This is a genomic window from Reichenbachiella versicolor (genome assembly GCF_003171675.1).
GTDB classification, from domain to species: Bacteria; Bacteroidota; Bacteroidia; order Cytophagales; family Cyclobacteriaceae; genus Reichenbachiella; species Reichenbachiella versicolor.
Genome location: NZ_QFZQ01000003.1, coordinates 57672 through 115342, shown reverse-complemented (window position 1 = coordinate 115342; position 57671 = coordinate 57672). Strand labels below are relative to the sequence as shown.

Genomic DNA, 57671 nt, shown 5'->3' with positions numbered 1-57671 from the left:
TCCAGCTTCAGCGATGACTGTCTCTTGTGGATCAAGTTCTATCGATACCACCTGCATATCATTACCTTGAATTTTATAATCAATCTCGTGTGATCTCATTTTAGTATATTTTTTTAAAGTTTGTGAATTAGTGAATTTCGCTCAAAAAATATTACATGTAATTAGTTGAATATACTACAAAAAATATCCTACCTCGATTTTCATACTCATCGCCTTAGACATCAAGGTGAACCCGATACACTGGAAGTGGTCTCATTACATTTAGGTCAAAACAAACCTTTTGAATATTTCACTATCGGCATACACCCGTGGTGGGCTACTCCAAAGATCTCAATAGAAGAAGTTTCATTACTTAAACAAAACCTCAATAATTCTAAATGCCTTGGAATGGGGGAAATAGGACTAGATAAACTCAAAGGCTTAGATATTGCAAGCCAGACCTTAGCTCTTAAGGCTCAACTCAACATTGCATCTGAGCTTGGCAAATCGGTTATTATTCACTGTGTAAGAGCATCTGACCAAATAATTAAAATCAAGAAAGAATATCCTAACATTGAAAAATGGTGTATACACGGTTATAATAGACATCCTACACTAGCCAAACAGTTAATTGGGCAAGGCTTTTACTTATCTCTAATGCCAGAAATGCCAGATTCCAAACTTAGTAGCCTGTTAAAAACTATACCCTTGGATCGACTGTTTTTAGAAACAGATAGCATGGCTAATGCTAACATCAAGGATGTATATATTCGCGCTGCGAAAATGCTGAATACTGATCTATTTAGCCTTAGCAAACAAATCAACAAAAACGCAAAGCAATTCTTTAAGCTATGAGTCACTGGTTAGAACGTACTGAACTATTAATCGGAACTGAAGCTCTTGATAAACTCAAAAACTCAAATCTATTAGTTGTAGGACTTGGCGGAGTAGGTAGCTATGCCGCAGAAACATTAGTTAGAGCTGGAGTAGGCAAGATTACGATCATTGATGGAGACGAAGTAGACCCTACTAATAAAAATCGTCAACTCCCAGCCTTGGATTCTACCGTTGGTCAACTTAAGGCTCATGTACTAAAGGAGCGATTTATTGATATTAATCCAAAACTTAATATTACGGTCATCGACCAATTCATGGAACCCGATTCTATGCATAGCTTCTTATTAGAAAACCGCTTTGACTTTGCACTTGATTGCATAGATAGCTTTGTTCCAAAAATATCCTTCTTACTAACCCTTCGTAGGATGAAAGCTAAATTCATCTCTTCTATGGGAGCTGGTGGAAAACTCGATCCATCCAAAATAAAAATTCGAGACCTGAGCAAAACGAAAGAATGTAAGTTCGCCCAGCAACTTAAGGCAACTTTGAGAGGAAAAGGCGTAACAAGAGGGATTTTATGTGTGTTTTCAGAAGAAATTCAATCAAAACGCTCTCTAAAACTAACTGACGGATCTCATTATAAAAAATCTTTCTATGGCACTATTTCCTATATGCCAGCTATGTTTGGAATGACAATGGCTGCAGAGGTAATCAAAAGATTAACCACACCATGAGCAGTGTAAAAAATGGCTTTTCGCAGTTTTGGTTTGATTTAAACACCTTTTTGAAAAATTTCATAATCAATACATTAGATTGATAAGGGCAATCAAGAATTTCACAAAAGGGCAGTGAGACGTAATAATAAAATTATCAGTCGTCTTCCCTCTAATTTTAGACTTCTAACAAATGAGATTATTCGTTCTTCTGACATCTATCACTTTCCTTTCCATATGTTTAACTTCATGCTCAAAATCAAAAAAATCATCTGAATCAACTTCTTCAACAAAGGAAATACCTGCAGGATTATTTGAATACCCGGAAAACGTATTGGCTATCGTGGACAATAAATGCATGAGCTGCCATAATCCTGATTCCAAAAACGATAAAGCTAAGGATGAGCTTATTTGGCAAGATTTACCTACTATGAAAAAGCCTTTTCTTGCGAAGAAACTATACGGTGTACAAGAAGTATTAGAAGATGGTGAAATGCCTCCAGAAAAGTTTCTATCTAAATATCCAGACAAAGAATTGACTAAAGAAGAATCTGAGATTCTTTACAAATGGACTGAAGAGTTATTAGCTCAAGTCAATTAAAAAAACGTTATACTACTTTTTTCAAGCCTTCAAGATCATTGAGTTTTTCAATTCAATCCTGAAGGCTTTGTTTTTGTTTACAGTTAATAACTTAACTTCTGGATCACTTCTTATTTCTCATAGCCATAACCAACCTACCAAGCTCCTCAATCAAGAACCTTGGCTCTTATGTAAAAACACGACAATTCCTTTCAGAGAAAAAGAAAAGTAACTGCTAGACAAAACCAAACTTCACCTTCATCGTTCATAAACTTATTGTTATGTAATACATTATTTACATTTATTTATGTTAATTATAAATAATTCGTCTTTATTAGTAACTGCCTGCTTACTGTCAGCATTAATATCTGCTCCCATAGTGGTAGAAAAAGAGGTCTATGAAACTAATGAAAAAGAATTAATTATATCGAGACATGTAGTAAAGGTTACCAAATCTCATAAAGTAAAAAACGAGGAGTACCTCCTTCTCTTTCAATATACAACGGAGGATCGACCAAGGATCTCACTCTTACCACAACAAACCAATCTATTTCTCTTGTATTGCTGTCTCAAGATCTTTTATTGATTAAGCCAAAGTTTGTTAATCAAACATCCATCTGACCTTTAAATCAATTAAAAATTAAAATAGTAGAAAGATGATAAATGCAGTTAAATTGATAAAAGATAAGCAGTACAATTCAGTTGTAGAAAAAGTAACTGTAGTCAACCAGCAAATGATCTCTGACCTCAAACGAGCGGCAAGAATAAGCTCATTATATAATGAGAGTTTTGAATTACATTATATCAATGAAGAAGGTAGTTTAATAAGAAAAGATGCTAAGATTTTAGCAGTGACTGAAAAGTTTCTAACCCTTCATGGAGGATTATCAATTCCTCTCAATAAGATTAGACGTGTGGTCATTTAAATTGATTAAATTAAAAAAAGGCTGTCGAATTTAAGACAGCCTTTTTTTAACATTTTTTATTACAAAATGACTTGCCAATAACCTACGTCAAGCCACTTTCCAAACTTGAACCCAACTTCTGAAAAATGTGCGACCTTTTTCATACCAAAACTTTCATGTAATGCTACACTGCCTTCATTCGGTAGAGTAATACCACCTATTACAGTGTGAATATTTTTCTCTTTCAATTTTTTAAATAACGCCTCATAAAGCTTGTTCCCTAACCCTTTTCCAGTAAAATTTAAATCCAAATAAACCGCAACTGCAGCTGAAAAACGATAAGATACCCTTTCTTTCCAAAGACTAGAATAAGAATAACCTATCAGGTTACCATTATATTCTACAACAAACCAAAAGTGACCCGATTCCAAAATATTAGATATTCTTTTTTGAATCTCCTTAGGATCTATCAACTCTTCCTCAAATGTTGCAACACTATTAAGAATATAATAATTATATATTTCAGCAATCTGTTCTGCATCTTTTGCTGTTACCTCTCTAATTATATAATTCATACTAAAATCAACAATAGGTAAATAAATTACAATCTAAGTATTCCTAACCTTTATATACTTTTGCGGTCATTTTAATTGGAAAAAGAATAACTGCGAGAGCAATGTCTATATCAACGAAGTACAACCCAGCTGAGGTAGAAAGCAAAAGATATCAAGAATGGCTTGATAAGGGATTTTTCAAATCAACTCCTAATCCAGATAAGGAGCCTTATACGATCATCATTCCTCCTCCAAACGTCACAGGTGTACTTCACATGGGGCATATGCTCAACAACACCATTCAAGATGTATTGATTCGTAAAGCCAGAATGGAAGGCAAAGAAGCTTGCTGGGTACCAGGAACAGATCATGCATCTATTGCCACTGAAGCCAAAGTGGTAGGAATGCTCAGAGAGAAGGGGATAAAAAAATCTGACTTGACGAGAGAAGAATTCTTAAAATATGCATTTGAATGGAAAGATAAATACGGAGGAATCATACTGAATCAGCTTCAGAGACTCGGTGCATCATGTGACTGGGATCGAACATTCTTCACTATGGATGAAAAAAACTCTGCAGCAGTAAGAGATGTATTCATCAGTTATTTCAAGAAAGGATATGTGTATCGTGACTACAAAATGGTCAATTGGGATCCTACTGCTCAAACAACCATTTCCAATGAAGAGGTAATTTACAAAGACGTAGACGCAGCTCTATACTATGTAGAATACGAAATAGAAGGGAGTGATAAGAAAGTAACTATTGCTACTACTCGTCCTGAAACGATCTTAGGAGATACGGCAATCTGTATCAACCCAAATGACGAACGATATACTCACCTAAAAGGGAAAAAAGCTATTGTTCCGATGGTAAATAGAGTCATTCCTATTATTGAAGACGAATATGTTGACCTAGAATTTGGTACGGGTTGTTTGAAAGTGACACCAGCTCACGACACCAATGACTACGATTTAGGTCAAAAGCATAACTTAGAAACTATTGATATTCTAAATGACGATGCGACACTAAATGAAGATGCTCAGTTCTATGTTGGCATGACCAGAGAGGAAGCTAGAAAGCAAATCTCAATCGACTTGAAAGAGTCTGGACATATGGTAAAAGTGGAGAGCATGAGGCACAAAGTTGGGTTTTCAGAACGTAATCCCGACACAGTGATTGAGCCAAAGCTTTCATTGCAATGGTTCGTAGACATGCAGAAGATTGTTGGACCTGCTTTGGAAAATGTAATGAATGATAACATTCAGTTTTTCCCAGACAAGTTCAAAAACACCTACAAACACTGGTTAGAAAACATTAAAGACTGGCCTATCTCTCGTCAACTATGGTGGGGGCAGCAAATTCCTGCTTACTACTATGGTGATGACGGTGTAGCTGTTGGCAAAACCAAGGAAGAAGCTCTTGAAATGGCTATCAAGGACACAGGCAATTCAAGCTTGACATTGGACGACTTGAAGCAAGATGAAGATGTAGTAGACACCTGGTTTAGTAGCGCATTAGTACCTATCTCATGTTTTGATGGTTTTGCAAACCCTGATAACGAAGAATATAAATACTATTACCCTACTCAAACTCTAGTAACTGGCTGGGACATTATCTTCTTTTGGGTAGCTAGAATGATCATTTCTGGATACGAATTTGCTAATGAAAAGCCGTTCGAACAAGTGTACTTTACAGGTATGGTTCGAGATCTTCAACGACGTAAGATGTCTAAATCCTTAGGCAACTCCCCTGACGCATTAGGCTTGATAGACCAATATGGTGCAGACGGAGTCCGAGTAGGAATGCTATTGAGCTCCGCTGCTGGTAACGACCTTCTATTTGATGAAAAACTTTGCGAGCAAGGTTCCAAGTTTGCTAATAAAATATGGAATTCTTTTAGGTTCATTAAGACTCAAGAAGTACAAGACATTCCTCAAGATCCTGCGGCTAAGATTGCAGGAGAGTGGTTTATGAATAGAATTAACGAAGTAGTTGTTGAGCTTGATGATTTATTCTCTAAGTTCAGACTATCTGAAGCCCTAATGAGTACTTATAAGCTTGTTTGGGACGACTTCTGTTCTTGGTATCTTGAGATGATCAAGCCAAAATATGGAGAACCTATCGACCAAAAGACTTATGATCAAGCTATTGGTTTCATAGAGCAAGTAATGAAGATAATTCATCCATTCATGCCGTTTATCTCCGAAGAAATTTGGCACAACCTACAGGACAGAGGGGACAAAGATTATGTAATGATCGCTGAATGGCCTACACATGCTGGATTCGATGCAGACCAAGTAAAGAAGACAAGTGATGTATTCGAAGCTATAACAGGTATCAGAAACGTAAGAAGTAGCAAAGGTATGTCTCCGAAAGAAGCTCTTGAATTAAAAATAAAGGCTACTGATTTTGTTTCTTACGAAGCTTATATTCCTGTAATTCAGAAACTGGCAAATGTTAGTTCTGTGGAAGGGACCGATAGTAAAATAGAGAACGCAGCAACTTTCATAATCGAAAAGGATGAATTCTACGTCCCACTTGGTGAATATGCTGACACAGCTGAAGACAAAGAAGAAGCTCAGAAGGAAATCTCTCGTCTAGAAGGTTTCATCAAGGGTATAGACAAGAAGCTCAGCAATGAAAAATTCGTCAATAATGCTCCTGAAAAAGTAGTAGCAATGGAGAAAAAGAAAAAGGCCGATGCTGAAGCGAAAATAGCTTTACTCAATCAGAAACTATAAACGAAATACTGTTCGGAAAACAATCAATATAATTTACCCTTCTTTGTACTGAGGTAAAACAGCAGTCTGTAGGTGATTCTATCGAAACCCTCTACAGACTGCTATAATATTCCTTACAGGAGGACATTCATTTAAGTTGTCCCACCTTGTTTTACACTACTTCCGTTTTACACTCCTCGGAATTTTGAAATATAATCCTGAACTTTATTAAAGTCTATTAAATAAAGTTCTCACCCATGCCTCAAGATTTATACTTCTATCCTATTACTGAAGATGATATTGATTCCATACTAGTACTTATTTCTGAACTCAATCCCTCAATTCCAAAAGACACTCTAGAAGCCAGAAACAAAGAGATGTTTGAGTTTGATAACTATGTCTGTTTTGGATGTTTCATCAATGAAAAACTAGTTGGGGTAACTAGTGGATGGCTTACGGTGAGATTATACTCAGGGAAACAACTTGAAGTAGACAATGTAATTATTACATCAAAATATCAATCTCAGGGTATTGGTGAAGCATTATTCAACTATTTGGAAGAATGGGCTCTAGAACATGATTGCAACTCGATTGAACTAAACACCTTCTCCACCAACTCTCGTTCTCATAAGTTCTACTTCAATCAAGGATATGAAATACTAGCATATCATTTTTGCAAGAAATTAAGATAACGTCCAAAAACAAAAAAGCCTCAAGGTCAAAGACCCCAAGGCTTACTCAACTTAAAGTTGATGTTTCTTACTTACCTCCTTTAGCCTTAGCGTCACTATTGGCTGTATGACTTGTCTTTTGAGTTCCTTTAAATCTTCTGATATATTGCCAGTTGTAGTTTTTGTATTGGTGAGTTAATCCCCAATCAAAAATAGCAAATGGCTCAGATGTATCTAGTGTTCTGTTCAGTCCAATTGCGTGAGGAGCTCCAGGTATAACGGACTTGATTTCAAAGTTAACACCATCTGGAGACCACTGAATAGTATTCTTCTCTGGTCCATCCGTGGTGATCAAAGACATAATTCCTCCATCCTGAGGCCATACACAGATTTCGTGACCACTGTTAGAAATAGGATTGTACTTGGATTTCACATACGGTCCTTTTGGATTATCAGCAATGGCTACACCATGTCTGATTTGACGTCCACCGAAAGTAAACCCTTCCCCCATCTGTTCGCCTTTATAGTACAAGTAGAATTTACCTTTGAAAGGAATGATACATGGGTCGTGAACTTTGTGACTATCAAAATCACCCTTTTTCTTCACACTGAATCTATCATTAGGATCATCGTTACCCCATTCGCCATTATCAGCAGGGCTTAAAATAGGTTCTTCACTCTTAGTCCAAGGTCCGTTCGGAGAATCCGACCAAGCTAGACCTACTTGATTTTTTACTCTCTTGATATAAGGTGATTTGACAGTTTGATAGCACAAGTAGTAAGTCCCTTCGTGAACCATGATCTCCGTTGTAAAAACAGATCTATCATCGTAGGCTCCTTTTTCTCCTCTAGCTACTGCCACTCCTTCTTCTTTCCAAGTCCAACCGTCTTCTGAAGTAGCATACCAGATATCACATCTATCCCATGGGAAAACCTTTTCGTTCTCTATATCCCCTTCGAAACCCTGAGTTTTACCTGTGCTTTTAGTGTACCATACATAATACAAACCATCTACCTTAATAACGGCACTAGGATCTCGTCTTACTACCCCTTCTTCATAAGCAAGATCTCCTTTGAGATCGTAAACTTGGAAAGTTCCAAACCACTCATTAGTCAAATCATCAGGCCAAGCCAAAGCTCTTTTAGATGCCGCACTTAGATAGTCTTTATTGGTAATTCCTAAATAATCTAATTTTTCTGGGGAGAGATCAAGCTCTTTATCACAATCGCTTGTTTGTTGTTGTTGAGGCTGACAGCATACCATTGCTAACGAAGCAAGTAGTATAGCTACCGAAAATCTTAATCTTATCACGATAATTAATGTTTAGTTTATAGATTTTATCTCTAAAATCGTTCATCACAAAGAAGGCACTTTAATTAATAGGATAGAATAGAATCATCTAAACGATAACTAAACAAAAACTAGATCCCCCCTAAACAATCTATAATAAGTCAACTAACTTATTTTGCTTTAAAGCTTTAAAATAAAGATTTTTGACCTCCCAACCCTTAACCTTTCACAAATTGTAACTGAATATGACAAGACTTTTACTAGTGATCGGATTGTTCAGCTGTTTATCAGCTAGTGCTCAAAAATCAAATTGGAAAAACACACCAAAGAACTACCTAAATCGAGCTCTTAAGCTTCGTTTCTCTGAGCCAGAAATGGCTTACTTACTATTTGAGCAGAACTATGACCTAATGATGCAAAAAGGGGACACAGTGAATGCTATTAATACGCTAGTCGAATGGTCAAAACTCCATGCTCACCATGCTAATTTCAGTTCATCATATGACAAATACTGGGAAGCACTAAAGCTTGCCGATCAAGCCAATCTCGAATTATCAAAAGCAACTGTCTATAGTGGATTAGGTTGGCTGTACAGTTTATTCTACAGATACGACGATGCAAAATTGTATTTCAATAAGTCAATTTCCATTTATAAAAAATCTAAGGATCCAGAAATAGCTTCCAAAAGAAGTACAGAATATTGGGCTCTAGCTATTCTTTATAGAAAGCTAAACATTACAGATACAGCTCGAATCTTTTTAGATAGTTGTGTTAGTATCAAGGGAGAGAAAAGTACTAATAAATCTTTTTATCAGACCGAGCGAGCCTATTGTGATTTTATAGACGGAGATGTTGACAAAGCCCTCGAGACTCTTTTACCATTAGAAAAGCGCTACTTAAAACACAATCCGTCATACATGGTCTATTTTCACTATTTCCTTGGGCAAATTTATGAAGCCAAGGGACAACTGACACTAGCCAATGACCGCTACAATCGAGCACTAAAAAGAGGAGAAATACATCTTAGTCATCAAGACATTATCCCAGACATCCTGATCGCTAAAGCTAATCTCAATAAGAAAATGGGACATCTAGCTATTGCGTTAGAAGCAATGACTCAGGCTAAAATCATGAGCGATTCTCTTTTTAGCAGTAGAAGTAGTCTAAATCAGGCACTGCTAGAAATCAAAGACGAATTTCGTCAACAGAAAGAAGAGCAAATCAAAGTCATACAAGCCCAGAAAATTGAACAACTAGAGCAAGAAGAAAGAGTATGGCGACTAAGAACTACCCTTACTTATATGGGAGTATTGATGGTAGCAATTACAGGCTTATTTTTCTATAGACATATCAGAAATAGGCATAAAGCTGAAAAGAAGATAATGAAAGAACGTCAGCAGCTTGAACTTGAGAAGACGAATGAAATTTTAGACCTTAAAAACAGAGAACTAACGGCGTCGGCACTGCAAATACTCAAGCGAGATGAGACTATCAAACAAATCAAACAACAGATTAAAGAACAAAAAAACAGCCCTGATCAAAAGTCTCTTAATTCCATTGTCAATACTATTAATTTAAGTCAAGCTGATGACTGGCAAGAGTTCGAGTCAAGATTCGTTTCTATTAACCAGAGTTTTTATGACACTCTAAAAAAAAGATACACAAACCTAACTCCAAGTGACTTGAAACTATGTGCCTTAATTAAGCTAGGTTTCAATAGTAAAGAACTCGCAGGACTACTCGGGCTATCCATCGAAAGCACACATACAACCAGATATCGATTACGTAAAAAGCTTGGCCTAACTCGACAGGATAACTTAGAAAAGTTCATTTCGGATTTGACTTAATACCTAGATCGATATTCCTTAGGTGTCATATCCATGTACTTTTTAAACTGACGATGAAAAAAAGACATGTTATCATAACCACAAGACATCGCTATTTCTATTAGCTTATGATCTGATTCACGGAGAAGCTGACACACTTTACGAATACGAAATTCATTTAAGTAATTGGTAAAAGACTTATTGAATCGACGTTTGAAGAACTTACAGAATGACACCTCTGTCATGAAGGTCAAATCCGACACCTCTCCTAGCGTAATCTTATGATTATAATTATCATCGATATGTCTCAAAACCCTATGCACACGCTGATCAGTAGCTTCATCTAGCACAAAATCGCCAATAGCAGATATTGTTATATGTTCCAATTGAGTCAACTTCCATAATAAATTCAAAAAAGTCAACAGTCTTGGAGCTGGTTCTAAATCCAATAGCGACAGCAACGTAGATTCAACATCACAACTTGTTAAATTAAATCTCAGCCCCAGTTTTGCTTTCTGTAGCATTTGATGAATAGCATGAAACTCTATACTATTCGATAAGAATTGATTTAGCACTTCTTGTTTCCACTGAACACATATTGACTCTGCCCCATCGGTATATCCACCATTATTCTTCCAAGAATGTGGAACAGATGGCCCCAGTAACACTAAATCCCCAACATAGAAGTCATCAATGCTATTTCCGACATATCTAATTCCACTACTTTTTATTACAAAAGTCAATTCAAACTCTTCATGATAATGCCAAGGTGATTCGAAATTCTTATTGACATACTTGAACACATGAATCGAACTATCTATTTCATAATTAATATGCTCATGCTGCGGCTTCAATAGGCTTTATTTTTTCCTGATATAAATCATACGACTAATAAATATGGAAATATAGTACACTTTTTAAACAAAATAGGATTTACATCTCCATGAAACCACCCTCTACTTTTGAAATAACAAAAGGAAAGAAACATGGAAGTAATTTGTAGTGGACTCAATGTGGTAGACCTCCTTATATCAGTACCCGCTCAAGTACCTAGAGGTGAAAAAACGGCTTGTGACCAAATCATAATTCAAGGAGGAGCTCCAGCTGGAAATGCTGCATGTGCATTAGCTAAACTAGGACATGAAACGGGGTTCTTAGGGTACTTTGGCGACAATACACTTAGTCATATTGCTCAAACAGAATTGACCAAGCACGGTGTCAAAACTGATTTTTTTATTAACAAAAGCGCAGCCACTCCTGCTATTGCAGTAGTGGAGGTGGATGATGAAGGAGAGCGAACAGTCATGTATTCAATCAAAAACTACAGACAAGTATCTCCAGAAGATATTGACATAACCAAAATTAAAAAAGCTAAACTACTGCTAGTTGATGGGTATGATATTGATACCAACACACATCTACTGAAGATAGCTAAGAGACATGGCATTAAGTCCATTCTTGATCTCGAGACCAGTGATCGAAAAGCTATGATTGAGATGATCCAACTGGCTACTAACCCTATTCTCCCTCTAGAAGCAGCTCAAAACCTCACCAACAAAGATACCGCAGAAGATTGCCTCCACGAGTTAATCAAAATGACTGATGGACAGGTCATCATCACCGATGGAGCGAACGGCTCTTATACTTTGAATAATGGCATACTGATTCATCAAGAAGCTTTTAAAACCAAAGTCGTAGACACTACAGGATGTGGAGATTCCTTTCATGCTGCCTATGCATCAGCATTACTCCAAGGCAAAGGATTGGAAGATCGATTAGTATATGCCAGCTTCTACGCCTCTCAAGTCGCTCAGCATTTTGGCGGTCGCACCTTTTTACCCGATCGTGATTTTATGGACGAACACTGTCCTGTTTTAAACAAAATTTAATGTAACGCAAATGGAATCATTACAAGAAATATCAGTAACCAATGGCATCGTAAGCCACTTATTCGAAAAAGTAATCATGCCCCCCAAACCCGCCTACACGGCTAAAATTGCCTTAGTAGGAATAGGACTAGAAGAGCACTTCGATTGGCAATCAATAATCAAGAGCTACGATATCGCAAAGAAAAAGCTAGAGGCCGTACTCCCTCAGGATAGATTCAAACTCCTCACATCCCAAAAACCTCTACAGACCAAAGAAGAAATCCATAAGTGGCTACAAAGCATGCATGCTGAAGGCATTGACGGGATTATTATCTATCAAGCCTCATTCATAGCAGGGGATTTAGCAGCCACTTTGGCTAGATGGCTTAACCAAAACAAAATACCTGTATTGAGCTGGTCTCATGATGAACCTACAGGTGGTAGATTAGTAAATAACCGTCTATGCGGACAAAACTTCCTACTCAATATCTTCAACTCTTGTGGAGTAAAATACTCATGGATATTTGAGTCTCCAGAGGACATCGAGTTTGAGAGCAACATCATGATGTTCGCTAAATCAGTCTATGCCATAGCGTCTATCAACCAGCGCTCCATAGGTATGATAGGAGGATTCAGAGTTCCAGGGTTCTACGACTGTGAACTAAACGAACTAGCTCTACTGAATCGATTCGGCATCAAAGTAGATAGAATAGACTTCGATACAATCTGGCAACATGGAGAACGGTTCACAGATAATACGATCAAGGAAATTCAGGACACATTATTGAACCATCCACTCTGTAAGTTCAACAACGTGACTGATGAACAAATGCAAAAGTCCATTCGACTATCACTAGCCATGGCAGATTATGCTCGAGAAAATGATTATCTGGGAATTGGACTAAAAAACTGGCCTGAGCTATTCGACCACTTCGGTATAGCAGGTGATGGAGCTGGAGCCTTGGTACAAGACTTAGGTATACCTGTAGCAGACGAATCTGATATGGGAGCACTATTGACCATGATCATCATGAATCAGATCAGCTTTGGAAAATCGATTCCTACACTTGTTGATTTGTCATTGGTCAACGACAAACAAAACAGAATTGGATTTTGGCACTGTGGCGGAGCACCTACCAAGCTCATCAATGAAGCGACAGGATTCGAAATACGAAATCATAGTATCCTTGAAAACTTCAGCGAAGAATCTAGCATGGGAATGCTGCTTGAGTTTCTTCAAAAACATGGCCCCATTACAGTAGCAAAATACCAATACCCAGACGCCTCAAAAGTATTGACATGGGAAGGTGAAATCCACGAATCTAAAATGGCTTTCAGAGGCAGTTATGCCGAAGTTTTCCCAGAGAAAAATGACTCCGGAGACATTCTTAGTACCGTCCTCAGCAACGGACTCGACCACCACTGGATCATAGGAAGAGGTCATCTTCAAAAAGAACTCAACGAACTCAACCACTGGCTGGGCATCAAAGAAATTGAAATCGAAAAAAGAAAACATCACCTATATGGACACTCTAATAGATAACCCTACACAGGTAGCGTACAACAAAAAGTACGATACGTTAAATGATCTCTTCAAAGACTACAGAGCTAGTCACAAATGCCTACCTTCTTTCAATGTTAACGACAACTACGACCTAAAGGCTGTAGTAGAATCAGCAGAAGAAATGGAGACCAACGTCATGGTCATGACTTACCCACCAGTCGCCTATTTGAATAGCCCTGAAGTATTCAGATCATTGGTAGATGGATTCAAAAAAGTATCCAGTAATCCAATCTACTTGCACCTAGACCATAGTACATCCGTTGACCTGTGTAAGCAGGCTATAGATGCAGGCTATGACTCAGTCATGATTGACGGTTCTCAATCTAGCCTTCAGGAAAACATCGAAATGACTAAACAAGTAGTAGAATACGCTTCATCAGCAGGAGTAGTAGTAGAGGCTGAAATCGGCAAGATCATGGGGCGAGGTGTAGAAGTCAAGTGTGATGACGATTTTCTAGCTAGTGTAGCCAATGTCAGAGCACTATACGAATCTACCGGAGTAGATATTGTAGCTGTAGGAATCGGAACAGCCCATGGATTCACGCCTACTGAGCCAAAAATTCACTTCGATAGATTACAAGAGATCGCTGAAGCTATACCTGCACCGCTAGTACTACATGGTGGCACAGGTATCCCTGATGCAGATATCCAAAAGTCCATCAAGATGGGAATGAGTAAAATCAACATAGGCACCATAGTACATTCAACATATATGAAGTATGCCAAAACAGAAATCGACAAAGCTGGCGATACTGCATATCCTCCATTCATCATGGAAAAGGTACTACCAGAAATCAAAGCCGTCGTGAAAGACAGACTAGCAGCAGTGAACTTTCACTAAAATTTCTACTAACCAGATTACTTGAAGTAGTCTGGTTAGTTCTAGCTTTGCTTCTAACATTAAGCATAAGCTAATTCCTATGAAATTATTGCTATTACTACAACTATCCTTAAGTCTCTTTTTCCCTTCAAACCTCGTCAAAACTGAAGTAGCAGAGAAAATATTCATGTCACTTCCTAATGGCTTTCGCCCAATGACCGATGACGAAATTGCCTCAAAATACTTTACGATGCAGCGCCCAATGGCCATGTATACCGATCAAAGTTTGATCGTAGATATTGGCGTCAACAAAGCCACCTCTCGATGGAGCGAAAAGGACATGGATATCATGAAAAGCTTCCAAAAATCAAACATCTACAACCTATATGACAAAGTGGATATGATCTCCGAAGGCATCAAAGAAGTCAATGGTAAGCAATATGTCTATTTTGAATTCATCTCCACAGTAAAAGGAGATCCCAATTCATTCAAAGACAACAAGTCTATAAGAAAATACACCTATATCCAATACGCCATATTTGGTACTACATCTCTTATATTCAACCTCACATGTCCTGCTACCATGAAAGATAGGTGGCAAAATCAAGCTTCCGACATCATGAATAGTATCATTGTAAAAGCTAAATTCAAATGATAGAAGGCCTCCACTCTGATGAAGCCTTCATGCGCGAGGCTATCAAACAAGCACAGTACGGATTTGAAGAAGGAGAAATCCCAGTAGGAGCTGTAGTGGTTTGTGAAAATAGAATTATCGCTAGAGCCTACAATCAAGTCGAAAAACTACAGGATGTCACCGCCCATGCCGAAATACTAGCTATTACCTCTGCTGAAAACTACTTAGGCACGAAGTACCTTGCTAATTGCCGACTATTCGTCACACTCGAGCCTTGCACTATGTGTATTGGAGCTACCTATTGGTCTCAATTAGATGAAATAGTATATGGTGCTGCTGATGAAAAAAGAGGTTTTACAACAATGGCACCCAATGCACCGCACCCCAAAGTCAAAATCAAAAGCGGAGTAATGGCAGATGAATGCGGAAAGCTGATGACAGATTTCTTCAAAAAAATTAGATAAACATACCACACCAATACATAGTACCTAAGCTCTAAAAGTCTTGAATTACAGAAGCTATGGGGCTCCTAATAAACTCTTTCAATCTATCGATAAAATAGAATGATGAAACGGACATCATTATTGTCTCATAACATCTATTTTTACACCAAAACAATTTTCACCAAAACATATAATAATCATGGCTTTTGAATTACCTGATTTACCATATGCTCACGATGCACTTGAGCCACATGTAGACAAGCAAACAATGGAAATCCACCATGGCAAACACCATGCTGCTTATGTTGCTAAGTTGAACGGAGCTATCGAAGGCACTGATCTAGAAGGTAAATCTCTAGAGGAATTGATGACTGCTGGTTTCGAAAACGGCGCTGTAAGAAACAACGGTGGCGGACATTTCAACCACACTTTATTCTGGACTATCATGAGTCCTAGCGGTGGAGGAGAGCCTACAGGTGCTGTAGCTGACGCTATCACTGCTGCTTTCGGATCATTCGAAGCTTTCAAAACTGAGTTTGCTAACGCTGCAGCTACAAGATTTGGATCTGGATGGGCATGGTTATGCGCTAAAGATGGTAAAGTTGAAGTTTGCTCTACAGCTAACCAAGACAATCCATTGATGCCAGGTATCGGATGTGGAGGTACTCCTATCTTAGGATTGGACGTATGGGAGCACGCATACTACCTTAACTACCAAAACAGAAGACCTGACTACATCGAAGCTTTCTTCAATGTAATCAACTGGGAAGAAGTAAATAAGAGATTTGAAGCAGCTAAGTAATTAGCATCCTTATCTATCACAAAGCCTCTGCAGACCAATGTTTGCAGAGGCTTTTTTATAGAGCTTCTCTGATAATTGATTTTAGTTCTAAAAGAGAAATCAAAGCCTAAATTCAAAGCAAACTTTGTTTATTCGGGGTTTTCTTCGGCCTTAAATCAAAAGCATTAAACATTTCAGGAAGTGGAAGAGTAAAAAAAAGCCCTCACTAAGACAGTGAAGGCTCCTATATCATATTAAGACCTAGTTCTTACTTGATCTTTTTCACCTCAGGCATTATCTCCCTGTTGTATTTCCAAAATTCATTTGACTTCGCACCAGTCAACTCAATTAGTTTATCAAAGTAAGGACCAGTCGCCTTTTGCTGAGCTTTCTTATATTCCTCATCAGAAGCAAACTCTCCGTTCTTCTTTTTCATCCAAAACTCAGCGCTAGTCTTAGACAATTCAACTCTAGCCTCGTAAAACTTCTTTTGATCCTTCTTAGAGATATCAAATTTCTCAGCCATTTTCTCAGTATAGAACTTAGCTTGGTTTTCTATCTTAGATTGAGCACTTGCTACATTCAGTACAAGCACCATTACTAGTGCTGTTAATATTACTCTTGTCATCTTGTTTTTTTGTTAATGTTTAAACTTAGAACTACTAATTATTGGATTTTTTTCACCTCAGGCATTAGCTCCTTATTGAATCTCCAATAAGCTCTTGAATCTCCTCCACATAGCTCAATAAGCTTGTCTTGGTATGGCTTAGTAGCAGCTCCACGTGCTTTATCGTATTCCTCTTTAGATGCGAACTCTCCATTTTTGTTCTTCACCCAATACTCAGAACCCGTTTTAGCCAATGCTAATCTAGCCTCATAAAACTCTTTTTGTTTTTTCTTAGAAAGACCGAATTTCTCTGCCATCTTTTCTGTGACGAATTTTGATTGGTTCTCAAATTTTGTTTGAGCACTCGCCACATTCATTGAAAGCACTATTACCGCTAGTGCCATTATTAATCGTACCATCTGCATTATAATTTTTGTGTTTCTGCATGCTAATTAAACGCAAGCCCCTACATATGTCCAAGTTAGAAACTGACAAAAACTAGACTAAACCTTTAACACCTCTAATACCTGAGAATATAGCCCTCTTTCAAATAGCTATTTTTAAGCCGTCAGGATTGACCAATTCAAAATCTCTAACCGATCCAGATCCATGAAATATGATAGAAGTACCCACTATATCACCTATGGACTTTTGATATGACTGCTTGAGTACACGGCTTCCACCCAGCCAAACCTCTACATTCTTTTCTTGATTGATGATTTCTACATCCAACCAATCACTCAAGTCTGTAGCCATTACCGTAGACTCTTTAGTACCAAAGTATCTTACATCTCCCAGTACAATATCACTATATCCACTACATCCATCTTGGACCAATTTGATAAACACTTTGCCTTGAGTACCTTGAACCAATAAGATGACCGAGTAGCACCGCACTCCTGCCCAAAAAGTAGAATTCCTCACAGTAGCTTTTAAGTGAAAACTATCTCCAGAATACTCCGTTCTCTCATAGTTATCCACTCTGACTACTACCACCTTACTAGTATCCAATCCTACGGCAGAAATATCTCTTTTAGTAGCATGAAAAATACTGTCACTATAGCTTTTCTCAAATGGCATCGGGTGATACCTAGCCTGAACCTGCTTTCCAAAATAATGAGAGATGGCCTGCCAACCGTCAGTCTCTACCAGTACTACCTGACTACTATCTACAAGTATTCCATTGGATTTCATCTGAGGACGAAATACACCTGGATATGGGTAAAAATGAGAAATGTGTTTTTGACCATTCACGACCTTGGAAGGACTATTATCATCAAAGTGAACCCTGACTACCTTATCTGTTTCCTCCATTTCAACATCAAAAAAAGCAGTAGCAGGGCACTTCCCCTCCACTTTCGTCAATGTCAGACTTCCTTCTACTAAGTTTTCTTCCTTCTCAAAAACGGGTTCTGGATTCAGTATGATAAGGTAAAAGATGCAAAAAACGACCGCACCGATGACCGACCACATGAGAAGTTTAGCACGTCTGTATTTCTTTTCTTGACTTTCAGCATACAGTTTATCAAAATCAGAATACTGCTTGAGTGCATCCAAGGTCGAAGGCTGAGGAGAATAGTTCTGACCTGTTTTGACCTTACCAAAAAGACGCTTGAGAGTAGCTACGCTAATTAAAATTTTAGTCTGGCGATGAATGGTAAAACTCAACTGCTCAAAATCCTTGTTCTTCCAAGTCTTTCGGCTCCCATTGTTGAATTTCTTCTCAACGAAACGGATTAATATTTCTAATTCAGGGTTATTCATCTACAAAAGTCGACTTAGAAGTATCGATCTAAATCTTCAATGTGCTAATCTATATTACAGAAGACAAAATACGTACATGACCATTATAGAGAATGCCGCTTTTGTTACTATACACATATTATACAAGGGGGGCATTATGGTACGAATATAGAAGTCATATCTTCATCTCGATTACTATCATAGCACAGAGAGCCAACCCTACCCATACTACCTATATATTTGACAAATAGAATAAGTACTAGAAAACCTTCATGAACAACCATAGATCAGTCCTCATCGCCTCTGTCGCACTCAGCCTATTCACACTATTAATTTGTTTGTCACACCATACCCTGTCTCAAGATGTCAAAAGACCCCTACCCGAAAACTGGAACGGGGTCGTAGAAGGTGCTCGATTCATTGATAGATTTCAACCAATACACTTAATGGGTCTATTAACTGACAAAACCTGGGGAGCCGAAGAAGTTATTCCGCGCAGCATACAAAACGGCATCGAAGACAGTACGTGGTCTTACTGGGGAGGAAATATCACTCAAGACAGTACTGGTCTATATCATCAATACGTCTGTAGGTGGCTAGAAGACTCTCCCAAAGGCCACATGGAATGGCCTCGATCTGAAGTGATACACGCCACAGCCTCACATCCACTTGGGCCATTTACGGTCAAAGACATTATCGGCAAAGGTCACAACCCCGAAATCATCAAACTGAAAAATGATGGCTATGCCGTATTCGTCAACAAAGCCTATTACACCTCTCCAAGCCTATGGGGACCTTGGCAACAAAAAACACCATCGTTCGACGCTCGCCAACGCCCGATTCAAGAACATATGTCCAACCTTACATTTGCACAAAGAGAGGATGGTTCTCAGTTAATGATTTGTAGAGGTGGTGGTGTATGGATCAGTCAGACGGGTCTCCCTCCTTACTACCAAATCACGTCTAAAAGTGCCTACCCTCCATTCGAAGGCAAATACGAAGACCCGGTAGTCTGGCGAACTAATATCCAGTACCACATGATCGTCAATGACTGGCTTGGTAGAATCGCCTACTACCTCCGATCCAAAGATGGTTTAGAATGGAAACTCGAACCAGGTGAGGCATATACCCCCGGCATCGCTACCTATGAAGATGGCACTAAAGTAGACTGGTATAAATACGAGCGCATCAAGATACTTCAGGACGAATATGGTAGAGCCTATCAAGCCAATTTTGCAGTATGTGACACCATCAAGAGACAAGACAAAGGAAACGATCACCATAGCTCAAAGAACATAGGAATCCCCTTGATCAAAGGTCGCCTACTCTCCATCCTCAATGACGAACCCATCACCAAAGACACCAAACAAATCAAGGTATTGGTCAAGTCAGAAGTAGACTTCGACCCACATAGAGACTTTGACCTAAAATCTCTCAGATTTGGATCGTCAGACGAGGTTAACTACGGAAGAGGTAGTAAACTGATCAAAACACAGAAAACCGGTAAAGACATCATATTGATATTTGATGGAATAGGAAATGGTTTAAACGACACTCACTTTGCCGCCAAACTACTAGGTAAGACCAAGAAAGGCAAAATGCTATTTGGCTACTCCAAGCTCCCCGGTGTGAAGTACATAGAACCAATGATCTCATGTCTCCATCCAGAGATCTCTGGAATTAGTAAGCACAACTCTATTGTAAAACTAGAGGTTCAAAACTTCGGACAGGTCACTTCTCCCAAGACGCCCCTATCAATAGAATACCTATCAGGTCAACAATGGAAACCAATAGCCAAAAGCAGCATTGACTCATTGGCCCCTTACCAAAAGACGGTTCTTACACTTCCATCAAGGTTTCATGGTAACTATAACGCATCTATACAAATACGAGTCATGATCACTCAAGACTCAGGAAAGAAAGAACTTATCAACGGTCCAGTGATCCTACGGTAATCCCTTTTTTAGCTTCCTCCGCGGCGGAGGAAGGTTTTTACTGGTGACAAAAGCTCGCTCCGCTCCGGAGGAAGCTTTTTACGCTTGACAAAAGTGTGCTCCGCTGCGGAGGAAGGTTTTTACGCCAAACAAAACGTTGCTCCGCCACGGAGGAACATTTTTACGCTGAACAATTGGTCGCTCCGCTGCGGAGCTGAATATTTGACTTATTTAGAGTAATCCCAACCGTCTGGAGGTACTAAAAGCAATGCCTTATAATACCCTATGTTGGTAGGGGGCTTAAGACTTGTATAATTTAAGGGCTATTAAAAACTATAGTGCGAACAAGTTGAATTTCCATCTATTGGAAAGTAATATGCGATGTTAATTTTTATGCGATTAATAAATTAAGAGCATAACTATTCTAGCTATTTCTCAATAATGACTAGGAACTAATATTTTTCTGTAAACAGTACTATGAGTAACATTAAGCTAACCTCAAACAATTCTATTCATGGCTAAGATTAAAGCGAATAAACAAACGCTCATTCGATGGAAAGTCTACATTGACAGGGCAAGAATGTACATAGGATATGCACAATTTCTAATGCTTCTTTTTGTACTTCTAGAAGCATATAAAGAGACATATTTTGGTGAACTAATATTTAACAACCTCATTATCTCGACTCCAATATTGTTTCTTGTATTTATGGTTTTATCACTAATTGTTGGAAGGATTGATACCGTTTTAGGTCTTCGAGAAGAAGAACTTCGAAACGCTTCTACTTCGAACCCTGTAATGAGAGAATTACTAACCAAGGTGGATGAACTAACCAATGAAATACGAGCATTGAAAGAAGAAAAAAACTCGTAAATCGGCATTTAGAGAATGTCGATTTTCTCTATTGTACTTAAGAATCTATGAACAGATTCCAATACAACCTCAGCCCCTTACCAAACCTACTGGAAGTTTTAACACTTTACAGCATAGTCCAGAAAGATTACCTCACTCTTACGGTCAATTTTCAAATGAACAGCTTGTTCACACTATGCATACCCCTATTTTAACTCACAGTAAAAACATTTTAAATCAACAAGTTAGCCTGTTCACGCATTTGAACTCGCAAAGAACAGAATTAACGCTTCGAGTGGAATTCTTATTCCTAAATTTATAATAGACGAAGCTCTCATTTCGAGTCTACTAACTACTGATATGGAGCTTTCAAACTATATGAATTAGATAAGAATTATGAACAACATCGACATTGCTGTCATATTAGCTTTTACGCTCGTTGTATTTCTCTGCGGGATTAGTTTCTCCGGATCGGGCAAAAACGTAAAGTCCTTCTTTGCTGCAGGTGGAGCGCTACCGTGGTGGATGAGTGGACTCTCTCTCTTTATGAGTTTCTTCTCTGCAGGAACGTTCGTAGTATGGGGATCGATCGCCTATAGCAGTGGTTGGGTAGCCATCGCTATTCAATGGACCATGTGTATAGCAGGGTTAATCATCGCCTTCACATTCGCCCCAGCTTGGCAAAAAACCAAATCCATCACTGCAGCCGACTACATCACTAAAAGACTAGGCCACAACACTCAAAAAGTCTACACCTATTTATTCTTAGGAATCTCAATGTTCACCACTGGAGCTTTTTTGTATCCAGTTGCCAAGATTGTTGAGGTCTCTACAGGTATTCCTATCGCCGGAAGTATAGTCTTCTTAGGAGTCTTGATCCTAATCTACACAGCAGTAGGCGGACTTTGGGCGGTAATCGTGACAGACGTATTGCAGTTCGTAGTATTGACAGCAGCTGTACTGATCGTAGTACCTCTTTCATTTGACAAAATCGGTGGCATTGACAATTTCATCTCACAAGCGCCAGAGAACTTCTTCAACTTTTTCAACGAAGAGTACACACCTAGTTTCATGATCGCTTTTGGACTTTACAACTTATTTTTTATCGCTGGTAACTGGGCATATGTGCAGCGATATACCAGTGTAAAAGCACCAAAAGACGCTAAGAAAGTAGGTTGGCTATTCAGTGCATTGTATGTAGTAAGTCCATTAGTGTGGATGCTACCACCGATGATCTATAGAGTGCTAAACCCAGAACTAGACGGGCTCGCTGATGAAGGAGCTTATCTACTGATGTGTAAAGAAGTACTACCAGTGGGAATGCTTGGACTGATGCTAGGTGGTATGATCTTCGCCACATCCAGTTCTGTAAACACCACACTGAATATCTCTGCCAGCGTATTATCAAATGACCTATACAAACATTTCTTCCCAGAGACCCCTGATGAGAAACTAGTCAAGGTCGGAAGAATAGCAACTATCATTCTAGGATTGATCACCATTCTCGTTGCACTGCTAGTACCATTGATGGGAGGAATAGTATCAGTAGTCATGGGACTAGCCGCTGTCACAGGTGGAGCTATGTTTCTCCCTCCGATCTGGACACTATTCTCCAAGTATCAGACTGGAATTTCTACTTTGATAGTCACTATAGTCTCTCTGACGATCAATGGCTTTATGAAATTCATCATGCCGTCTTTAATGGACTTCAAACTAGACAGAGCATGGGAAATGATATTCGGAGTAGGTCTACCTATAGTACTATTGGCAGCCTACGAAGTATATGCTAGAGCTAGTCAAGGTAGTACCGAAGACTATGACAACTATATCAGTAACAGAAAAGCTGAACCTGAAGAAAGTGAAGAGGAAGACGCTGATGAAGAAGGCAATAAAAGAGGTGTACGAGTAATAGGTACAGGCATTGGAGTGACGGGACTCTTGATTTTTGGACTCTCATTCATGGCCGAAAATGGCTTCACACTAGTAGCCGTCACAGGAGCAGTGGTAACACTACTCGGAGCGATTTTAATATTTAAGAATTTAAGACAGTAATAAGTATAGTAATAGTCAGAATACCCCTCGGCTGCGAAAGTAGCTGGGGGTATTTAAAAAAACATCTAGATGAGCGAGAAGGAAAGGTCAAATAAAACCAACGCTCAACAAGACAGACTTAGAAGCGAGAAATTTTAGCAAGAAAATGATACAACAAGCATATAGTCAAGAAACTAGACAAAACACCACCAAAGAACTCGATGCGGACTTCGTAGTGATCGGAGGTGGCGTAGCAGGTGTCTGTGCAGCGGTCACCGCAGCACGAAAAGGAACCAAAACAATACTCGTACAGGACAGACCTGTATTGGGTGGAAATGCCTCTTCTGAAGTAAGACTTTGGATACTTGGAGCTACTTCACACATGGGCAACAACAACCGCTGGTCTCGTGAAGGTGGTGTGATGGATGAAATCCTTGTTGAAAATATGTACAAAAACAAGGAAGGTAACGCTGTCATATTCGACACCATCCTCCTAGACAAGGTACTACAGGAAGAAAACATCACTCTCCTACTCAATACTGGCGTGTATGAAGTCACTAAGGCCGGTGAAAAGACTATTAAATCAGTAACCGCGTTCAACACACAAAACTCTACTAAATACATCATCGCAGCACCATTGTTCCTCGATGCCTCTGGTGATGGTATAGTAGCCTTCCAAGCTGGAGCGAGCTTCAGAATGGGAGCCGAGACCAAAGAAGAGTTTGGTGAATTATTCGCTCCGGACAAAGGATATGGAGAATTACTAGGACACTCTATGTACTTCTATAGCAAAAGCGCTGGAGAGCCTGTTAAGTACATTCCTCCGTCATATGCGTTGCAAGACATCACGGAGATACCACGCTACAAGCTGATCAGCAAAACTGACATGGGATGTAGATTTTGGTGGTTTGAATACGGAGGACGTAGAGACACTATCCACGACTCTGAAGAAATCAAATACGAACTATGGAAAGTAATCTATGGGGTGTGGGATCACATCAAGAACTCTGGAGAATTCGAAGATGTAGATGATTTGACATTAGAATGGGTGGCTACTATTCCTGGTAAGAGAGAAAGCCGCAGGTTCGAAGGTCACTACATGATGAAGCAGCAGGACCTTATCGAACAAAGAGAGTTCGAGGATGCGGTAGCACATGGAGGATGGGCTGTAGATCTACACCCTGCTGACGGTGTCTACAGTGAGCTATCAGGATGTACTCAGTGGCACTCAAAAGGTATCTATCAAATCCCATACAGAGCGTATGTGAGCAAGGATATTGATAACCTTTTCCTTGGCGGAAGAATTATTAGTGCTACCCACGTGGCGTTTGGTTCTACTAGAGTAATGGCGACTGCTGGTACTGGTGGTATGGCAGTAGGGATGGCAGCGGCACTTTGTGCTGCGAATAGTGACAAACCTGCTGACTTGATTTCTGGTGCTAAACTCAAAGAGTTGCAGAATGAGCTAAACCTAGCGGGGCAGAGTATTCCAAATATTAAGATTGAGGCAGACAGTAACTTAGTTACTCAAGCTAAAGTCTCTGCTTCGTCTACACTACAACTAAGCGAGATTCCTTTTGACGGTGAGTGGTTGAACTTATCTACTTCAGCAGCACAATTATTACCGCTCAAGGCTGACACACAATACAAAGTCAAGGTCAAAGTCAAAGCAGACGAAGCCACAGCACTTGAAGTACATTTAAGGACTTCTGAGAAGTCTAAGAACTACGCTCCTGAAGTTATTCTAGAATCACAGACTATTGATCTGAAAGCTGGTGAGCAAGACATTGAAGTTTCATTCTCAAAAGGGCTCCCTGGGGAGCAGTATGGATTCGTGACCTTCATGTCAAATGACAAAGTCAGTATTCTACAAAGTAAGAAAAGATATTCAGGCGTGCTATCGGTGTTCAATGGAGTGAACAAAGCTGTATCTAACGATGGAGCGCAACGACCACCGGAAGGTATCGGTGTTGATGCATTCGAATTCTGGATACCTGCACGACGTCCTGCGGGTCACAATATCGCTATGGAAATCAGCCCTGCGATAGAGTCATTCGATTCTGCAAACATCGGTAATGGATACGTAAGACCTTGGGGTGAGGCCAATGCCTGGGCTTCGGAGCTAAGTGATAGCAACCCTTCATTGACCATCGAATGGAGTGAAGAAAAATCATTATCTGAGATCAAGCTATTCATGGATTCAGACTATGACCACGCTATGGAATCTACGCTCATGGGACACCCAGAAGATGTAGTGCCATTCTGCGTGAGAGATTATGTGATTAAGGATTTGGATGGAAAAGTACTGTTCGACATCAAGGACAATTACCAGACCATCAACACACTGACCCTTGAGTCAGGTTATAAAACCAAAGGTATCAGCATAGAGGTCGCTCATCCAAATTCGGATGTACCTGCTTCTTTGTTTGAAGTTGTATGTAAGTAATTAAGCTCTATGGATCGTCGGTAGCAGCCGGCGGTCCTTTTCAAAAAGTGCCAATGTTACCCCGAAAACAAGTAATGATCTGACAGGTATTGGCTGATGTTTCACTACCAACTTGACAGATATTAACTAGTGACCTAGCCATTGAATATTGATAAGATGATAAGAAAAATAGTAATAGTAACGGTGATCTTACTCGGAGCTCTTTCTACTTCCATTGCGAAGAAGAAGACTCCGAATATACTGTACATTATGTCTGACGACCATACGACTCAGGCATTTGGTATATATGGAAGTCGATTGGCTCCATTGAATCCTACCCCTACCCTCGATCAGTTGGGCAAAGAAGGTATCATATTTGACAAGGTCTATTGTAACAATGCCATCTGTACTCCGAGCCGTGCCAGTATCCTGTCAGGACAATACCCACAGACCAACGGCGTATTAGACCTCCACCAGTGGCTGCCTGTGGAGAAGCAACACCTACCTCAAGAAATGAAAAAGCTAGGCTATGAAACAGCTGTCATCGGCAAGTGGCACCTCAAAGTAGCACCAGAGTCATTTGATCACTATGAAGTCCTACCGCTTCAAGGAAAATACTTTGACCCAATATTCCACTCAAGAGACGGAAAAGAACTCACTAAAGTCAACTTCGGTAAATATGGTAAACACGAAGTCAAAGTCAACAAATACAAAGGGCATTCATCAGACGTCATCACTGACCTATCTATCGAATGGCTAGATAAAAAAAGAGACAAGTCTAAACCTTTCCTATTGATGCATCATTTCAAAGCTCCTCATGACAATTTCGAATTTGCGCCTAGATACAAAGACTACCTAGCGGATACTTACATCCCAGAACCTGCCAGCATGTACCACAATGGTAACAATGGATCTATAGCTACTCGAGGAAAAAACGATGAGTTGATTCATGACATAGGTTCCTCTGTGGGCAATAGAAATACAATCCGAGGAATGGGAAGAACGTTAGGGCTTGACCCAACAGACCCTAACCACAAACACAAGGCGTATCAAGAGTACCTTAAGCGCTACCTCCGCTGTGTCAAAGGTGTTGACGACAATGTCAAACGACTGATCGACTACCTCAAAAAAGAAGGACTATACGAAAACACCATTATTGTTTATACAGCTGACCAAGGCTTCATGCTTGGTGAACATGACTACATCGACAAAAGATGGATGTATGAAGAATCTATGCGTATGCCATTCATTGTCCACTATCCAAAAGGTTTTGCTAAAGGACTACGTTCAGATGCTATCATCAACAATACCGACTTTGCGCCGACACTCATAGAAGTAGCTGGAGGAGTGGTTCCAGATTACATGCAAGGAAACAGCTTTAAAAGCCAATTGGCCAAAGGAGAAACACCTGATGACTGGCAACAATCAACATACTATAGATACTGGATGCACATGGGTAGCCGTCATGCCAACCCAGCACACTTCGGCATCCGAAACGACCGTTACAAGCTCATTTTGTTCTATGGTCGCTACTACAAATTAGACACTCCATCGGACAAATGGGGACGATATGACTTTGATACTCCTCCAGCATGGGAGTTCTATGATCTACAGCGTGATCCTGAGGAAATGCAAAACGAATATGCAAACCCTAAGTACGCTGACATCATCCAAAAGATGAAGTCTGAATTGAAAGCCAAAAGAGCCGAACTAAACGAAGAAGATACCAATTACCCTCACTTACAAGCTGTAATTGAAAAACACTGGAATGACTAAGACTATGAAAATGAATTATCTTCAGAAGGCATCAACGTACACAGCCCCTTTTTCAAAAGGAGCACAAGGGAGTATTTCGAAAGACTCAAATGAGTCTATGCTAGTCAAAAACATATGCCTCCTATTCCTAGCATTCTTACTAACCATGAACCTTCCTCTTTTAGCTCAAAGTAAGGAAGTCATATCTCTAAATGGAACATGGGAGTTTTACGCAGACAATGAAACGACAGAAGCTCAAATCTTATCTTCTAGCATCAAGTGGGATACGCTCAATGTACCTAGCAACTGGGACACTCGTGAACGCTACTCTACCTATGTAGGCAAGGGTTACTACAAACGTACTTTCAATGTTCCTAAAACATGGAAAAACAAACAAATCAGGTTGAAATTCGATGCCGTATTTCAAACAGCTAAGGTTTGGCTCAACGGAGAATTACTAGGACAACATGTAGGCGGCTACACTCCTTTTGAATTTAATATCACTGGTAAAAACAAAAAGGAAAATACCGTCATTGTCATGGCTGACAACACTTATCATCGAGGTGCATGGTGGCCTTGGGGAGGCATCAGCAGAGATGTTAATTTGATTACCAATGAAGACCTTAGGATCGTATATCAACACATCGAGGCTATACCTGATTTTGACAAAGAAGTAGTCGACTTCGCACTTAGAATCAAAGTCAAAAACAATTCAAAAAAGAGCAAAGCAATTGCTCTGAATAGCATTATTGAGCATAACAATAAAAGTGTATTCAGCTTTGAGTCATTATCAGACAATATTCCTGCTAATAGTGAAAAAATAGTCTCCACAACTATCTCTAAGCCTATAAAGGATTTTGACCTATGGCACTTTGACACTCCTACCTTATATGAATTGAACACTAAGCTGACATCCAATAGCAGCGCAGTAGATGATTCATCAGACAAATTTGGAATAAGAAAGCTTGAAGCTAAAGGTGAGCGCCTATTACTCAACAATGAAGTGGTTTATATGAATGGTTTCAACCGCGTCCACGACCACCCTGCATACGGAAATACTGAACCTGATCACCTAATCCAACAAGACATCCTAGACATGATGGCTTTAGGAGGTAGATTTTCGAGAATGATGCATGCTCCATTGTCAGAAAATATTCTTGACTTCTGCGACAGCGTTGGCTACTTGATCATCGAAGAAATACCAGTATGGGGTGACGATGACCCTCAAACATTCAAAGACAATCCATTGACAAAAAAGTGGATGAAGGAAATGATCAATCGTGACTACAATCACGCCTCAGTGGTAGGTTGGAGTGTAGGAAATGAATTAAGAAACCCTGAAGGTAAATGGTCTGAGAAAACACTAACCAAAGACCAATTTGAGTACATCAATTCTATGTTGGACTACATCGACGAGCTAGACACCACAAGGCTTAAAACCTATGTCAGCTTGACTTCTTACAAGAAAAATGTTGACATCACCAATGAACCATTTGAAAAATTGGACCTGCTGTGTATCAACAGTTACAGTGATGGGGTAAAATGTGCGAAAGCTACTCATGAGAACTTTCCTGGCAAGCCAATATTCGTGAGTGAGATCGGCAAAAAACAAATCGGCCCTGCTCCTCAAGGTGCATTGTCTGATGAATTGGTCAATCAGCTTCAAGGTCTCAATAAGCTTGACTACGTCGTCGGTTCTTCACTTTGGTCATATAATGACTACAGAAGCAACTACAAAAACACACCGGCTTCTGGATTCAGAGAGTGGGGAGTAGTGGATGAAAACAGAAACCCTAAAAAGGCATACATGCAGATCAACCAGATCTACAATATCAAAAAGAAATAAGATGAAATAATATTTAGCGATGATTGATACTACTAAAAAAACACTTTTAACAATACTGGTACTGCTATGTACCATAACATATTCAGCATCGGCTGAAGATACAGGGGAGAGCGTTTTCTCCCTCAATGGAACATGGAAATTCAAAGCTTTTGCAGGTGAGGGATCAAACTATAGAGATATAGTCCCTACCGAGACAGACATCATCATTGACAATGATGACGACAGAGTCAAAACTGAGGGAAACTGGCAAACAAGCACAGAACCAGAGAGAGAGACTCTGATGTGGGGTAAAGATTATAAAAAGCACTTCTTCAAACCGGGAGATAAAAGCAACTTGAAGTATTTCCCTAGTTTGAAAAAAGCAGGCTATTACGAAGTATATGCTTTCCATCCATTCGGTGCCAACCAAAACATCCAATACAACATCAAGCATAAAAACGGTGTCAGTACTGACTACCTAAGTGGTAGAACACAATGTGGTGTATGGGCAAGTCTAGGGGTTCATGAGTTTACAGGGTCAGATCAAGAATATGTGGAAATCACATCTGTTGCTAAAAGCGTAGTAGTAGCCGACGGAATCATGTTCAGACCATTGGACAGCAAAAAATTTGAAGAGTCAAAAGTACAAAGTAGCAAAGCTCATGAAGTAAACGTCAATGCATCTGATTGGCTAGATCTCAAAGTGCCTGGTCACTGGGGAATGATCAACGAATACTCTAACTATTCAGGTATTGCTTGGTACAGAAAACATGTAAAGCTTCCATCGGATTGGAAAAAGAATGACTTTGAAAGAGTTCGTTTGAAATTCGGAGCAGTATATCACCTAGCCAATATTTTCGTCAATGGTCAAAAAGTAGGAAGCCATAGAGGTGGTTTAACTCCTTTCGAATTTGATGTTACAGACTTCTTAAACTTTGATGGTGATAACATCATCGCTGTACAGGTTGACAACAACTTCATCGTAGGAGCTACTTGGAACTGGGGAGGAATTATCAGAGATGTAGAATTGGTCAAAAACAATGATGTAAGAATATCTTACCAATACATCCATGCTGACCCTAACCTGACTACTGGAACTGCAGACATAAATCTCAAAGTAAGAGTAGAAAACAAATCAGGCAAGACTCGCAAGTTGAGCTTCAAATCATCGATTTCAAAAGATTCTGAGTTGGCTCAAATGGAAAAGTCAATTAAGGTAGCAGCTAACTCGACTTTCGAATTTGAAACCACTACTTCCCTGACCAAAGAACAAGTGAAACTATGGCATTTTGATACGCCAGAGCTTTATCAAATCAGTTCTTCCATTACCGAAAAAGGCAAAGTAGTACACGTTCAGAGCGATAGATTCGGCATCAGAAAAGTAGAAGTCTCAGACTCTCAGTTCTTCCTCAACGGGGAAGCAGTAAGATTAGCTGGGTTCAACAGAGTCAGTGACCACAGATACTGGGGTAGCTCAGAACCACAAGAAATCATCAACTTAGATGTAGACCAAATGAAAGAATCAGGTGCCAACTTCATGCGTATCATGCACGGCACCCAAAATGAAAAACTAATAGACCGATGCGATGAGAAGGGTATTCTATTATTCGAAGAAGTAAACGTCCGTCACTTAAGCAACCCTGAATTCACGGCACCAGGTTATCCACTCGTCAGACAGTGGCTACGTGAGATGATTGAGCGTGATGTCAATCATGCAAGCATCATCGGATGGAGTGTCGGCAACGAACTAGCAGATCACTACGAATACGGTAGAGACATCATCAAGTACCTGAAAGATTCTCTTGATGATAAGAGACTCGTGACATGCGTGAGTAACTCTGGGTGGAGAAAAACACAGACTCCAGAAAATGACCCGAATACATTTGTGGACATCATCATGCACAACCACTACGGCTTCCAAGGACCTGCTAATACAGTATTTCAAGAACTAAGAAGCAAATGGAATGACAAACCTATTTTCATATCAGAATATGGTGTAGGTAGACATCCTACTACTTCACTCGACGAAGACCTTAAGAACGTCAGCGTATGGAACAAAGAAATTCGATTCAAAAACACGTTCATCGTCGGTGCTTCACTTTGGACATACAATGATTATAAAAGTGGTTATGCTGGATCTACTGAAGAAGAAAACAGAACGTGGGGACTTGTCGATGTTTGGAGGCAGAAAAGAAGATTCTTCGATAGAATCAGCAAAGAAAACAGTCCTGTCAACGGTATAACAATCAGCGAATTTGATGCAGCATCTGGCAAAGGTACAGTAACCATAGACATCAAAGGCCCTACTGACTATCCATGCTACACTATGCGAGACTACTCACTAGACTATGAGTTTAAAGACAGAAGTGGAAAAACCGTAAAATCCTTCACTAAAGAGCTTCCTACATTAAGTCCTATGGACGAATTATGGTCTGGAGAAATTAGTTGGGATGCTCCGAAAGATGCCTTCAGCTTCCACATCAATCTAATGAGTCCAAACGGGTACAGTAGATATGAAGAAGTGATTCACTTTGATACACCTTCAAAACCGATAATTACAAACGTAATTGAAAGTGAGCAAGGAGCCAGAATCTACTTCACACCTACTTTCGATGCATCTGAATACTTCGTAACTTATACTGATAAAGCAAATAACAAATCTGAAAGTATTAAAACCATCAACCCATACCTTGATTTGGATAGCTTATCGAACAACGCATACTCTGTACAGCTATTTGCCATGAATCCAGCAGGAATTAGTGAAGGCTCTACAGAACATGTCCTAAGTCCTAAAGGCACGATTCTACCTCCATTCGTATGGAAGACTATGATCCGCGACAGCAAGCTAATCATTGGTATCACTGGTGAAATTGGGGATATGACTTACGAAGTCAAGTATGGAAATTCAAAGAATAATCTCAACAAAACAGTCAAGACCAATGCTCGCGGTATGATCGTCGCAGACCTCGACTTCACTGGAGATGTTTATTTCAAAATTAAAAGAACTAACAAAGACAAAGTGAGCAGCTGGTCACCAGTCCAAAAAGCAACAAAGGGATAATATGAAAAAGATGATAATGAGACAACTACTAATAGCAGCTATGGCCATACTAGTCATCTCCTGCGCACAGAAAAAAACGGCCAACGATAATGTCGAAAAAGAAATAGTAAAGGACTACAAAATCGAGTTCGGTAAAGTATCTAGATCGGCAGTTTTCGAGAGCGATACTATGAGCATATGGGGCGGAACACTAGCCAAAGGCGACGACGGGCTGTATCATATGTTTTATTCTCGATGGCCAAAAAGCCTAGGATGGGAATGGGTCACCTACTCTGAGATCGCGCATGCTGTAGCGAAAACACCGTTTGGCCCATTCAAATTCAATGATGTTTCTCTACCAATGAGAGACAGCAGCTACTGGGATGCGACTACTACACACAACCCTACTGTGCAGAAGATAGACGGTAAATATTACCTGTACTACATGGGAAATAAGGGAAACTTAGAGACTCCAAGTGTACCTGGAAAAGCAAAACTCAATTGGCAGCATAGAAACAATCAGCGTATAGGCGTAGCAATAGCTGATACTCCATATGGTCCATGGACTAGACTGGACAAGCCTGTAATTGATATTTCTCCTGACTCAACTTCATATGATGCGCTGATGACTTCCAATCCTTCTGTATGCCAAATGACAGACGGAAAAATATTGGTTGTCTATAAGGCGGTCGGTAAACAATTCAAACTTCCAGCTGGGGGTCCTGTAGTACACATGGTAGCAATAGGAGACACTCCTACAGGTCCATTTAAAAAGTACCCTGATCCAGTATTTGTGTTTGAAGGGGAAAGATTCCCTGCTGAGGATCCGTACATCTGGTACCAAGACGGGAAATATAGAGCTATTGTAAAGCGCATCAAGTTTGAAGGTAAAAAGAGACTATTCTCTCTTGTACACTACGACTCAGAGGACGGGATCAACTGGGATAGAGCCAAATACTTCGAAATATCTGACAAAACTGTGGTATGGGAAGATGGAGAATCTCAGAAGTTCGACCACTTAGAAAGACCTCAAGTATTCATAGAAAACGGTGAGCCTGTTGCCTTACTATGTGCTGCTGATATCTACGATGAAAATAACGTGAGACAATCATACAACATCCAGATCCCACTGAAGATCACAAAGTATGATGTAGAAGAATAAAATAATGGTCGTCATTGCGAGGAAGGTAATTCTCTCATCGCAACGATACCTCTTAAAAATGTAACTATGAAAACTACAATTAATTGCTTCCTAGCTATGATCGCTTTGATTGCAATCGCTTGTCAATCAAAGCAGGATTCAACCCCTGAGACAAATCAAGCATCTCAAGGTGATTTTCCTTATACAATCACAGAAACAACAAAGAATAGAGAAAATCTGAGCGCAGCTATGAATCGAAGCTTCAACAGCTACAGTGACATTCATCCTCGCAACAATGAGCTCTATTCTCAATTCAAATACACCGAACTCAAAGGGTTTGATTACAATGGTCACGATGGCACCATCTCTCGTAGAGATCCATCTAAAGTGATCTTCGAAAATGGTAAGTACTACGTATGGTATACTAAACGTCATACACCAGTCATCCCTGTAGGAGCTAAGAGAGCAGCTGAAGCTAATGATACCATTCCTTCTACAGATTGGGATTTAGCAGAAATCTGGTATGCCACGAGTGAAGACGGCTTCACTTGGACTGAGCAAGGTGTCGCAGTACCTCGTCCTCCTAAGCCTGAAGTAGGCTGGAGAGCAGTGACTACCACAGACATTTTGAAATTCAAAGGTAAATACTACTTGTACTATCAAGGTTTCATGGAAGCCAGTGGACTAAAAGGAGACTATTGCCCAGTGACAGCTTCTTGGGCGGAATCACCTGACGGCCCTTGGACACCTGCGGGTAAAATAGTCATCGAAAATGGTCCAGAAGGTAGCTGGGATCAATACGCTATCCATGATCCATACCCTATGGTTCATAATGGTAAAATTTACATCTATTATAAATCTGCCTTTAATAGACCCAATCCAGTATGGGTCGGTGGTGGATTAGCCATCTCTGATGATCCTCTTGGTCCATTCGAAAAACATCCGCTTAATCCAGTATTGAATTCCGGACATGAAGTAACCCTATTTCCTTTCAAAGAAGGTGTAGCAGCAATGGTAGCCAAAGATGGAAATGAACACTTTACAGTTCAGTACGCAAAAGATTGGGTGAATTTTGAAATAGCCTCTATAGTAGAACTATTACCAGTAGCCACAGGACCATTTGTTCCAGACGCATTCACTGATACGAAATTTGGAAAAGGTATCACTTGGGGTATGTGTCACTTCATCAATGCTGGTAGATATGGAGTTAATCAACACAGCATCCTTGCAAGGTTTGACTGTGACTTGAGCCTAGAAGTAGATGATCCTGCCATGAAAAAAACAGGACAGTGGTTTCCAATCGACTTTTACTACAAACAAAAGCTGAATAAAAACCAAAAAGAAAGAATCAAAGCACAGACAGAAGCATTGAAACAGCAGTAGCATTGAATATGCCTTCATCACAAGGAAAGAAGCGATCTATAAGAATAACCTAGTACGTTTTCATACAGATTGCTCCTTCCCTCTACTCGCAATGATGGCAAAATAACCTTTGGAAATATTTGTAAAATCCCTCCGACGAAAAGCAGAAACAATGAACAAAGCCATATTCAAATACACAGTTACCATCCTCCTTGGGACGCTATGTTTTACAACACAAGCTATAGACGTCACGATCAAAAGTGACGACTCTGATGCCAAAGCCACTGCAGAATTCAAAAAACTCCTAAAAGAAGGAGGCACAATCACTTTTGAAAAAGGCAGCTGGACAATTCACCTACCAAAAAACGTCGCCAAAGCAAAGGCCGATTTCACGATCAACGGAGCAAACAAAATCGGGTCAGATGAAACAGTGATGGGAGCTTATGAAGATAAAAAACTCATAAAAACTACAATAGCGTTTACGGGCTCCCCCATAGAGATTACTAAGACCTGTAAGAACGTATCCATTTCTAATATCAAATGGGATCAAGCAGGTCTACGAGGAGAAAGATTTCATGAACCAGTTTTGAACCTCGAAAATGTATTTTTTGACTGTAAGAACTGGACTGCAAGGCACTGGGCGAAAGTCGTTCTTAGTATGCCTGATGGCTGTAGTGGTAAAATCTCACATGTATCTTTCAAGAGTTATGGCTATTCTGGACTATGGCTGAATCGGTCTGTAGCCAAAGGAGTGTATCCGACTGTCAGTCGCGGCAAATTGATCATCGATAGGTGTTACTTTGAACCAGACGAAAAATCTAAAAGAGGCCAAAGCTCAGCTCTTAGTCATGATGCAGGAAATGATGAATACGCCCCTACTTGGAATCACAATGGCACGGTAGTCAGCAATTCCAAATTCGTTGATACGAGATTCAGTATATCAAAAGGCTCTAATATGATATTCACTAACAATATCATGATCTGTGAGCTATCTAAAAAAGAACCTTTCCATCTTGAAGAATTCACGAATAATATAGACGTCACCAACAATAGATTTATTTTCAAAGGAGATAAAGCCTTTCAAGTTATGAGCCTCGGTGCCACAGCTACCTGCTTTGACATCAACATCACTGGCAATGTGATTGAAAACAATGGAAAACTTGAACGCTTCATCTCAGCATCCGGCGCACACAATATCACGATCAATAGCAACAAAATTATCAACCCAGTACCTGGAACAGAATATGTCACTTTTTGGGGATGCAACAACACAGATATCAAAATCGGCACCGATGGCAACCCTCAACCTGGAATAGATGGAGCATACTCCAAAGTAAGCAATACAAAATGCAAACAGGTAATTGAATCCGGCACTTACTTTATCCAATGGGAAAGTGGAGAATACCTAGCCTTAGTCGATGGAGTAGTCAAATTTTTGAAATCCAAAAAGCTACCTACTAGCGACCAATTCAAGTGGAAAATCTCCTACGATTACAGTTCTAAACTTGGAAGTTACTATTTAATCCAAAACCAGAATAAAGACAAATTCTACCTAGAAGTCTATAAAGGCCCTACTAAACCAGAGCAGGATGCCAATCTTGGCAAGCCCTATGTGCTATTCGAAGAGTTTGTACTTGTCGAAGCTAAAGGAGACTACAGAGACCTAGAAAGAGCACCAGGATTTTCGATTCATCAAAAAGATGGAAAGTATGCCCTTCTACCAGGAGGAAATGAAAGAAAAAGTCAAATAATCAAAAACAATGACCAAGCTATAGTCTCTATTGTCAAAAATCATAAAGACTCAAACTACCAGTGGGTTCTCAATAAAGTAGAATAAAAACCTGATATGAAAAACTTATATAAAGCAGTAGCACTAGTTCTACTTCCAATAGTCACACAGGCACAAACAGTTTCTCAACTTCCATCTGGAACAAAAGAAAATTATGTCAATTACCGAGATGCGAGTATTTCTGATGAGTTCAACTCCAAGAAGCTTGATAATAAAAAATGGGCACGAAGAAATACTGGTAATGAGACCACTACTCCCTACATCAATGACAAGTCATTGGTACAAATGGAAAAAGAAGGCAGGGTTCAATATGTCTCGATTAAAGCAGAAAGAAAAGACGACGAATACAGAACAGCAGGAATCGTGTCTGCTGCTACAGGCTATTATGGTTTTTATGTAACTAGGTTCAGATATCGAGGAGTCGATACTCCAGAAGTCAAGAAAAAAAGAACCGTCTGGCATCCATCAATATGGGGAGCAAGACTAGACAATGTTGAAGGTAAAAATCGTACCTCATGCCCTCCTGATTTTTGGTTGGAATTAGACTTCATGGAATGGAAAAACGGATCTAATGGATGGGGCAGCCATACCAATGCACGCATGCTAGATAGTAAGGGCAAACGTAGAAACATCATTCCTGCCAAACATGAAAAAGCCGAAATGAAAGACCACGCGGATATTACGGACGATAGATGGCAGACAATCGGTTTAGAATATTCTCCTGAACATCTTAAACTATGGCTATGGGAAGATGGTCAGTGGAAAGAATATGGAGACAGAGTAGTGAATTTTGTAGAAGACAATAACAAAGTTCCAGAAAGCAAATACACCCAATCCTCCATCGGTAAAAAGTCAAGAACACCTGTATTCTGGATTCTTGGCAACATAGTAGCTCGCTATATATATCGCCAGATTCAAGAAGGTAAAAACCAACGAACAAGTGAAGACATGTCCTTTGACATTGACTTCTTTAGATACTACAGACACATCGAGGCTGTTGATATGGATTGGGCATGGGAAAATGATCAACCAACAGGAAGTAAGCAAATTTTGAAAGACGAATCGAAGTTGATCCCAACAAAATAATTTCAGTTAATGCTCCTCACTTCTTTTCGAAAGAATTCCCCCTTTAGTCAGAGGGGGTTAATAAGATTTAAAAGAAACATAGACATGAATCAAAGCATAATACTCCTACTCATCCTCCCTCTTCTACTTGCTACACAAGTAGAAGCACAAGGGCTATTTCCACCAGAACTCAAGAACATCTATGCATCGAAGCCGGATAGTAAATACTCTGATGAATTCAACGGAAAACGAAAAAACAATTCCTTCGATACGAAGAAATGGCACTATAGAGAATCTACCAAAACAGGTCTAGGGCAAGGCAAAGAGTATGTCCAAGAAAAAGACGGTAAACTGATTTGCTATGGTCACAAGAACAAGCGTAAAGCTGGAGCTATCGTCTCAAATAATTATTTCCAATACGGGTTTTACGCATTTAATTGGAAGACTACCGGTATCGTTCCAGACGCCCGAAACGCTTGGCACCCCTCAGTATGGGGATCTCTCAACGACACTAGAAGAAACAATGTACCCGGAACAACTGGTGAGAATAGCAACTGGATGGAGATCGACATCATGGAATTCTCGACTTGGTCAAAAGTAAAAACTGACTGGAGTTCAGATGCACCGTGCTACCTGTGGGTAGATTCTTTAAATAAGAAAGTAAAGGTCAATATAAAACCAGGACCTTCATTCGGTTGGAAAAAGGCCATCATGATCGATGGAAAAAAGGATAAATACAAAGGCGAAATAATCGGAAGATCAGGCTTTGACCAGTGGCAAACTTGGGGAATGGAATACCACCCTGAGTACTTACAAATGTGGTACCTTGACAGTGAAGAATGGGTAAAAGTCGGACACCGTATCAACTTCTCAGAAAATGATGTTGCGCCATCACTACGAACTGTTCCGAACAAAGCTAGAAAGCCACTGTATTGGTATTTAGGAAACCTTTTCTTGCCACAAGGAAAAACACCAATACAAGAAGAACAAATAACAAATTCCACATTCGAAGTGGATTGGTTTCACTATCACCCGTTAAAAACTAAATAATGAAGAGTATGAAATTGGTCAGACTAATTCTAGCAGTATTAACCATACTTTTAGCTAGTAAAAGCACTATCGCCCAAAAACAACAGCCTAACATTCTATGGATGTTGACAGATGATGAGCGATATGATGCTGTTCGTTCATTTAATAAGATCCTTACTGGACAAGAAATGAGTGAACTAGGTTATGTTGAATCTCCAAATGTAGATAATCTAGTAAGTCAAGGAACAACCTACATCAACACTTACTGTCAGGCAACTGGATGTGCGCCATCCAGATCTGCGATGCATCTAGGAAGGTACCCTTTCAGATCAGGGGTTTACGAATTCGAGTACTATAATAACAATGCAGAGCACTGCAAACCTACTTTGCCCGAGCAAATGGCAGATCTCGGATACCAGACAATCATCATTGGCAAACAAGGTGTGAGAATTAAAACTATCAATAATCAGGGCAAATCTGTACCATTTGAGATGTATCAGACCAATATCAGTTTTAAACAATTACGTCGAGACGGATTGACAGATTGGGGTAAAGATTGGTTTTATGAAATGGACGGTGAGAAACTAGAAAAGCCAATGAAACAAGTCAAGTTCTTTGTGACCCCAGAGGGTGAATTCGAATATGTCCATAAAGAACTCGAAGTAAATAACTCTAAACACAAAGGAACTGCCAAAAAGACTATGAAGAAATATGACCTTCTACGTCATTACACTCCCCAAAAACCCAATAATAATATTGATGGGATAATCCTATCAGGAGTTAGTTCTCAACCTGCCGGTAAAACGCGTGATGGCCACTACGCATCCATTTTCGAAGACTACCTAAAAAACGAGAACAAAAAATTTGCAGCTGGATCAAGGGTGTTTGAAGGAGTAGATACTTCAAAGCCTCTATTCTGTAATATAGGTTTTGACTATCCACACACTCCAGTATTACCCCCTGCTAGCTACCGAGAAAGGTTTGCTAAGAAGAAATATAAAGTTCCAGAATTCAATAAAAAGGAATTGGAAAATATGCCTTCACAACTGAAAAAAATCGCCATTAAGAGCATGTCAGACCATTTCACAGATGAAGAAAAGCAAAAAATGATTCAGGACTACTACGCATTTTGCGCCTATGGCGACGAACTCGTAGGTCAAGCAGCCAAAGCTTTTATCGAGTACAGTGAAAAGAACAATCAAGACTGGATCATCATGTTTGTATGTGGCGACCATGGATGGAAGCTCAATGATCACGGCGCTATATCTAAATTTTCTTCATGGGAGATCGATAGCCATAACCCTATTGTAGTTGTATCATCTGATAAGAAAACTTTTCCAGCTGGAAAGGTAGTGCAAGACTATACTGAATTTATAGACATAGCACCAACTTTCATGGCAGCCGGAGGAGCCAACCTGAAGGATAAACAATATGAATATCTGGACGGAATGGACATGGCGCAAATAGCATCGGGCAAAGCCCAAAAGCGCGACTACATCATAGGAGAAAGTCATGCAGTAACTGGCCCAAGAGCTTATATAAGAACCAAAGAATATGTCTTCTCTATGCAAACGCGTCCTCATAAGAAAAGAGGCGAAAATATGGAATGGGCACTAAACGCCTCATACAAGGAACTTGACCCTGCCTTATACGATATGACCAAAGATCCAAAAGAGACTAAAAATTTAGCATTCGACAAAAACTACGAAGAGATCGCCATGAAGATGAAAAAGAAGCTCATGGATATTGTATTAGGTGACGATAGAGTCGAAGTAGGCTGGGGTAAAAAAGCTGATGGTACCACTGTCTATCGCAGCAATTTCGCTCCAGGAGCGCATGACTATAAACTGAAACTATGACAATGTATCAATCACTTTTTTCAAACTGACAGACCACTATTCAGATAAACAAAAACTCAACAAGACATTAATAGCCCAGATGGCACAGTATGTATCCTGACTATCTAAGGCTATTAATGACTTTTACAAATGATGATAGCAATGGTAAGATTACAAATACTACTTACTCTGATCACGTTGCAAGGTATTTTAATTGCAGCACCAAATTCCAAACCTAATGTCATCCTCATACTTACTGATGACCAAGGTATCGGAGATATAGGTTGTCATGGTAATCCTTATATTCAAACACCTAATCTCGATGAGTTTTATACAGAAGCCATTCGTATGACAGACTTCCATGTCAGTCCATTATGTGCTCCATCCCGTGCTGCTATCATGACAGGCCGTTACCCTATCAACAATGGTGTCTGGGCAACTTACAAAGGTCGAGATGCCATGCACGAAGGAGCTACTACTATGGCAGACATCTTCAAAAACAATGGCTATACCACAGGAATGTTTGGTAAATGGCACTTAGGAGACAACTATCCCGTGAGACCGACTGACTCAGGATTTGATCTTGCTGTTCAACACTTGGCGGGTGGAGTTGGTGAACTGTCAGACTATTGGGGAAATAGCTACTTTGATGACATGTACTATGTCAACAATCAGCCCAAACAATTCAAAGGCTATTGTACAGATGTTTGGTTCCAAGAAGCCATGAAGTTCATCGACCAGAATAAGGATAAGCCGTTCTTCATCTACCTACCCACAAATGCACCACATAGCCCACTAATTGTAGAAGAAAAGTACGCAGCGCCTTACAGACCTGAAGTAGGCAAAAACATATACAGTGCAGAGTTCTACGGTATGATCACCAACATCGACGAAAACTTCGGCAAGCTAGAAGCATACCTCAAGGAGAATGATTTAGCAGATAACACGATCTTGATATTCACCACGGACAATGGCTCTGGTAACGGCCTTAGCAAAGATGGCAAGATTGGATACAATTATGGTTTCCGAGGTAAGAAAGGCAGTAAAGCTGAAGGTGGTCACCGAGTACCATTTTTCATCCGGTGGAAAGACGGAAAGATCAAAGGTGGAAAGGATATTAACGAGCTAACTGCACACGTAGACTTGATACCGACTCTAGCAAGTCTATGCGATTTAAAAGTTCCTAGTAACATGGAACTCGATGGACTAGACTTCTCCCTTCTTTTACAGAAAAAAGCTAAGAAACTCGAAGATCGAATGGTGTTCATCCATCATAGACAGGACTGGAGACCTCCTATGGATTTTGACCAAACATGCATAATGGTAGATGATTGGAGGTTAATTAATGGTGATCAACTCTACAATGTAGATAATGACCGTTTTCAAAAAAACAACATTGGAAGAGATAATTGGGACTTAGCCTATCGAATGATAACTGCTAATGAGGAATTCGTCAAAAAAGCGAAAGAGAATCCAGAGTATAATGAATTCCCATACCACATTATTGGCAATTCAATCCAGCCAGAAGTCAAGCTAACAATACAACATGCCATCGGTGAAGACAAAGGCATCTGGAAAGCTGAGCAAGTTTCAGCTGGTATGAAAAACACCAATAACACCCATTCGCTCAAAATCGAACAGGATGGCAAGTATCTCATTAGTTGTCAAAGATGGCCAAAGGAATGTTCAGGTCCAATATTGGGAACCCCGAAAAAGAACCCAAAGGATCTCTATGATTACAAGGCTATTTCACCACAAAAAGTGCGTATCAGTATCGCCAACCAGATACTAGAAAAAGAAATTTCACCTACCGATGAAGCCGTTACCTTCGAGGTCTACCTCTCCAAAGGAAAGACCATGCTCGTGAACGACTTCATCGAAGGCAAAGAAAAATATGGGGTGTATTACACCTATATAAAAATGTTAAAATAACAATGTGCAAATGATGACTAGTAAACTAATTATTCCTCTATTGACCATCGCCATGATATGGTCATGCAGTCCAAAACAAGAAGTAGAGACTCCAGCAGAAGTCACCAATCAGGTATTTCCACATAAACTACCTGAATCGAAGCCAAACTTTCCTATGAGTGCAGCAGCGGAAAGAATGTTTGATTACCCAGCCCCGCGTGTACAAGACAATGAGCTTTTCTCGCAGTTTAAGTATACCAAATTAGAAGGCTTCGATTATAATGGAGGCGATGGAACTATCACCCGACGTGACCCTTCAAGACCAGTATTGATTGATGGAAAATACTACATTTGGTACACAAAACGCCATACTAAGGTTCCTCCAATTGGCTGGAATAGAGCAAATGAAGCAACTGACGAAATTCCATCTACCGACTGGGATTTGTGTGACTTATGGTATGCTACCAGTGAAGACGGCTTCACTTGGGAAGAACAAGGGGTAGCAGTAGCTAGACCTGAGAAACCAGCATTAGGATGGAGATCAATAGCTACTCCTGATATTCTAATCTGGAAAGGCAAATACTACCTGTACTTCCAAGCCTTCAACGAACCAAGCGGTACGCGTGGAGACTGGTGTCCAATTTCTATGGCTTACGCCGATTCACCAAATGGCCCTTGGACACATGTTGGTAAACCTGTAGTACCGTTCGGCAAAAAGGGAGAATGGGATCAAGACCAAACTCAAGATCCACACCCGATCATATACAATGGGAAAATCTACCTATACTACAAAGCTGCCTACAACAAATGGCCAGAAAAACGTGATAAGTATGCGGTAGCCCATGGATTGGCCATCGCAGAAGATCCATTTGGTCCATTTGAAAAACACCCGCTAAATCCGGTACTGAACTCAGGACATGAGACGACCTACTTCCCATTTAAAGAAGGCATCGCAGCACTAGCGATCAAGGATGGTAACGAAGCACAAACTATGCAATATGCCGCAGACGGCGTCAATTTCAATATCGCTGCAACTGTAGAGCTTACTCCTACAGCCACTGGATTCTACACACCTGATGCCTTCACAGGAACCGAATATGGAAGAGGGGTAACTTGGGGTGTATGTCACTTCATCAACGCAGCTACATCAAGAGATAAAAAGCATTCGATCATTGCCCGTGTAGATTGTGATTTAAGCTTAGATGTTCACGAGCCAAGAATGAAAAGCACAGGGGTATGGCATAGACCAGAAGTATTCTTCAAGCAGGGACTTGGAGGATTGAAAAAGAAAAGAATAGAAGCAGCAAAACAAGAAACACAAGCAACGAAATAACCATGATAAAGCAATTCATCAAAGCAGGTGCATTTTCAGCCTGTATCGCATTAGCCTTTAGTTGTACAAAGACTAAAGAAGCTAAACAAGAAACTCCAAAGGAGCCTACTTCATCACAAGCATTTCCATTCAAAATGCCTGAGACAGCACCAGACATTCCTATGAGTACTTCAACTCAACGTATGTTTGAATACCCAGCAAAACGTGTACAAGACAATGATCTATATTCATTGTTCAAATACACAAGGTTGAAAGGGTTCGACTACCATGGCCATGATGGAACTGTTTCTCGTCGTGACCCCTCCAGACCAGTTTTTGTTAATGGCAAATATTACATCTGGTATACTTACAGGAACACTGAAGTGGCACCTATAGGATATTCCCGAGCCAAAGAAGCAACAGATGTCATACCATCTACCGATTGGGATCTCTCAGATATCTGGTATGCAACCAGTGAAGATGGAATCACTTGGAATGAAATAGGTCCAGCAGTCGAAAGACCAGAAAAACCAAAATCTGGTTGGAGATCAGTTGCTACACCTGATATTCTAGTATGGGAAGGAAAATACTATCTGTATTATCAAGCATTTGACGAACCAAGTGGCTTAAGAGGAGACCTTTGCCCTGTATCAGTTTCATATGCTGACTCGCCCGATGGTCCATGGACACATGGTGCTGACGCTGTGATTCCTTTCGGCAAAGAAGGTGAGTGGGATCAAAATGCAACTCATGATCCACATCCTATTATTTTCAACGGCAAGATTCACATCTATTATAAAGCCGCCTATAACAAGTGGCCTCATTTAAGAGACAAATATGCCGTTGCGCATGGATTGGTGACAGCAGACAACCCACTAGGACCATTCGAAAAGCATCCGCTTAATCCAGTAATGAACTCAGGACATGAGACTACTTATTGGCCATTTAAAGATGGAATAGCAACCTTAGCGATCAAAGATGGAAATGAAAGAGAGTCTATTCAGTTCTCAAAAGACGGTGTCAACTTCGTTCCAGCAGCAAATGTTTCACTCCCCCCTACTGCAGCAGCTCCTTTCATTCCAAACCTATTCGAAAAAGAAGGAGGTAACAGAGGTTTCACTTGGGGACTATGCCATTTCGTGAATGCTGGTACCCCTACCACACTTCACTCAATAATGGGAAGATTTGATTGCGATTTGAGCCTTGATTATGAAAACTCATCTTTCAAGAAAACAGGCGACTGGCATCACCCAGATGTATACTTCGCTCAAAGCATGGAAACATTGAATTATCACCCAGAAGGCAGATATAAAAAGAAAGAGAAGAAGTAACCAAACCCGTCATCGAGAGAAGGAACAACAAAGCGTTCTGTATTGAGGAGCAAACCACTCTAAAAACAGATCACAGCTCTCTTCTCACGATGGCGACCAATTCCCTTTAAAGAGGGCAAGAGGGATGTAAGCATTCCAACAAACAAAAAAGTAGCAAAATGAAACACATCTTATTTACAACACTGATACTGCTGACAAGCCTGATAGGCGTTGCTCAGACAGACTTCAACTTTGCGGAATTACTCCCAGAGAAATTCGACAAAGCGAACATCATACAAGAAAAAAAATACAATGTCTGGGGAACAAACATTCTCAAAGGCAAAGACGGAAAATACCACGCTATCTATTCCCGTTGGCCCAAAAGTCGTGGGCACCTAGGATGGGTTACACACTCAGAGATTGCACATGCAGTATCTGATAACTTGACAGGACCCTACGAATTTAAAAATGTAGTACTACCAGCCCGAGGCAAACAATATTGGGACGGAGATTGTACCCACAATCCTCATGTGATCTTCGAAAAAGGAAAATACTACCTGTACTACATGGGCAACAAAGGCAGCGGATATTGGGATAAAACCAAGAAAAACCGCAAACCATCGACTAAAGATGCTGAGTGGTGGGTAAACCGAAATAATCAACGTATCGGCCTAGCGGTAGCTGACGATCTTAATGGAGAATGGACTAGAAGCGATAAGCCATTGATCGATGTGACAGGAGACAGAATGATGACTTCTACTCCTACCGTGACTCGTAGAAATGATGGCAAGTACTTAATGGCCTATAAGTATGTCGAGCCAAACCCTAAATTCAAGCATGGGAAAGTAGTACATGTCACAGCCGTTTCTCGTTTTCCACAAGGACCTTTTGTAGATACAGAGATTCCATTCATTACGCACGAGACAGCATCTTTCGCGATAGACGATCACATCGAATGGATCTTCAACGGAAACTACTACTGCTTAGCCAAAGACTCTAGAGGAGCCTGGGGTGATCACCCAAAAGGTTCTACCCTACTGTTTGAAGGTGACGATATGGGATTCGGTTGGAAACCAGCTAAAAACTTCGTAGTCATAGAAGCAGGTCAAATCAAATGGACTGATGGTACTGTAACTAAAACGAAGCGAACCGCTGACATGCCAAAGTTCTATATGGAAGAAGGGCTTCCAAAAGCATTGATCATTGCCATACTACCTGAAGGAAGCGATGATTCTTATTCATTAATTATTCCAATAAAAACTCCCAAGCCAGGTACAAAAGCTTTCCCATATCAGGTAACTGAGTATTCACCCGACTATCAATTGAGTTCAGCATTGGACAGAAGCTTTAACCAATACCCTTCCTATGTCAATGCTAAAAACGAACTATATACCCAGTTCAGATATACTAAGCTAACAGGCCTAGACTACAACGATGGAGATGCTACTGTCACACGTCGTGACCCTTCGAAAGTGCTATTCGAAAATGGAAAGTACTATGTATGGTACACCAAGAGAGAAACACCAATTCCACCAGTAGGTAGATTCTCTGAAGACTATACCGTCATGAATACCGATGGTACTTGGAATGACACCATCCCTACCACTGACTGGGACTTAGCAGAAGTATGGTATGCAACCAGTGAAGATGGTTTCCACTGGGATGAGCAAGGCGTCGCAGTAACCCGTCCTGAATACCCAACTCCAGGATGGCGTGCAGTGGCTACACCAGATATCCTGAAATTCAAAGACAAATACTACATCTATTATCAAGCATTCACAGAACCAAGTGGAGTTCGTGGAGATTACTGTCCTGTAGGAGTGGCTTACTCGGACTCCCCAGATGGTCCATGGACACACGTCAACGATGTCGTGATACCAACTGGAGCTAAAGGTGAGTGGGATCAATTTGCCATACAGGCACCTACTCCACTTGTCCATGATGGTAAAATTTATGTCTACTACAAGGCAGCTTTCAACCGTCCTCAGACAGTATGGAGTGGTATTGGATTAGCCATTTCGGATGATCCGTTAGGACCATTTGAAAAGCATCCGCTTAATCCAGTTCAAAACTCAGGACACGAGATCTGCTTCTTCCCATGGAAAACTGGTGTCGCCGCACTATCTATTCGTGATGGTAGTGAACACTTCACGATCCAATATGCAGAAGACTGGGTCAACTTCAAAGTCATGGCGATCACAGAGATGATGCCTACAGGTCCAAATGGCTATATACCTGATGCCTTTCTTGACAATGGAGATGGTCGTGGTTTCACATGGGGGATTGGTCACTTCATCAACTTCAAAGGCAAAAACAAAAGATGGCACTCTGAACTCTATCGCTTTGATTGTGACTTGAGTTTAGATCACGACTATCCAGACTTCAAACATCATAATTTCCTCAGAGCTCCAGAAGAGTACTTCAAGTACGGACTGAATAAAGAGCAAAAGGAACGCAAGCTCAAAGAGAACGAAGAGATCAGAAACGCTAAGAAATAAGCGAGTCTATAACGAGTCTATTGATAAAATACTATTTCACGCTCTGTACAAGCAACATTTGTACTTAAAGCATGAAAATGACGAAGTGACTAAAAACCTCGACGTCGGTTAAGAAAAAACAAAATGAGTACTGAGAATATACATTTAAAAGGAATAACATGGGATCATAGCAGAGGCTTCACCTCTGCCGTGGCTACTGCTCAAAGGTTTCATGAACTAAACCCCAACATAGAAATAACTTGGGAAAAAAGGTCATTACAAGCCTTCGCTGATGAACCTATCAACGAACTAGCCAAACGTTACGATTTATTGATCATCGATCACCCTTGGGCAGGGTTTGCTGCCAGAACGGGAGTGATACTTCCTCTAGATAAATACCTTCCTGAAGCGTTCATTAAAGATCAAGCTGAAAATACTGTCGGCAGATCACATGAAAGCTATTCATACAATGATCACCAGTGGGCACTAGCCATAGATGCAGCTACTCCAGTAGCAGCAAGTAGACCAGATTTGCTAGAAGAGCCTCCTAAAAATTGGGATGAGTTAGTGGAACTTGCTAAACAAGGAAAAGTAGCGATCCCAGGTATTCCACAAGATACACTGATGAGCTTCTACATGGTATGTTGTAATCTAGGTGAAGAAGTTGCCTCTACTAAAGACCACTTTATCTCAGAAGAGACAGGACTAAAAGGTTTGGATCTATTGCGCGATTTGGGACAGCACATTGACCGCGAATCCTATGATTTTAACCCGATCAAAGTCTACGAAGCGATGACCCTAGGTGATAAATACGCCTATTCGCCGTTCGCTTATGGTTATACTAACTACTCAAGAGAAGGCTATGCACGCAAATTCTTAAAATTCCATGACATGGTAGAGCTAAATGGACAAGGTCTTATCAGTACGCTAGGAGGTACTGGATTAGCAATCTCCTCAGAATGTAAGCATGCAGAAATAGCTGCTAAATACGTAGAGTTCACAGCAGATCCATTGACTCAGCGCACACTTTTCTTTGACAATGGTGGTCAGCCAGGGCACAGAAAAGCATGGACAGATACATACACTAACTTCATGACCAAGGATTACTTCAAGGATACATTACCTGCTCTAGACAGGTCTTTCTTGAGACCAAGATATCATGGACATATGTTCTTTCAAGATAATTCTGGAGCACCGATCAGAGAATATATGATGAATGGTGGTAATCCAAAAACAGTCCTTGACAAACTGAACGAATTGTACATCAAATCTTTAGACGATGAGTAAAAAGCTTCCACTAGAAGGAATCACCGTCCTTGAATTTGCTCAGTTCATGGCAGGTCCCTCAGCAGGGCTCAAGATGGCCGATCTAGGTGCTAATGTCATCAAGATAGAACGCCCTGGAAGTGGAGAGGCTGGTAGAAAAATAGCTATCAAAAACCTATTTATAGGCCCAGATAGCTTAGTATTTCATACCATCAATCGAAACAAAAGGTCCTATAGTGCGAACTTGAAAGACCCCAATGACTTAGCTAAGATCAAAGAAATGATCAAACAGGCTGATGTCATGACCCATAACTTCCGTCCCGGTGTGATGGAAAAAATAGGGCTAGACTATGAAACAGTCAAGCAAATCAACTCTGGGATCATATATGGAGACGTTCTAGGATATGGAGATAAAGGTCCATGGGCAAAAAAACCCGGACAGGACCTTTTGATTCAGTCGCTATCAGGCATCTGTTACCTTACAGGAAACAAAGATGACAACCCTACCCCAATGGGACTAGCAGCCTCAGATATGTTCACCGGTGGTCACTTGGTGCAAGGAATCTTAGCTGCACTTATCAAAAAGCAAAAAACAGGTGAAGGCTCAAGGGTATCAGTAAGCTTGCTAGAAAGCACCATGGACATGCAGTTTGAATCATTGACAGCCTATGTCAATAACGGCAAGAAGATGAGCAATCGAGCAGCAAAAGGGAATGCACAAGCCTTCTTAGGAGCTCCATATGGCATATATGAAACAGCAGATAGTCATGTAGCTATAGCCATGAAACCCCTTAGCGAATTGGCAGATGCTATGGAAGTTAGTCTACCAGTAGCATTTCAATCGGTAGAAAGTTGGTTTGGCAGTCGTGATGCCATCATGGAGTGGCTGCAAGAAACATTTACTTCCAAAACCACTGAAGAATGGATCTCTAAGTTGGAAACAAAGCAAATCTGGTGTGGACCGGTCTACAACTATGATCAAATTTTGAACCATGAAGGATATCAAGTACTCAAAATGGATCAAGAAGTAGAAACAAGCGATGGAGACAAAGTAAAAACCACTCGCTGCCCAATTAGAATAGACGGTAGTAGAATTTTCTCCAGAAAATCAGCTCCAAAAACTGGAGAAGATAACGAAGCAATAGAAAAAGAATTTAATCTGAATTGATATGACTAAGCCATTAGAAGGAATCTTAGTACTAGACTTTAGTCAGTTTTTATCTGGTCCATCGGCCAGCTTAAGGTTAGCAGACTTAGGAGCACGTGTCATTAAGATTGAACAACCCAATACAGGAGATATTTGTCGAGAGCTATACATATCTCATGTAGAGATGAATGGAGAGTCTTCGATTTTCCATGCGATCAATAGAAACAAACAAAGCTATCAAGTAGACCTCAAAGACGAGGCTCAACGCAGTAAGGTGTATGAACTCATCAAAAAGGCCGATGTGGTCATGCACAACTTTAGACCAGGCGTCGTAGATCGTCTAGGGATAGATTACGAAACAGTAGCAAGGCTAAACCCTGCCGTAGTGTACGGAGAAATCTCAGGCTACGGCAAGGATGGCCCTTGGAAGGATAAAGCTGGACAAGACTTAGTAGTACAAGCCATCTCTGGATTGACATACTTGAGCGGAAATAATGGTGCTGGTCCAGTACCTATGGGAATCGCCATAGTCGATATGCTCGCAGGTATACATCTAGCCCAAGGCATATTATCCTGTCTTGTCAGAAAAGGTAATACAGGAGAAGGAGGTTTGATAGAAGTAAGCATGCTAGAATCTATCATGGAGCTCCAGTTTGAATCAGTAACTACTTATCACATGGATGGTGGCGAACCTACAGAGCGTACTAAAACCAGCAATGCCCACCCCTATTTAGGAGCTCCTTATGGGATTTACCCAACCAAGGATGGCTATATGGCCCTTGCTATGGGAAGTATTCCGGTTTTAGGAGAATTGATGAGTTGTGACGAATTATTAAGGTTTGAATCATTCGAAAGTTGGTATGACGAACGTGATGAAATCAAGGACATTCTTAGCGGTCATCTAAAGACTCAGCACACACAGCATTGGTTAGATATTTTAGAACCTGCAGACATCTGGTGTGCAGATGTAATGAACTGGGATAGACTACTAGATCAAGAAGCCTTCAAGGTATTGGACATGATTCAAGAAGTAAATATGTCTGACGGATATAAGTATGATACTACTCGCTGTCCGATCAGAATCAATGACGAACTATTGACATCAGCTATTGGTACGCCGAAGCTTGGTGAGCATAATGACGTGATAGAAAAGGAGTTTTTGTGATAAAAAAGAAATCATCACAAGGAAGAATGAGGTGGCAATCTGCCATAACAAAGCAGATTGCCACGCTTCGCTGCTTATGACGAAAAAACGATGGAAAAAGAATTATTAATAAATAAATCCGGAGCAATAGCCACGATCAGCCTCAATAGAGGTCCGGCAAACAGCTACTTCAAAGAATATCTGCAATTGATTTCCTCCACCATTCGAGAAATCAATGCAGATGAAGCTATCAAAGTGATTCTGATCGAAAGTACCTCAGACAAGTTCTTCTGTGCAGGGGCGGATATCAAAATATTCGCATCCAATACGCAAGAAGAAAATAGAGAAATGGTAGTGGCAGCCAGAGAAGTGACTGCAGCAATATCAGATAGTCAAAAGATAGTCATCGCAGCCATCAAAGGACATATCCTAGGAGGAGGACTGGAACTAGCTATGGCTTGTGATATCCGACTAGCAGCAGACGGTCAATATCTAGTAGGTCTACCAGAAGTCAAACTTGGCTTGATGCCCGGTAATGGAGGTACACCTCGTATGATAGATTTACTAGGAGCCAGTAGAGCGATGGAGCTGCTACTTACCGGCAGCAACATCTCGGCCAAACAGGCATTTGACTTTGGGCTATTCAACCAACTTTATACTGTTGAAGAGTTCGAAAGTAAAGTAAAAGAATATGTAAGCGAATTAGCGGCTGGAGCTAGAGAAGCGATGTCAGCCATTAAGCAATATATACAGCGACACAAGGGAATGACACTCGAGGAATCGCTGGAGTATGAGACTAAATCCGTCGATGCATTGTACGACACCTATGATGCTAAAGAAGGGTTTCAAGCCTTTGTAGAGAAACGCAAACCGAATTTTAAATAAGTCCACGGTCTACCGTCAACAGACAACCGTGATCAATAATGTATAACCAGTCTGGTTCATGATTCTACAATAAAATATGGACTATTGACTACAGACTATTAACTAGATGACACACTACCCATGTTATATCAACGGTGAATGGTTAGACTCCAACACCAGAGAAAAAATCGAAGTAGAAAACCCAGCCAACAATGAGATGTATGCTACTGTGACGGCATGTAATGCCGATGATGTACAATACGCTCTAGAGACCTCTGAAAAAGCCCAGTTGACATGGCAGCTACTACCAGCACAGACCCGTGCCAATTACATCTATGCTATTGCCGATCGGTTAAAAGCCGAAAAAGAACACTTTGCCAAACTGCTAGTCCAAGAACAAGGGAAGACTCTGGTAGAAGCAAGATTCGAAGTAGACGACACCATTCGCTACATGACCTATTCCGCAGAAGCGGCTAGAAGAATTCAAGGCTCCATATTTCCTTCAGACCTTGCAGATGAACACCTAGCAATTCACAAAGTACCCTATGGCGTGATGGTTGCTCTTTGCGCATTCAACTATCCCCTTGCACTTATTGGACGAAAGCTAGGACCCGGATTGGCTACAGGAAATACGGTGATTATCAAACCTCACGAATTGACTCCTACTACAGCCTCGGAGTTTTGTAGACTAGTAGACGAAGCTGGATTACCAAAAGGCGTAGTCAATATGGTAGCGACCAAAGATGTGGCGACTGCTGCCAAACTGGTAGAAAGCCCTATTACCAAATTGATCAGTCTCACAGGTAGTACCAATGCCGGACGAGCTATGTACCGAGCTGCCGCTAATAACATCACAGGTATGATCCTAGAGCTAGGTGGCAAAGCGCCATTCATTGTACTGGATGATGCTGATGTCGACAAAGCCGTAGAAGCAGCTGTCATATCCAGATATGCCAACTGTGGACAAGTATGTATCTGCAATGAAATGGTCATGGTGCATGAAAAAATCGCTGATGAGTTTACTGAAAAACTGATCAAACGAGCACAGCAAGTTACCGTCGGAGACCCAATGGATGAAAGCATCAATATGGGACCTAATGTAAGTACAGCTGGTTTGGATAGAGTCGCTAAACTCGTTGACGACAATGTGACCGCTGGAGCAGAAGTAGTACTCGGAGGCGGACGTCCAGATGGCGCTATGTTCGAAAATGGCAACTGGTATGCCCCAACTGTATTAGCCAATGTCAAAGATGGTGACCCTACGGTCCAGTCAGAACTGTTTGCACCAGTAATGCCAATCATGAAGGTCTCTGGATTTGAAGAAGCACTTCAGCTCACCAACAAGCGCGAAGAAGGATTGTCGGCCTATTTGTACACCAACAATTACAAGACACACTTCAAAGCGATCAACGAACTACAAGTCGGTACGATATTCATCAACAAGCACATCGTGGGATACATCCAAGGGTACCACTCAGGTCACAAGACCTCAGGTGTAGGAGGTGAAGACGGTATCTACGGTATCGAGGATCACATGCAGAAAAGAACCATTTATATGGATTATTCTGAATAATAATAGACCGTCCGTCATGAGCAAAGCGCAATGACCCTAAAGAATTCCCCCTTTGAATGGGGCAAGGGGGATGATCGGCATTTCAAATACACTAGATATTTTAAGTCGGTTGTCCTCCTCAACTACAAAAACGATAAAAAATGAAAACCCTTCTAAGAAATACCGCATCGATCATCCTAATTGCCTTAACGGTGATCAGCTGCGCAGAAAAACCAAAAAAGTCACAAGAACCTCAAGAACCACTGAACATTGTCTGGATCAATTCAGATGACCTTGGACGTGAACTATCTTGCTATGGTCACCCAGCAGTACAAACTCCAAATATCGATCAATTGGCGGCGCAGGGTGTTCAATACAACAACGCCTACTCCAATGCACCTGTGTGCTCAACGAGTCGATCATCATTGATCACTGGAATGTACCCTACTACCATCAACTGTCAAGATCACCGTACGATTGACATGACGAATTTGCCGGATGGCATCAAGCCTATCACCGAATACTTCAAAGAAGCAGGGTATTTCATCGCCAACGGTAGCGGCAAAGACTACCTCAAGAAGGGTGGTAAAAGAGACTATAATTTCATCCCAGATATCAAGTACGATGGCAAAGACTGGAGCGAGCGCGCCGAAGGACAACCATTTTTCGCGCAAGTACAAATCAAGTACCCACACCGTACCTTTAATAAAGATGAAAACAACCCTGTCAACCCTGACGATGTGGTATTGCCAAAATGCTACCCAGATCACCCACTATTGAGAGCTGACTGGGCACTATACCTAGAGTCAGTACAGCGATGTGATGATATCGTAGGATGGGTCATGAAAAGACTTGAAGACGAGGGCTTGGCAGACAATACTGTCGTATTCTTCTTCGGAGATCATGGTCGCCCACACCTGAGAGACAAACAGTTTTTGTACGAAGGAGGACTTCAGATTCCACTAATCGTCAGATATCCTAAAAACCTGCCAGCAGGTAAAGTAGACGAACGTCTGGTAAGTCTGGTGGACGTCATGGCTACTACTATGGATATAGCTGGGTTTAAAGCGCCTTATGACCTCCACGGTAAAGTATTCATCGGTGACAATCAGGAAAAAAGAGATTACGTCTATGGCTTTCGCCAAAGAGCAGGTGACGCAGCTGATGGCATCAGAAGTATCACAGACGGTCGCTACAAGCTTCTTTGGAACCTATACCCTGACAGACCTTGGATGCAGTTGTCAAGCTATAAGCGTGCTGAATACCCTGCATTCACGCTATACCGAGTACTAGACAAACAAGGCAAACTAGAAGCTCCATACAACCTATTCATGGCTGATAGTAGACCAGAGTTTGAACTCTATGATCTACAAAACGACCCTATGGAACATAACAACCTCGTAGAAAATGAAGAGTATGCCGAACAACTCAGCGAACTCAAATCTCTACTGGTAGAGAATGTAAAAGTCTTTGATCAAAACATGGTATTGGAAAATCCAGCGACTACGAAAAAAGGGCAAGATGCTTCATTGAGTTACTTCAAAAAGAAGATGAAACGAATCGGTCTTCCTGGTGATGTAAGCGACGAAGAGTTACTTGCCTACTGGGAAAAGACTTTGCTTAAATAATAACCTGAATCATAAAAACATCAGCGCCATCGTGAAGAGGAACTGCGCAACCATATTTCAGAGTATAGCAATACGTTATTGAATATATAGCAGGCTCTCTTCACAGTGACGAATTGGAAACATTTTCCATACTTTTATCCTATTGACTCATTTTCTAGAACACGATCGTATGATACAATTCAAAAAGATATCCCCTCTACTAATCGCCTCTCTTTTAGTCGTGCATTTAGGCTATTGTCAAAACGAAATCATCAATTTCAATAAAGACTGGAATTTCATACTCGATGAGTACAAAGAGTTTTCAGAATTGGACTATCAAAACCCAAACTGGGAAAAGCTCAATGTCCCGCATGACTGGAGTGTATCGCTACCATTTGACTCCGCAGGTGGTGAAGGGTGCACCGGATACCTACCCGGAGGTATAGGCTGGTACACGAAAGAGTTTGAATTGGATACCAAAGCCGATCAGAAGGTATATCTATACTTTGATGGAGTATATAATCACTCCGAGTATTGGCTCAACGGACAGAAAATTGGAAACCATGTCTATGGATATACTCCGCACTTCTTTAACATCACTCCTTACCTTAAGAACAATAATCAATTGGTCGTGAAGGTAGACCGCACGCGTATCGCAGACTCTCGATGGTACACTGGATCAGGAATATATAGAGATGTAAAACTGATCGTACAGAGTGATTTGAGTATCCCAATCTGGGCAACGTTTGTGACTACACCTTCTGTATCCAAAGACAAAGCGGCTATCAATATTGACTACCAAATTTCAAACGACAACAAGAAGACGCGTAACCTAGAGGTAGAATACAAGATCATTGACAGCTCCAACAAGATCGTCCAAAGTGCTAGTGAGAAGCTGAAGGCTAAGTCAGGAACCAGTTCTTTCGGCCATCAGCTATCATTGACCAATCCCAAACTGTGGGGAGTTGATGAGCCGAATCTCTACACGGCTCGGGTGACGATCAAAGAAAAAGGCATAGTCAAGCACATTGAAAATACCAGATTTGGTATCCGATCCATCAGATTTGATGTCAATAAAGGATTCTTCCTCAATGACGAAAACATGAAAATCAAGGGCGTTTGTATCCACCACGATGGTGGAGCAGTAGGCGCAGCAGTACCTAAGGAAGTATGGCGACGAAGATTAGAACTACTCAAAGAAATGGGCTGTAATGCTATCCGTATGGCTCACAATCCTTCTTCGGACGAACTCCTAGACCTGTGTGATGAAATGGGATTTCTCGTACAAGACGAATTCTTTGATGAATGGCAATACCCAAAAGACAAGCGTCAAAACAAATGGGACCGTCATGATGACTACGAGTCACGTGGCTACGGAGACTACTTCAACGAACTTGCCGAAACGGATCTCAAGCATACCGTATTGGCTCACCGAAATCACCCAAGTATCTTCCAATGGAGTATTGGCAACGAGATCGAATGGACATTCCCTAGTAACAGACCCGCCAGTGGATTCTTTGACAACATAGACTGGACGGGGGCTTACTTTTGGTCTCCTACTCCATTTAGCCGAGAGCGAATTAGAGCTGAGTATGCCAAGCACTCTGTGAACGAAATCAAAGTCAGAGATGTAGCTAAGAATTTGGAAGACTGGACGAAAACCTATGACACCACCAGACCTATCATTGCTAATTGTATCCTTCCTTCTGTCAGTTTGGAAAATGGCTACGCCGATGCGCTAGATATCGTAGGGTTTAGTTACCGCAGGGTCATGTATGACTATGCACACAAACTCTACCCCAACAAAGTCATCATGGGTACTGAAAACCTACCTCAGTGGCATGAATGGAAAGCCATCATGGAAAGAGACTTCGTATCGGGGACATTCCTATGGACTGGGTTCGATCACATGGGTGAAGTAAACGGTAGATGGCCTTCCAAGTCCAGCCCTGTTGGGCTGATGGATCAGGCTGGATTCCCTAAGCAAGGGTACCACATGTATCGATCGCTTTGGTCGGACGAACCGTACCTCAACATCTCTACTCAACACAAAGACAGTATCTACTACCTCGAAAAGCAGGTAGGGCTAGTCAAAGACAAAAGACCTGAAGCATGGGACAAAAGATATTGGTATCGAAATGCCCGAAACGAACACTGGAACTACTCTCAGGACGAGGAAGTTTATGTAGAAATCATCTCTAATTGCCCTGAAGTAGAACTTTTCCTCAATGGAAAGTCTCTTGGCAAAAAGACACTAGACCAATTCCCAGATAGAACCTACAAATGGTATGTACCCTTCCAAGAAGGTACTATCTCTGCTGTAGGTATGAAAGATGGACAAAAGGTCTCTTATCAAATTACCTCCTCAGGTACTCCAGCTGGTATTCAAGCGACTATCGATAAGTCTAGTTTGAAAGATGGTGAAGTAGCTCACCTTATCATCCAGCTATTAGATGCT

Annotated in this window: 44 protein-coding genes (2 of these 44 cut by a window edge); 37 read left to right on the top strand and 7 right to left on the bottom strand. The window is 40.6% G+C overall.

The window, feature by feature from the left end; all coding sequences use genetic code 11:
- Positions 1-99, bottom strand: partial view of a TIGR00266 family protein gene (locus DKG80_RS08680; protein WP_109830942.1) — the beginning only. 690 nt of this gene lie to the left of the window's left edge; 99 of the gene's 789 nt are visible here — the first part of the coding sequence; it begins with the start codon at positions 97-99; its stop codon lies off the left edge, out of view.
- A gap of 66 nt (positions 100-165) precedes the next feature.
- Here DKG80_RS08680 and DKG80_RS08675 point away from each other — a divergent pair, with 66 nt between their 5' ends.
- The 4 genes from DKG80_RS08675 to DKG80_RS08660 all read left to right on the top strand — a co-directional run bounded on the left by DKG80_RS08675 (position 166) and on the right by DKG80_RS08660 (position 3035).
- Positions 166-834: a TatD family hydrolase gene (locus DKG80_RS08675; RefSeq protein WP_109830941.1), complete on the top strand. Its 669-nt coding sequence runs from the start codon at positions 166-168 to the stop codon at positions 832-834.
- Complete coding sequence (locus tag DKG80_RS08670) at positions 831-1550, top strand: tRNA threonylcarbamoyladenosine dehydratase (RefSeq protein WP_109830940.1); 720 nt, start codon at positions 831-833, stop codon at positions 1548-1550. Before DKG80_RS08675 ends, DKG80_RS08670 begins: the two co-directional genes overlap by 4 nt.
- Positions 1551-1722: 172 nt before the next feature.
- The gene (locus DKG80_RS08665; protein ID WP_109830939.1) at positions 1723-2130 is read left to right on the top strand and encodes a heme-binding domain-containing protein; all 408 of its coding nucleotides are present in this window, start codon (positions 1723-1725) and stop codon (positions 2128-2130) included.
- Between the two features lie 635 nt (positions 2131-2765).
- On the top strand, positions 2766-3035 hold the full coding sequence (locus DKG80_RS08660) for a hypothetical protein (protein ID WP_109830938.1): 270 nt from the start codon (positions 2766-2768) through the stop codon (positions 3033-3035).
- 59 nt (positions 3036-3094) lie between these two features.
- On the opposite strand, the gene DKG80_RS08655 is transcribed toward DKG80_RS08660, so the two are convergent.
- On the bottom strand, positions 3095-3589 hold the full coding sequence (locus DKG80_RS08655) for a GNAT family N-acetyltransferase (RefSeq protein ID WP_221409088.1): 495 nt from the start codon (positions 3587-3589) through the stop codon (positions 3095-3097).
- A 101-nt stretch (positions 3590-3690) separates the two neighbouring features.
- Here DKG80_RS08655 and DKG80_RS08650 point away from each other — a divergent pair, with 101 nt between their 5' ends.
- Both DKG80_RS08650 and DKG80_RS08645 read left to right on the top strand, forming a co-directional pair.
- A complete protein-coding gene (locus DKG80_RS08650; RefSeq protein WP_109830937.1) occupies positions 3691-6309 on the top strand; it encodes a valine--tRNA ligase in 2619 nt (872 codons plus the stop codon).
- 236 nt (positions 6310-6545) lie between these two features.
- The gene (locus tag DKG80_RS08645; protein WP_109830936.1) at positions 6546-6980 is read left to right on the top strand and encodes a GNAT family N-acetyltransferase; all 435 of its coding nucleotides are present in this window, start codon (positions 6546-6548) and stop codon (positions 6978-6980) included.
- A 67-nt stretch (positions 6981-7047) separates the two neighbouring features.
- Here the strand turns inward: DKG80_RS08645 and DKG80_RS08640 are convergent, their stop codons facing one another.
- The gene (locus DKG80_RS08640) at positions 7048-8271 is read right to left on the bottom strand and encodes a glycoside hydrolase family 117 protein (protein ID WP_245906981.1); all 1224 of its coding nucleotides are present in this window, start codon (positions 8269-8271) and stop codon (positions 7048-7050) included.
- A gap of 224 nt (positions 8272-8495) precedes the next feature.
- Here DKG80_RS08640 and DKG80_RS08635 point away from each other — a divergent pair, with 224 nt between their 5' ends.
- Positions 8496-10097 carry a tetratricopeptide repeat protein gene (locus DKG80_RS08635; RefSeq protein WP_109830934.1) on the top strand — a complete coding sequence of 534 codons (1602 nt, stop codon included), beginning with the start codon at positions 8496-8498 and terminating at the stop codon, positions 10095-10097.
- On the opposite strand, the gene DKG80_RS08630 is transcribed toward DKG80_RS08635, so the two are convergent.
- Positions 10094-10930, bottom strand: a complete 837-nt coding sequence (locus DKG80_RS08630) for an AraC family transcriptional regulator (RefSeq protein ID WP_109830933.1) — start codon at positions 10928-10930, stop codon at positions 10094-10096. The two genes, DKG80_RS08635 and DKG80_RS08630, sit on opposite strands and share 4 nt — an antisense overlap.
- Positions 10931-11062: 132 nt before the next feature.
- On the opposite strand from DKG80_RS08630, the gene DKG80_RS08625 reads away from it, so the two are divergent.
- The 6 genes from DKG80_RS08625 (at position 11063) to DKG80_RS08600 (ending at position 16207) form a co-directional block, all read left to right on the top strand.
- Positions 11063-11965: a carbohydrate kinase family protein gene (locus DKG80_RS08625; RefSeq protein ID WP_109830932.1), complete on the top strand. Its 903-nt coding sequence runs from the start codon at positions 11063-11065 to the stop codon at positions 11963-11965.
- A gap of 10 nt (positions 11966-11975) precedes the next feature.
- A complete protein-coding gene (locus DKG80_RS08620) occupies positions 11976-13487 on the top strand; it encodes an L-fucose/L-arabinose isomerase family protein (protein ID WP_109830931.1) in 1512 nt (503 codons plus the stop codon).
- On the top strand, positions 13468-14349 hold the full coding sequence (locus DKG80_RS08615) for a class II fructose-bisphosphate aldolase (RefSeq protein WP_109830930.1): 882 nt from the start codon (positions 13468-13470) through the stop codon (positions 14347-14349). Before DKG80_RS08620 ends, DKG80_RS08615 begins: the two co-directional genes overlap by 20 nt.
- 79 nt (positions 14350-14428) lie before the next feature.
- Entirely contained in the window at positions 14429-14983 is a 555-nt protein-coding gene (locus DKG80_RS08610) for a hypothetical protein (RefSeq protein WP_109830929.1), read from the top strand.
- The gene (locus DKG80_RS08605) at positions 14980-15426 is read left to right on the top strand and encodes a nucleoside deaminase (protein WP_109830928.1); all 447 of its coding nucleotides are present in this window, start codon (positions 14980-14982) and stop codon (positions 15424-15426) included. The genes DKG80_RS08610 and DKG80_RS08605 overlap by 4 nt, the downstream gene beginning before the upstream one ends.
- 178 nt (positions 15427-15604) lie before the next feature.
- Positions 15605-16207, top strand: coding sequence for a superoxide dismutase (locus DKG80_RS08600; protein ID WP_109830927.1), 603 nt, complete (start codon positions 15605-15607; stop codon positions 16205-16207).
- Positions 16208-16454: 247 nt separating this feature from the next.
- Here DKG80_RS08600 and DKG80_RS08595 read toward each other — a convergent pair whose 3' ends face one another.
- The 3 genes from DKG80_RS08595 to DKG80_RS08585 form a co-directional block, all read right to left on the bottom strand.
- Positions 16455-16814 (bottom strand): hypothetical protein, encoded by a 360-nt coding sequence (locus tag DKG80_RS08595; protein WP_109830926.1) that lies wholly within the window; start codon positions 16812-16814, stop codon positions 16455-16457.
- 38 nt (positions 16815-16852) lie between these two features.
- Complete coding sequence (locus tag DKG80_RS08590) at positions 16853-17212, bottom strand: hypothetical protein (protein ID WP_162555769.1); 360 nt, start codon at positions 17210-17212, stop codon at positions 16853-16855.
- A gap of 127 nt (positions 17213-17339) precedes the next feature.
- Positions 17340-18557 carry a hypothetical protein gene (locus DKG80_RS08585; protein ID WP_109830924.1) on the bottom strand — a complete coding sequence of 406 codons (1218 nt, stop codon included), beginning with the start codon at positions 18555-18557 and terminating at the stop codon, positions 17340-17342.
- 425 nt (positions 18558-18982) lie between these two features.
- Here DKG80_RS08585 and DKG80_RS08580 point away from each other — a divergent pair, with 425 nt between their 5' ends.
- The 24 genes from DKG80_RS08580 to DKG80_RS08465 all read left to right on the top strand — a co-directional run.
- Positions 18983-20491, top strand: coding sequence for a glycoside hydrolase family protein (locus tag DKG80_RS08580; RefSeq protein ID WP_109830923.1), 1509 nt, complete (start codon positions 18983-18985; stop codon positions 20489-20491).
- 493 nt (positions 20492-20984) lie between these two features.
- On the top strand, positions 20985-21344 hold the full coding sequence (locus DKG80_RS08575) for a hypothetical protein (RefSeq protein WP_109830922.1): 360 nt from the start codon (positions 20985-20987) through the stop codon (positions 21342-21344).
- A 375-nt stretch (positions 21345-21719) separates the two neighbouring features.
- Positions 21720-23375, top strand: coding sequence for a sodium:solute symporter family protein (locus DKG80_RS08570; RefSeq protein ID WP_109830921.1), 1656 nt, complete (start codon positions 21720-21722; stop codon positions 23373-23375).
- A gap of 145 nt (positions 23376-23520) precedes the next feature.
- Positions 23521-25800 carry an FAD-dependent oxidoreductase gene (locus tag DKG80_RS08565; protein ID WP_109830920.1) on the top strand — a complete coding sequence of 760 codons (2280 nt, stop codon included), beginning with the start codon at positions 23521-23523 and terminating at the stop codon, positions 25798-25800.
- Positions 25801-25956: 156 nt separating this feature from the next.
- Positions 25957-27555 (top strand): sulfatase family protein, encoded by a 1599-nt coding sequence (locus tag DKG80_RS08560; RefSeq protein WP_109830919.1) that lies wholly within the window; start codon positions 25957-25959, stop codon positions 27553-27555.
- Entirely contained in the window at positions 27548-29380 is a 1833-nt protein-coding gene (locus DKG80_RS08555; RefSeq protein WP_221409087.1) for a glycoside hydrolase family 2 protein, read from the top strand. Before DKG80_RS08560 ends, DKG80_RS08555 begins: the two co-directional genes overlap by 8 nt.
- 19 nt (positions 29381-29399) lie before the next feature.
- A complete protein-coding gene (locus tag DKG80_RS08550; RefSeq protein ID WP_109830918.1) occupies positions 29400-32420 on the top strand; it encodes a glycoside hydrolase family 2 TIM barrel-domain containing protein in 3021 nt (1006 codons plus the stop codon).
- A gap of 16 nt (positions 32421-32436) precedes the next feature.
- On the top strand, positions 32437-33561 hold the full coding sequence (locus tag DKG80_RS08545; protein ID WP_221409086.1) for a glycoside hydrolase family protein: 1125 nt from the start codon (positions 32437-32439) through the stop codon (positions 33559-33561).
- A 66-nt stretch (positions 33562-33627) separates the two neighbouring features.
- A complete protein-coding gene (locus DKG80_RS08540; RefSeq protein WP_221409085.1) occupies positions 33628-34923 on the top strand; it encodes a glycoside hydrolase family 117 protein in 1296 nt (431 codons plus the stop codon).
- Between the two features lie 151 nt (positions 34924-35074).
- Positions 35075-36739 (top strand): right-handed parallel beta-helix repeat-containing protein, encoded by a 1665-nt coding sequence (locus DKG80_RS08535; RefSeq protein WP_109830915.1) that lies wholly within the window; start codon positions 35075-35077, stop codon positions 36737-36739.
- A gap of 9 nt (positions 36740-36748) precedes the next feature.
- Entirely contained in the window at positions 36749-37777 is a 1029-nt protein-coding gene (locus DKG80_RS08530; RefSeq protein WP_109830914.1) for a LamG domain-containing protein, read from the top strand.
- An 84-nt stretch (positions 37778-37861) separates the two neighbouring features.
- A complete protein-coding gene (locus tag DKG80_RS08525) occupies positions 37862-38806 on the top strand; it encodes a LamG domain-containing protein (RefSeq protein WP_109830913.1) in 945 nt (314 codons plus the stop codon).
- Positions 38806-40644: a sulfatase-like hydrolase/transferase gene (locus DKG80_RS08520; RefSeq protein ID WP_245906980.1), complete on the top strand. Its 1839-nt coding sequence runs from the start codon at positions 38806-38808 to the stop codon at positions 40642-40644. The genes DKG80_RS08525 and DKG80_RS08520 overlap by 1 nt, the downstream gene beginning before the upstream one ends.
- A 141-nt stretch (positions 40645-40785) precedes the next feature.
- Entirely contained in the window at positions 40786-42555 is a 1770-nt protein-coding gene (locus tag DKG80_RS08515; protein ID WP_245906979.1) for an arylsulfatase, read from the top strand.
- A 13-nt stretch (positions 42556-42568) separates the two neighbouring features.
- Complete coding sequence (locus tag DKG80_RS08510; RefSeq protein WP_245906978.1) at positions 42569-43867, top strand: glycoside hydrolase family 117 protein; 1299 nt, start codon at positions 42569-42571, stop codon at positions 43865-43867.
- Between the two features lie 2 nt (positions 43868-43869).
- On the top strand, positions 43870-45177 hold the full coding sequence (locus tag DKG80_RS08505) for a glycoside hydrolase family 117 protein (RefSeq protein WP_109830911.1): 1308 nt from the start codon (positions 43870-43872) through the stop codon (positions 45175-45177).
- Between the two features lie 158 nt (positions 45178-45335).
- Positions 45336-47654: a family 43 glycosylhydrolase gene (locus DKG80_RS21295; RefSeq protein ID WP_221409084.1), complete on the top strand. Its 2319-nt coding sequence runs from the start codon at positions 45336-45338 to the stop codon at positions 47652-47654.
- A gap of 123 nt (positions 47655-47777) precedes the next feature.
- Complete coding sequence (locus tag DKG80_RS08495; RefSeq protein WP_109830910.1) at positions 47778-48920, top strand: extracellular solute-binding protein; 1143 nt, start codon at positions 47778-47780, stop codon at positions 48918-48920.
- Positions 48913-50067 (top strand): CaiB/BaiF CoA transferase family protein, encoded by a 1155-nt coding sequence (locus DKG80_RS08490; RefSeq protein ID WP_109830909.1) that lies wholly within the window; start codon positions 48913-48915, stop codon positions 50065-50067. Before DKG80_RS08495 ends, DKG80_RS08490 begins: the two co-directional genes overlap by 8 nt.
- A 1-nt stretch (position 50068) precedes the next feature.
- A complete protein-coding gene (locus DKG80_RS08485) occupies positions 50069-51211 on the top strand; it encodes a CaiB/BaiF CoA transferase family protein (RefSeq protein ID WP_109830908.1) in 1143 nt (380 codons plus the stop codon).
- Positions 51212-51301: 90 nt separating this feature from the next.
- A complete protein-coding gene (locus DKG80_RS08480) occupies positions 51302-52075 on the top strand; it encodes an enoyl-CoA hydratase/isomerase family protein (RefSeq protein ID WP_109830907.1) in 774 nt (257 codons plus the stop codon).
- A 106-nt stretch (positions 52076-52181) separates the two neighbouring features.
- Entirely contained in the window at positions 52182-53627 is a 1446-nt protein-coding gene (locus DKG80_RS08475; protein WP_109830906.1) for an aldehyde dehydrogenase family protein, read from the top strand.
- Between the two features lie 140 nt (positions 53628-53767).
- Positions 53768-55234: a sulfatase family protein gene (locus DKG80_RS08470; protein WP_109830905.1), complete on the top strand. Its 1467-nt coding sequence runs from the start codon at positions 53768-53770 to the stop codon at positions 55232-55234.
- Between the two features lie 169 nt (positions 55235-55403).
- Positions 55404-57671 carry the 5' portion of a sugar-binding domain-containing protein gene (locus DKG80_RS08465; RefSeq protein WP_109830904.1) on the top strand. 243 nt of this gene lie beyond the right edge of the window, so 2268 of the gene's 2511 nt are visible here — the first part of the coding sequence; it begins with the start codon at positions 55404-55406; the stop codon falls past the right edge of the window.

Bases quoted from the DNA above. Each gene is read 5' to 3' on its own strand.
- DKG80_RS08670 (WP_109830940.1), top strand. From the start codon at position 831: ATGAGTCACTGGTTAGAACGTACTGAACTATTAATCGGAACTGAAGCT.
- DKG80_RS08665 (WP_109830939.1), top strand. From the start codon at position 1,723: ATGAGATTATTCGTTCTTCTGACATCTATCACTTTCCTTTCCATATGT.
- DKG80_RS08660 (WP_109830938.1), top strand. From the start codon at position 2,766: ATGATAAATGCAGTTAAATTGATAAAAGATAAGCAGTACAATTCAGTT.
- DKG80_RS08655 (WP_221409088.1), bottom strand. From the start codon at position 3,589: ATGAATTATATAATTAGAGAGGTAACAGCAAAAGATGCAGAACAGATT.
- DKG80_RS08650 (WP_109830937.1), top strand. From the start codon at position 3,691: ATGTCTATATCAACGAAGTACAACCCAGCTGAGGTAGAAAGCAAAAGA.
- DKG80_RS08645 (WP_109830936.1), top strand. From the start codon at position 6,546: ATGCCTCAAGATTTATACTTCTATCCTATTACTGAAGATGATATTGAT.
- DKG80_RS08635 (WP_109830934.1), top strand. From the start codon at position 8,496: ATGACAAGACTTTTACTAGTGATCGGATTGTTCAGCTGTTTATCAGCT.
- DKG80_RS08625 (WP_109830932.1), top strand. From the start codon at position 11,063: ATGGAAGTAATTTGTAGTGGACTCAATGTGGTAGACCTCCTTATATCA.
- DKG80_RS08620 (WP_109830931.1), top strand. From the start codon at position 11,976: ATGGAATCATTACAAGAAATATCAGTAACCAATGGCATCGTAAGCCAC.
- DKG80_RS08615 (WP_109830930.1), top strand. From the start codon at position 13,468: ATGGACACTCTAATAGATAACCCTACACAGGTAGCGTACAACAAAAAG.
- DKG80_RS08610 (WP_109830929.1), top strand. From the start codon at position 14,429: ATGAAATTATTGCTATTACTACAACTATCCTTAAGTCTCTTTTTCCCT.
- DKG80_RS08605 (WP_109830928.1), top strand. From the start codon at position 14,980: ATGATAGAAGGCCTCCACTCTGATGAAGCCTTCATGCGCGAGGCTATC.
- DKG80_RS08600 (WP_109830927.1), top strand. From the start codon at position 15,605: ATGGCTTTTGAATTACCTGATTTACCATATGCTCACGATGCACTTGAG.
- DKG80_RS08595 (WP_109830926.1), bottom strand. From the start codon at position 16,814: ATGACAAGAGTAATATTAACAGCACTAGTAATGGTGCTTGTACTGAAT.
- DKG80_RS08590 (WP_162555769.1), bottom strand. From the start codon at position 17,212: ATGGTACGATTAATAATGGCACTAGCGGTAATAGTGCTTTCAATGAAT.
- DKG80_RS08585 (WP_109830924.1), bottom strand. From the start codon at position 18,557: ATGAATAACCCTGAATTAGAAATATTAATCCGTTTCGTTGAGAAGAAA.
- DKG80_RS08580 (WP_109830923.1), top strand. From the start codon at position 18,983: ATGGGTCTATTAACTGACAAAACCTGGGGAGCCGAAGAAGTTATTCCG.
- DKG80_RS08575 (WP_109830922.1), top strand. From the start codon at position 20,985: ATGGCTAAGATTAAAGCGAATAAACAAACGCTCATTCGATGGAAAGTC.
- DKG80_RS08570 (WP_109830921.1), top strand. From the start codon at position 21,720: ATGAACAACATCGACATTGCTGTCATATTAGCTTTTACGCTCGTTGTA.
- DKG80_RS08565 (WP_109830920.1), top strand. From the start codon at position 23,521: ATGATACAACAAGCATATAGTCAAGAAACTAGACAAAACACCACCAAA.
- DKG80_RS08560 (WP_109830919.1), top strand. From the start codon at position 25,957: ATGATAAGAAAAATAGTAATAGTAACGGTGATCTTACTCGGAGCTCTT.
- DKG80_RS08555 (WP_221409087.1), top strand. From the start codon at position 27,548: ATGACTAAGACTATGAAAATGAATTATCTTCAGAAGGCATCAACGTAC.
- DKG80_RS08550 (WP_109830918.1), top strand. From the start codon at position 29,400: ATGATTGATACTACTAAAAAAACACTTTTAACAATACTGGTACTGCTA.
- DKG80_RS08545 (WP_221409086.1), top strand. From the start codon at position 32,437: ATGAGACAACTACTAATAGCAGCTATGGCCATACTAGTCATCTCCTGC.
- DKG80_RS08540 (WP_221409085.1), top strand. From the start codon at position 33,628: ATGAAAACTACAATTAATTGCTTCCTAGCTATGATCGCTTTGATTGCA.
- DKG80_RS08535 (WP_109830915.1), top strand. From the start codon at position 35,075: ATGAACAAAGCCATATTCAAATACACAGTTACCATCCTCCTTGGGACG.
- DKG80_RS08530 (WP_109830914.1), top strand. From the start codon at position 36,749: ATGAAAAACTTATATAAAGCAGTAGCACTAGTTCTACTTCCAATAGTC.
- DKG80_RS08525 (WP_109830913.1), top strand. From the start codon at position 37,862: ATGAATCAAAGCATAATACTCCTACTCATCCTCCCTCTTCTACTTGCT.
- DKG80_RS08520 (WP_245906980.1), top strand. From the start codon at position 38,806: ATGAAGAGTATGAAATTGGTCAGACTAATTCTAGCAGTATTAACCATA.
- DKG80_RS08515 (WP_245906979.1), top strand. From the start codon at position 40,786: ATGGTAAGATTACAAATACTACTTACTCTGATCACGTTGCAAGGTATT.
- DKG80_RS08510 (WP_245906978.1), top strand. From the start codon at position 42,569: ATGACTAGTAAACTAATTATTCCTCTATTGACCATCGCCATGATATGG.
- DKG80_RS08505 (WP_109830911.1), top strand. From the start codon at position 43,870: ATGATAAAGCAATTCATCAAAGCAGGTGCATTTTCAGCCTGTATCGCA.
- DKG80_RS21295 (WP_221409084.1), top strand. From the start codon at position 45,336: ATGAAACACATCTTATTTACAACACTGATACTGCTGACAAGCCTGATA.
- DKG80_RS08495 (WP_109830910.1), top strand. From the start codon at position 47,778: ATGAGTACTGAGAATATACATTTAAAAGGAATAACATGGGATCATAGC.
- DKG80_RS08490 (WP_109830909.1), top strand. From the start codon at position 48,913: ATGAGTAAAAAGCTTCCACTAGAAGGAATCACCGTCCTTGAATTTGCT.
- DKG80_RS08485 (WP_109830908.1), top strand. From the start codon at position 50,069: ATGACTAAGCCATTAGAAGGAATCTTAGTACTAGACTTTAGTCAGTTT.
- DKG80_RS08480 (WP_109830907.1), top strand. From the start codon at position 51,302: ATGGAAAAAGAATTATTAATAAATAAATCCGGAGCAATAGCCACGATC.
- DKG80_RS08475 (WP_109830906.1), top strand. From the start codon at position 52,182: ATGACACACTACCCATGTTATATCAACGGTGAATGGTTAGACTCCAAC.
- DKG80_RS08470 (WP_109830905.1), top strand. From the start codon at position 53,768: ATGAAAACCCTTCTAAGAAATACCGCATCGATCATCCTAATTGCCTTA.